This window comes from Streptomyces thermoalcalitolerans (assembly GCF_039525155.1).
Classification (GTDB): domain Bacteria; phylum Actinomycetota; class Actinomycetes; order Streptomycetales; family Streptomycetaceae; genus Streptomyces; species Streptomyces thermovulgaris.
Genome location: NZ_BAAAHG010000002.1, coordinates 114,091 through 170,892, shown reverse-complemented (window position 1 = coordinate 170,892; position 56,802 = coordinate 114,091). Strand labels below are relative to the sequence as shown.

Here is a 56,802-nt window from a genome sequence, read left to right as displayed (position 1 = left end):
CCTGGACCACGGGGCACGGGGTGGGTGCCACTCGGCCGGGAACAGGCGTGACAGGTGCCCCGGCGAGCGCCCTGCAGCAGTCACGTTACCCAGTGCTCCACATTTCTGGGAAACCCCTCTGACCTGCGCGTTTTCTTGGATTTCCAAGCATTTTTCCTAGGACGTCCAAGTATCGGGCGAAGTGTCGGGGCAGCCGCTGGTCACAGCCGTGCAGGGGGCCGGAACACCGGCACGTTATCCCGGTCACCCCTGAGTCGGGAAGGGTTGAGGACTGGCCGGAACTGCTCCTGATGGCGGATTTCCTCCGGGTGAACGGCGCACCGGCGCGCGGCGCGCGGAGGGGAACACCCCGCTGACCTGATGTGACCGAAAGCGACTGCTGACGACTGTCTGTGACAACGCTCAGCTCACGGCTTCCTCGGGTGCCCTACCATCTGGCGCGTGCCGCGCCCTTGTGTACCACCCCCCGTGCCCCATGCGCCCCCTCTGAGCGCCTTATTGCGCCAGTACTCCGCCGGTTCCGCCCTCACCTGCGAGCCGGTCGACCAGGGTCTGCTCAACCGCGGCTACCGGCTGTGCACCACCCGCGGCCGCTACTTCCTCAAGCACCACTTCGATCCGGACACCGCCGATCCGGCCGCCATCGCCCGCCAGCACCGGGCCACCCAGCGCCTGGCCGACCTCGGCGTCCCGGTGGCGCCCCCGCTGGCCTGCCGTGACGGGCGCACGGTCGCCGTCGTCGGCGGTCACGCCTACGCCCTGCACCCCTGGGTCGACGGCCGGCACCGCCACGGCGGTCAGCTCACCACGGGGCAGTGCGCCCGTCTGGGAGCGCTGCTGGGGGCCGTGCACGCCTGTCTGGAGCATGTGATGCCGCCCAAGGGGCGTACTCGCCCCGCGGCCGGCCCCCACCCCGTGGAGAGCGCCGATCCCGCCGGCACCTTCGCGCTGATCGACCGTCTGCTCGCCCACGTCCGCCGCCACCGTCCGCCCAGCGCCTTCGACGCGCTGGCCCGGCACCGGCTCCTGGAACGCCGGGTCCTGCTGAAGCGGCACGCCGACCGGCGTCCCCCGCCCGGCGGCCCGGTCGGCTGGGTGCACGGCGACTTCCACCCGTACAACCTGCTCTACCGGGGGGACGTCCCCGCCGCGATCGTCGACTGGGACCGGCTCGGCGTGCAGCCGCGCGCGGAGGAGGCGGTGCGGGCCGCCGCGATCTTCTTCCTGAGGCCCTCCGGCACCCTGGACCTGACGAAGGTCAGGGCGTACGCGCGCGCGTACCGCCGCGCCGCCGGTGCCACGTCCTCGGAACTCGCGGCGGCCGTGCACCGCGTGTGGTGGGAGCGCCTGAACGACTTCTGGATGCTGCGCTGGCACTACGAGCGCGGCGACACGCGCGCCGACTCCCAGTTCCCGGCCGCGTCGGCGCTCGTGGTGTGGTGGACGCGGGAGTACGGCGCGGTGTGCGAGGCGTTCACGCGGTGAGCGGCCCGGGGTCAGCCGCCGGTTCCCTGGCCTCCGATCACTCCCTGGGACGCACCGCTGTCGCCGCCGTCGCCGTCACCCGTCCCGTCGCCCGGCTCCTCGCCCGTGCCCGGGGTCGACGGCTGGGTCGCCGGGTCGGTCGGCGGGTTGGAGGTCTGCGGGTCGGACGGCTCGGTGGGGGTGTACGACGGCCGGTAGGACGGCGTGTAGTGCCACCCGCCTCCGCCCGAGCCGTTGCCCCGGCCCGTGGACGTGTTCTCCGACGGCTGGTCGTCCTCCGGGGTCTCGCTCGGCGTGGAGCTCGGCTCCTCCCCGTCCTTGGACGGCGAGCTCGTCGGCGACTGGCTGGTGCCGGTGCCGCCGCCGGTGCCGGAGTCGCCGGTGCTGTTCAGCGCCAGCGCCACGCCCACCACGACGGCGACCACCGCGAGCACGGCGAGGATCCACAGCTTGCCGCGGCCGTTGCCCTGGTTGCCGTGCCCCTCGAAGCCGCCGTTGTCGCCGCTGCCGTACCCGGCGGGCAGGATCGGCTGCGGGATCTGCGCGGTGGTCGAGCCGGAGCCGCCGGCGTGCGGCATCACGGTCGTGGCGGCGACGCCCGCCGCCGGGGCGCGCCGGCCGTCGGGCATCTCCACCGGGCCGGTGTTCCAGGTGCCGGTGTAGCCGCCCTGCTCGTACAGCATCTGCAGCCCGTACTGGACCAGGCCGCGCATCTCCTCGGCCGTCTGGAACCGGTCGTCGGGCTCCTTGGCCAGCGCGCGCAGGACCAGGCCGTCGAGTTCCGGCGGGCAGGTGCTGCCCTCGATCTGGGACGGCGGCACCGGCATGTCCTGGACGTGCTGGTAGACCACCGACAGCGGGGTCTCGCCGACGAACGGGGGCCGCAGCGCGAGCAGTTCGTACAGCAGACAGCCCGTCGCATACAGGTCGGAGCGGTGGTCGACGGCCTTGCCGAGGGCCTGTTCCGGCGACAGGTACTGCGGGGTGCCCATGACCATGCCGGTCTGCGTCATCGTCGTGGACGCGCCGTGCAGGGCGCGGGCGATGCCGAAGTCCATCACCTTCACGGCGCCGTTGTTGGTGATGATGACGTTGGCGGGCTTGATGTCGCGGTGCACGATCCCGTGCTGGTGCGAATAGGCCAGCGCGTCCAGGACGCCCGAGACGATGATCAGTGCCTGCTCGGGGCCGGGCGCCTCCGCGGTGTGCAGCAGATCACGGATGGTGCGGCCCTCGACCAGCTCCATCACGATGTACGGCACGGACTGGCCGTCGACTTCGTCCTCGCCGGAGTCGTACACGGCGACGATCGCGTGGTGGTTGAGTCCCGCCACCGACTGCGCCTCACGAGTGAAGCGGGCCTTGGCGGTGGGGTCCTCGGCCAGATCCGCGCGGAGCAGTTTGACCGCCACGGTACGTCCCAGCCGTACGTCCTCGGCGGCGAACACCTCGGCCATACCACCTCGACCGAGCCGGTGCGTCAGCCGGTACCGGCCGTCGCCGACCAAGCCGCCGTTGCCCCACGTCTCCGGCGCGTCTGACGTACCGCCGTCAGTCGCCTCGGGGTCGGACGGGCCCTGGGCGCGCTGCTGCTGTGCCATCAGTCCTCGCCGTCGTTTCTGCCCGCGGTGCGCGCGGTGTTGTTGCGTCTCCCTCGGCCACGCTACAGGCTCCGCGCAAGCCGCCGGTCCAGATCGTGTGGTGACCTTACGTGGAAACCGGCCCGAGACGGATCGGTCATCAAACCCGGTGCGGGTGCCTTCGCGCAAATTCTGTGTACCGACCGTACGACCGCTGTCACGCTTCCGCGACGGTTCCTTCGCGTACGGTCACGGAACGGGCACCGAACTTGACGTGTCGGTGCCCTGGGGCAGACTTGGCCAGGAATGAGTCATTCGAACAACGAGGGCGCCCGACGGCCTAGTGGGGGAACGGAAAGATGAGCCAGGACGGCGCACACGGCCGCCACACGGGGCGGGCACTGGCCGGCGGCCGCTACCAGCTGCGCGACCTGCTCGGCCAGGGCGGCATGGCCTCGGTGCACCTCGCCTACGACTCCGTGCTGGACCGTCAGGTCGCCATCAAGACGCTCCACACCGAACTCGGCCGGGAGCCGGCCTTCCGTGAGCGGTTCCGCCGCGAGGCCCAGGCAGTGGCGAAACTCACGCACACGAACATCGTCTCGGTGTTCGACACCGGCGAGGACGAAGTCGACGGCATGACGACGCCGTACATCGTCATGGAGTACGTCGAGGGGCGTCCTCTGAGCTCGGTGCTGGAGGAGGACATCCGGCAGCACGGCGCGATGCCCGTCGACAAGGCCCTGAAGATCACCGCGGATGTGCTCGCCGCGCTGGAGATCAGCCATGAGATGGGGCTGGTCCACCGCGACATCAAGCCGGGCAACGTGATGATGACCAAGCGCGGTGTGGTCAAGGTCATGGACTTCGGCATCGCCCGCGCCATGCAGTCCGGGGTGACCTCGATGACCCAGACCGGCATGGTCGTGGGCACCCCGCAGTACCTGTCGCCGGAACAGGCCCTCGGCCGGGGCGTGGACGCCCGCTCCGACCTGTACTCGGTCGGCATCATGCTGTTCCAACTGGTCACCGGGCGGCTGCCGTTCGACGCCGACTCCCCGCTCGCCATCGCCTACGCGCATGTGCAGGAGGAGCCGGTCGCCCCCTCCTCGATCAACCGCTCGCTGCCCCCGGCGGTGGACGCGCTGGTCGCCCGCGCGCTGCGGAAGAACCCCAACGAGCGCTTCCCGAACGCCGAGTCCATGCGCGACGAGTGCCTGCGCGTGGCGGCCTCCGTCCAGGCGGCCCCGCCCCGCATCGTCCCCGGCGCCCAGACACCGAGCGGCGCGGGCGTGGCCTCCGCGGTCTTCCCGCCCGTCGACCAGTCCACCCCGGCCCCCTCGGGCCAGGTGCGGACGCCGTACCAGCCGGCCCCGGCATCCCACCCGTACGGCACCGGTGCCCCCGCCCCGTCCCAGGGGTACGGCTACCCGCAGCAGGCCGGCTACCAGACGCCCGCCGCGCCGCCGTACGCCCAGCCGGCGCAGGCGCCGACCCCGCCGCCGTACACCAACGCGCCCCAGCACATGTCCGGGCAGGGCGACCGGAGCAGCAAGCCGGTGATCATCGGATCGGCCGCCGTCGCCGCCATCGTGGTCCTCGGCCTGATCGTCGCGCTGATCCTGAACAACGGCGACGGCAAGAACGACGCGGGGGGCGGCGGCAGCAGCGCCTCCGCGTCCCCGTCGGTGGTCGCGGGGCACCGCGGACCGGACAAGTCGAAGACGATCGACAAGGCCGAGTGCACGGAGCCGCGGAAGGCGTACAACGACCCGGACAAGATCGAGGTCCCGAACTTCCAGTTCAAGTACCTCGGGTCGGTCAAGGAGTGCTTCCAGGCCGCGGGGTGGCGCATGAAGATCAAGCGGGTGGACGAGAACACCTACGGCCAGGACACGGTCATGGACCAGTTCCCCTCCGCCGGCACGGACGTCGACCCGGACAACATGCCCGAGATCGAGCTCAGCGTCTCGACCGGCAACCCGCCGTCCTGAGACACGGTCCCGCGCCGGCCGTGGAGCACGCCGCACACCGGCCGGGAAGCGGTCACGGACCAGCCGTGAGGCGGTCGTGGCGGCCACGGCGGCCATGACGAAGGGCCCGACAGGATCCTTCCTGCCGGGCCCCGGCACAAACGGGCCTGCGCCCCGCAGCCCTACAGGTACGGGCCGCCCTGGCGGCTGCCCGTGCGGGAGTCGTCGCTGTCGTGGCCGAGACCCGAAGGAAGGGCGCGGCGCATCTGCTCCAGCTGGGCACGAGCGGCCATCTGCTGGGCGAACAGGGTCGTCTGGATGCCATGGAAAAGACCCTCCAGCCAGCCCACCAGCTGTGCCTGGGCGATCCGCAGCTCGGCGTCGCTGGGGGTTGCCTCGTCGGTGAAGGGCAGGGAGAGCCGCTCCAGCTCCTCCACGAGCTCCGGCGCCAGACCGTCCTCCAGCTCCTTGACCGAGCTGGCGTGGATCTCCTTCAGCCGGTTCCGGCTCGCCTCGTCCAGGGGAGCCGCGCGCACCTCTTCGAGGAGCTGCTTGATCATGCTGCCGATCCGCATGACCTTGGCGGGCTGTTCCACCTGTTCCGTCACCGGGGTCTCGCGGGAGTCGTCGTCCCCGCCGCCGAGCGCCATACCGTCCTGCCCCACGACCAGGATCTGCGGCTTCTCCGACGACCGTTCGTTCCTCGGCATCTCCATACCACCATTCTCTCGCACCCGTGCCCACCCCCTTTGTGGTGCCCCCGCACGGGATGCTCCACCCCGTTGCTTGTTTCTTTGTATTTCTTTGTATGTCTTGCTCCCGCGTCCTCGGTCGATGCGGGCGCGGCAGACGGGCCTCGCAGAGGGCCCGCCGGCGGGCCCCCACCGCCGGCAGCGGCTCGGCCGCCCGTTCGTCGTGCGGCGGGCCGGCCCGGTCCGCGCACACCAGGCCCGCGGCTCGGCGCGGTCCGTCTCCGTCCGTGCGTACAGCATGCGACCGGCCTCGTCCACGCCCTCGTGGGTGATCAGGCCCGCGTTCCGGGCGGCCGGGTACGGCGCGGATCCGCCCGATGTCCGGCGGACGGTCCGCCCCCGTGCGCATCGCGCCCTCGGCGCGCGGCCGGGAGGCGTGGCGGAGGCCGTCCTCCAGCGGCGCCGGCAGCCCGTGACGCAGCGGCGTGACCGGATGGTGCCGTGCGTTCGTCCCGGCGGCCGATCACGGAATGCCGGACGGGGCCCGTGATGTGAGTGTTGTTGCGTGACTCCATGGCTGCGCGCGCTGGTGCGCGCGACGGGGCTGCTGATCGTGCTGGGAGCGGCCGTCCTGTGCGGCGGTTCCCTCTCGGCGCACCACGCGCTGCCCACGCCCTCGGGCGCCACCGCGTCGTCCCACGCGCCCTTGGCTTCCCTCCCGGCGTCGCCCTCGGCTTCCCCCTCGTTCTCCGCTTCCTCCCTCCCCTTCTCGGCCTCCTCACCCTCTTCCGTGTCGTCGTCCCCGCCGTCCCCACCGTCCTCACCCTCCGCCGAGCCCTCGTGGCGCAGAAGCCGGTGGCCGGACAGGGGGCGGGAGTGGCCGGGGCGGCCGCCCTGGTGGAGGACGGAGGCGGTACCGGAAGAGGGCGACGGCCGTGCGGACCCCGGAGACGCGCACGGCAGTCCGGAGTCTGATCCCTCCTCCCTGTCACCGCAGCAGGCCGCTCCCCTGACGTCCGGGCCCGCGGACGGCTCCGTCTCCGGGACCGTCCCGCGGACCGGCACCGAGACCGGGCCCATGCTGCGGATGCTGCCCCTGGGCAGCGGGCTGATCCTGATCGGCCTCGGTCTCGGGCTCGCGTTCATCGCCCTCCGTCTGCGCCGGAGCTAGACCGGAATCGGGCCGGGCCCGCACCAGCCGGCTCCGAACCAGCCGGGCCGGTACCTGCGCCGGTACCGGCAGGTCAGGACGTCACCAGGAGCACCTTGCCGATGTGCCTGCTCTCCTCCACGAGCCGGTGGGCGGTCGCGGCATCGCTCATCGGCACTTCCTGGTCGATGACCGGCCGGACATGGCCGTCGGCGATCAGCGGCCAGACGTGCTCGCGCACGGCGGCGACGATGGCCGCCTTCTCACCGAGCGGGCGGGCACGCAGCGAGGTCGCGCTGATCGCGGCCCGCTTGTTGAGCAGGGCGCCGATGTTCAGCTCGCCCTTGGTCCCGCCCTGCATACCGATGATCGCGAGTCGGCCGTTGACGGCGAGGGCCCGGACATTGCGGTCCAGGTACTTGGCGCCCATGTTGTCGAGGATCACGTCGGCGCCGGCCCCGTCCGTGGCCCGCCGGATCTCCTCGACGAAGTCCTGCTCGCGGTAGTTGATCAGGACCTCGGCGCCCAGTTCGGCGCAGCGCTCGAGCTTCTCCCGGGTGCCGGCGGTGACGGCGACCTTGGCACCGACGGCCCGGGCGAGCTGGATCGCCATGGTGCCGATGCCGCTGGAGCCTCCGTGCACCAGCAGCGTCTCGCCGGGGCGCAGATGGGCGATCATGAAGACGTTGGACCAGACGGTGCAGGTCACCTCGGGCAGCGCAGCGGCCTGCTTCAGATCGACGCCCTTGGGAACGGGCAGCACCTGACCGGCCGGAACGGCGACCTTCTCGGCATAGCCGCCGCCCGAGAGCAGCGCGCACACCTCGTCGCCGACGGCCCAGCCGGACACCCCGGGCCCCAGTGCGGCGATCCGCCCGGAGCACTCCAGACCGGGGTACCGGGAGGCACCGGGCGGAGGGTCGTAGAAGCCCTGCCGCTGCAGGATGTCGGCCCGGTTGACGGCGCTGGCCGCCACGTCGATCAGCACCTCCCCCTCGCCGGGCACCGGGTCCGGCACCTCGTCCCACACCAACCTCTCGGGTCCCCCGGGTTCGGGAATCGTGATCGCATGCATGGGGCCGACGCTACCTGGGAGCCGGTACGGGTCCGTCCTCAGTCCTGGGGGAGCGGCCGCGTGTCCGGGGTGACCTTGGTGTCCGGTGTGGTCCGGACGATGGTGATCAGACGGTCGGTCAACTCCAGTTCCCGGACGGCCGGGTCGTCGTATCCCAGCACCCGGTGCCCGCGCAGCACGCTCACCACCAGGTCGTCCATGGTCCGCGGATCCTGGCCCACCTCGGCCCGGGTGACGGGCCGTTCGACGATGTCCAGGCCGCTGCCCTGCTGGATGAGGTCCTCCAGGACCATGCTCGCGGCCGGACTGAGCACGGACAGCCCGAGCAGCCGTCCCGCCGCGCTCGCACTGGTGACGACGGCGTCCGCCCCGGACTGCTTGAGCAGCGGCGCGTTTTCCTCCTCCCGCACCGCCGCGACGATCTTCGCCCTCCGGTTGAGCTGCCGGGCCGTCAGCGTCACCAGCACGGCCGTGTCGTCCCGCTGGGTGGCGACGATGATCTGCGCCGCCCGCTGCACCTCGGCCCGTTTGAGCACCTCGCTGCGGGTGGCGTCCCCGATCACGCCCACATAGCCCTCCGCCGTGGCCGCGTCGATCGCCTTGGAGCTGGGGTCGACCACGACGACCTGCTGCTTCTTCAGTCCGGCCGCACACACGGTCTGAAGCGCCGACCTGCCCTTCGTGCCGAACCCGATGACGACGGTGTGATCGCGCACAGTGGTCCTCCAGCGATTCAGACGCCATTCCTCACGGCTGCGTTCGGTGAGGGCTTCCAGCGTGGTGCCGACCAGGATGATCAGGAAGATCACACGCAGCGGCGTGACGACGAAGATGTTGACGAGCCGGGCGCTGTCGCTGACGGGGGTGATGTCGCCGTATCCGGTGGTGGAGAGGGTCACCGTCGCGTAGTACGCCGCGGCGATGAGGTCCACCGGGGCGTCCTTTCCGGCGTCCCGGTACCCGTCGCGGTCGACATAGACGATCGCGATGGTCAGGAGCAGCACCAGCAGCGCGAGGGACAGCCGCTTGCCGACCTGTCGTATCGGGCGCTCCACGATTTTCCGCGGGAGCTCCACCCGATGGGTCATCAGATGTTCGTCCGCTTGGCGGGCGATCGCATCCTGGCCCGGAAGTTTCACGTGAAACACACCCCGATTCCGGCGGCGGCCCAGGGCAGATCGAGGAGTTCGGCCTCCTGATCCGGCCGGACGCCACCGGGTGGTACGACGGCGAGAGCATCGGCCACCGCGACACCGCGCAGCATCGCGGGACCGTTGTAGCGCAGTGGAACGGCGTGGTCGCCGCGCAACACGACCGGCACAAGCCGGGTGTCGTACGGATGTCCCTGCACGGCCTCCCGCAGGGGCAGCGTGTACGGCTCCGGGGCCGGGTGCGCGGCCAGTGTGCGCAGCAGGGGATCGGCGAGCGTCAGCAGGCCGGAGACGGCCGCGAGCGGGTTGCCGGGCAGACCGACGAGGTGCTGGTCCTCCTTGGTGCGGGCCAGCAGCATGGGGTGGCCGGGGCGTACCTCGACGCCGTCCACCAGCAGTTCGGCGCCGATCCGGCGCAGGGTGGGGTGAAGGTGGTCGACCGGCCCGGCGGCGGTTCCACCGGTGGTGACGATCACCTCGGCCCTGGACCGGGTGATCGCCCGGTGCAGGGCCTTCGCATCGTCGCCGATCCGGCGCACGGTGGTGTCCCCGGCGCCCAGCGCCCGCAGCCAGGGCGGCAGCATCGGGCCGAGCGCGTCCCGGATCCGGCCGCCGTGCGGCAGGCCCTCGGTGAGCAGTTCGTCGCCGAGGACCAGGACGTCGACGCGGGGGCGGGGGATCACGGTGAGCGTGTCGTACCCGGCCGCCGCGGCGAGACCGAGCACGGCCGGGGTCACCAGGGTGCCGAGGGGCAGCAACTGGTCCCCGCTGCGGCACTCCTGGCCGCGCGGGCGGATGTCCTTCCCGTGTCCGGCCTCACAGAGGGCGTGCAGTCTGCCCTGGGTGTCCGTGCGGCCGTACTCGCTGCGCAGCACGGCGGTCGTGTCCTGCGGGACACGGGCGCCGGTCGCGATCCGTACGGCCTCGCCGTCGGTCAGCGGCTCCGGCTCGTCGTGCCCGGCCAGGACGCCCTCGTCGCGCACGGTCCAGGGACCGGGGCCGGCGACCGCCCAGCCGTCCATGGCGGAGGTGTCGAAGGAGGGCAGGTCGGTGAGGGCGGTCAGCGGTGCGGCCAGGGCCAGGCCCAGGGCGGCGCCGAGAGGCACCGCGACGGGGGCGCGGCGGGCACCGGCCCGGGCGGCGCGGGCGGCGATCTCGCGGGCCTGCGGCCAGGGGGTGGTCCGGTGACGGGCCGCCGGGGCGTGCGGGGCCTGCGCGGGGTGCGGGGCGGTGCCGTTGCCGGTACCGGTGCCGTTGCCTTCGTTCACGAGGGCGAGCGCCTCCTCGACGTCGAGTTCCTCGGCGTCCTCGGCGTCGCCGGCGTCATCGGCGACCTGTACACCACGGGCGGTCATCAGGCGTCCGGGCGGGAGTCGGGCGTGGCGCCGGAAGCCGCGTCGGACCTGCCGGTGCGGGGGGTGGCGTCGGTGTCCGCGGCGGTCTCCTCCGCCCAGCGCCGCGCGAGGGCGGCGGCCTTGCGGGAGGCCTCGGCGACCGCCTCGGGACCGCCCTTTCCCCGGGCGGCCGCGTAGCCGACGAGGAAGGTGGTCAGGGGTGCCGCGGGCCGGTCCACGCCGTGCGCGGCCTCGCGGGCGAGGTCGAGCAGTGCGCGGACGTCGACGTCCAGGTCGATGCCCAGCTCGTCCTTGACTGCGGAAATCCATTCATCCAACACGTGCTCATGCTCCCTGATACGTGCCCTGGCGGTGGCGATGTCGTCCCAGGTGTCGCAGTCGAAGGAGGCGGCGACATCGTCGGGGACGCGGACGAGGTCGAGGGCGGCGGTCAGCCGGCGCAGCGGCAGCCCGGCAAGGGCGCCCTGGGCGCCGGGGGCCGGGTGCCGGGTGGTGAGCGCCGTCAGTTCGCGGCGCAGCGCGTGTGCGCGGTAGGCGGCCACGAGCGGCTGGTCGTGGCCGTCGGCGTCGGTGAGCAGCGCGCCGTCGGCCTCACCGGCGTGCAGGGCGCTCAGCAGCCGCCGTACCGTGACCGGCCGGAGGAAGGGAAGATCGGCGGAGAGGACGACGACGTGGTCCGCCGTGGTGCGGCGCAGTCCGGCGTCGAGCGCGGCGAGCGGGCCCGCGCCGGGCGGCTCCTCGCGCACCCAGCACACGGGGCGCGCGGTGGGACGGGGATCGGAGACCACGACGGTGGTGCGTGCGTCGGCGCAGGCGGCGAGCACGCGGTCGAGCAGGGTGCGGCCGCCGACGCACACCCCGGGTTTGTCGACGCCGCCCAGCCGTCGGGCGGCTCCCCCGGCGAGCACGACGGCGTCGTAGAAGAAGGACTCCTCGCAGGCGGTCACCCCCCGAGTATGCGACCCGCCCGCGTTCCCGATGAACGCGGGCGGGTCCCAGGGGTCTGCGTCACCTGCGTCACAGAGTGCGCAGCAGCACCGCCGGCTGTTCCACGCAGTCGGCCACGTACCGCAGGAAGCCGCCGGCCGTGCCGCCGTCGCACACCCGGTGGTCGAAGGTGAGCGAGAGCTGGACGACCTGCCGCACCGCCAGCTCGCCCTCGTGCACCCAGGGCTTGGGGACGATGCGGCCGACGCCGAGCATGGCGGCCTCGGGGTGGTTGATGATCGGGGTGGAGCCGTCGACGCCGAAGACGCCGTAGTTGTTCAGGGTGAAGGTGCCGCCGGTGAGATCCGCGGGAGCCAGGGTGCCGGCCCGGGCCGCCTCGGTCAGCCGGGTGAACTCGGCGGTCAGCGACTCGGCGTTCCGCGTGTGCGCGTCCCGTACGACCGGGACGACCAGCCCGCGCTCGGTCTGCGCGGCGAAGCCGAGGTGCACCTCGTCCAGCCGGACGATCTCCCTGGACTCCAGGTCGACCGTGGAGTTGAGCTCCGGGTAGCGGGCGAGCGCGGCGGTGCAGATCCGGGCCAGCAGGGCGAGCAGGGAGATCTTCGGTCCCCCGGCCGCGTTCATGGCGTCCCGGGTCCGCATCAGCTCCGTGGCGTCGGCGTCCACCCAGCAGGTCGCGTCCGGTATCTCGCGGCGGCTGCGGGAGAGCTTGTCGGCGGTGGCACCGCGGATGCCCTTGAGCGGAATGCGGGTGCCGGAGGTCCGCTGCGGCGTGGCCGCGGGCGCGGGGGAGGCGGCCGGTGCCGCGGCGGCCCGGTTCCGTGCCGCCTTGGCCCTGAGCACGTCCTCGACGTCCGCGCGCAGGATCAGCCCATCGGGCCCGGAGCCGGCCAGCTGCCGCAGGTCCACGCCGTTCTCCCGGGCCAGCCGGCGCACCAGCGGCGAGATCACGGGGACGGGTTCCTCGGCGGACCGCTCGGCCACCGCGGCCGGACGGGCTCCCGCCGGGCGCGGTACCCCGTCCGCGGCCGGTGTCCTCTTCGCCGCGGCCGGTGCCGGCGAAGCGCCCGTCGCCGTCTTGCGCGCTCCCGGCGTCCCTGAAGTCCCCGGCGTTCCCGATGTCATCGGCGCCGGGCGCACCCTGCGTCTGCGTGCCGGAGGCGCCCCCGTGCCGTAGCCGACCAGGACGTTGCCGGAGCCCTCGGTCTCGCCACCGGCGTCCGGTTCCCCGACCGCCACCGTCAACAGGGGTGCGCCCACGGGCAGTTCCGTGCCCTCCTCGCCGAAGCGGGCCGTGACCACGCCGCTGTAGGGGCAGGGCACCTCGACCATCGCCTTGGCCGTCTCGACCTCGACGACCGGCTGATCGACGGCGACCACGTCGCCCACGTCGACCAGCCAGCGGACGATCTCCGCCTCGGTGAGCCCCTCCCCGAGATCGGGGAGCTTGAACTCCAGCACCTGTGTCATCAGCTCTCGGCCTCCCACTGCAGACGCGCCACGGCGTCCAGGATCCGGTCGACGCCGGGCAGGTGGTACCGCTCCAGCATCGGCGGTGGGTAGGGAATGTCGAAACCGGCCACGCGCAGCACCGGTGCCTCCAGGTAGTGGAAGCAGCGCTCCGTGACACGGGCGGCGATCTCCCCGCCCGGACCGCCGAAGGAGCCCGCCTCGTGCACGACGACCGCGCGTCCGGTCCGCCGCACCGATGCGCACACCGTCTCGTCGTCGAACGGCACCAGCGAGCGCAGGTCGACGACTTCCAGGTCCCATCCCTCGGCCCGGGCCGCCTCGGCGGCTTCGAGGCAGACGGGTACCGAGGGACCGTACGTGATGAGCGTGGCACTTCTGCCGGTGCGCCGCACCACCGCACGGCCTATCGGCTCAACGGTCTGCGGGTCGTCCGGGTTCCAGGAGTCCTTCGACCAGTAGAGCCGCTTGGGCTCGAGGAAGACGACCGGATCGTCGGAGGCGATGGCGGCGCGCAGCAGCCCGTAGGCGTCGGCGACGGTCGCGGGCGTGACGACATGGAGCCCCGGAGTCGCCATGTAGTACGCCTCGGAGGAGTCGCTGTGGTGCTCGACGCCGCCGATGCCGCCGCCGTAGGGGATGCGGATGGTGATCGGCAGGGGCATCTTTCCGCGGGTGCGGTTGCGCATCTTCGCCACATGGCTGGCGAGCTGTTCGAACGCCGGATAGGCGAAGGCGTCGAACTGCATCTCGACGACCGGGCGCAGGCCGTACATGGCCATGCCGACGGCGGTGCCGAGGATGCCGGCCTCGGCCAGCGGGGTGTCCATGCAGCGGTCGTCGCCGAACTCCTTGGCGAGACCGTCGGTGATGCGGAAGACACCGCCGAGGGTGCCGACGTCCTCGCCCATGACGTGCACGGAGGGGTCGGCGGCCATCGCGTCGCGCAGCGCGCGCGTGAGGGCCTGGGCCATGGTGGCCGGCTTGAGCGCCGCAGTGGTCATCGGGCCTCCTCTTCCTCCGCCTCGGCCTGGAGTTCGGCGCACAGCTGGTCCTGCTGCTCGCGCAGCTGCGGCGTCGGCTCGGCATACACGTGGGCGAACAGGTCCATGGGGTCGAGCGGCGCGTCCTGGTTCATGCGCTCGCGCAGCCGCGCCGCCATCGCCTCGGCCTCCTCGCGGACGGCCGCGATGCCGTCCTCGTCGAGCAGACCGCGCTTGGTCAGCTCCTGCTCCAGCAGCTGGATCGGATCGTGCGCGCGCCAGACCTCGACCTCGGCGTCGTCGCGGTAGCGGGTGGCGTCGTCGGCGTTGGTGTGGGCGTCGATGCGGTAGGTCACCGCCTCGACGAGGGTCGGGCCGCCTCCCGCGCGCGCGTGCCGCACGGCGTCACTGAGCACCTCGTGCACGGCGGCGGCGTCGTTGCCGTCGACCAGGCGGCCCGGTATGCCGTACCCGACGGCCTTGTGGGCCAGGGACGGTGCCGCGGTCTGCTTGGCCAGCGGGACGGAGATCGCGAAGCCGTTGTTCTGCACCAGGAAGACGACGGGTGCCCGCCAGACGGCGGCGAAGTTCAGTGCCTCGTGGAAGTCGCCCTCGCTGGTGCCGCCGTCGCCGACCATGGCCAGGGCCACCACGTCGTCGCCCTTGAGACGGGCGGCGTGGGCGAGACCGACGGCGTGCGGCAGCTGGGTGGCGAGCGGGGTGGACAAGGGGGCGACCCGGTGCTCGTAGGGGTCGTAACCGCTGTGCCAGTCGCCGCGCAGCAGCGTGAGCGCCTCGGCGGGATCCACGCCACGTGCCACGACGGCGAGCGTGTCGCGGTAGCTGGGGAAGAGCCAGTCGCGTTCCTCGAGACAGAACGCTGCGGCGACCTCGCAGGCCTCCTGGCCGGTGCTGGAGGGGTAGACGGCGAGTCGGCCCTGCTTGGTGAGCGCGGTGGCCTGGACGTTGTAACGGCGGCCGAGCACCAGCTGCGTGTACAGCCGGCGCAGCAGCTCCGGGTCGGCCTTCTCGGCCTTCTTCGTCCCCAGGACGCGGTAGGGCTCCGCGTCGGGCAGCAGCGGCGCGGGGTCGGTCCGGGGCTGCCAGGCAGGCGGCGGAGCCGGCCGGTAGGCGCTGCGCTGCTCCATGACCGTCATGGCGGGCACCTCCTCGTGGGAGCGGCTACGGGAGGCGGATCGCCTGTGACCCGCCCCACCTACCGATTGTTCGGTCGCCGGCACATTTTGGCCACAGGCGGACCCAGGCTGTGGACAAACGGTTCTCCACAGCCTGAGATGGATGCAGGACGTCCACGGCGAGGAGGCGGGGGGACATGGCAGCTGAACAAATGGCCGAGAACGCCAAAGCCCCGGACGCTCCCGCTCCGCCGCCGCGCCCGCTGGACGCCGTCGATCAGGCCATCCTGCGGATGCTGCAAGTGGACGGCCGCGCCTCGATACGGTCGATCGCCGAGCGGGTCCATGTCTCGCGCGCCAACGCCTACGCCCGGATCAACCGGCTCATCGAGGACGGCGTCATCCGCGGCTTCGGCGCCCGGGTCGACCATGAACGCGCGGGGCAGGGCACGTCCGCGTACATCACGCTGAAGATCGTGCAGAACACCTGGCGCACCGTGCGCGAGCAGCTCAGACGGCTCCCCGGTGCCTCCCACATCGCACTGGTCGGCGGCGACTTCGACGTCCTGCTGCTGGTGCACACCCCGGACAACCGGGCGCTGCGCGAGCTGGTGCTCACCCGGCTCCAGGCGATCCCCGAGGTGCTCAGCACGCGCACGCTGCTGGTGTTCGAGGAGGAGGACCTGGAGCCGCAGGGCTGACGGGCGGCCGGGCCGGTACGGGGTGTCCCCGCCACAGGCGGGCGGTGGGAGTGGAACGACACCCCCTTAGCGGTCCACGCCCCAGCGCCAGAGGAGTTCCCCGCCGACGGGAACCGCGGCCCAGCGCGCGGCGGCGGCGTCCAGCCGTGGTCCGGTCCTGGCCAGCGCGTCCGCGTCGATCGGCGCCCGGCCGACAGCGCGGCCCTCCGTGGGAAGACCGCGCCATGCGCGGTAGGCCCAGTTCACGCGGAGCTCGGCGGCCATCACGGCGTCGCCGCCCCGGCGCAGCACCTTCATCCCGGACCGGCGGTGGCGGCGCGGGGTGACGAACTCGAAGCCCTGGAAGGTGGCGCCGCGCGCCATCGCACCCCAGAAGCCGTCGTCGATGCCGAGCGCGGTCTCCACGACCGCGTGGACCAGGTCGTGCGGCATGGTCGGGCCGACCGGCTGGGCGGGCAGCCTGACGTCCGGCCCCTTGCGGCCACGGACCAGAATCTCGTGCTGGTTGTCCGGCAGCTTCCGGAAGGAGATCTCCATCAGGAGCGAGGGTAGGCGCCCGCCCGGCCGCCGCCCAGCGGTTTTCACGGCCGCCCCGGGGCGGCCGCGGCCGTCCGCGACGGCGTACCCGCCGGGGGCCCGGCGGTCGCGGACGGGGCGGCATCCCGGACGACTCCTGGTGCCGGCGGCTCCTTCACGTCTTGCGCAGCCCCGAGAACGCCAGCCGCACCACCGCGTCGGCCACCTCGGGCGCCCCCATGCCGCGCCCGTCGGGCCGGTACCACTCGGCGATCGAATTGATCATTCCGAAGACGAGCCGGGTCGCCAGGCGCACCTCCACATCGGCGCGCACGTCCCCGTCCCCGGCCGCCTCCCTGAGCAGCTCGGCCACCCGGCGGTCGAACTCCCGGCGCCGTTCCAGCGCCCAGCGCTCGGTGACGGTGTTGCCGCGCACGCGCAGCAGCAGGGTCACGTACGGCAGTTCGGCGATCAGCACCTCGACCATGCGGCGCACCACGTACTCCAGGCGCTCGACGGCACGCCCCACGCGCGCCTGTTCCTCGTCGAGGATCCCGAAGAGCTCGTCCAGTGCCCGGCTGACCGCCCGGCGCAGCAGCTCCTCCTTGCCCGCGACATGGTGGTAGATCGACGACTTGGAGATGCCGGCCGCCTTGGAGAGGTGCTCCATGGAGGTGCCGTCGTAGCCGCGCTCGTTGAAGACCTGCACGGCCACGGACAGCAGTGTCTCGGGGGTGTACGTGTCGCGCCTGGCGGTGGTCATGAGGTGCCCTCCCGCTCGTCGGTGGCGTACATGTGGCGGTACAGCGCGAGCGACGGTGCGCAGCGGCCGGACGGATCGCGCCGGTGCAGATTGTCCAGAAGGCCGTGGGCCCAGGTCCGGCCGAGCCGGCGGTTCCACTCGAAGGGGCCGAGCGGATAGCTGACGCCCAGCCGCATGGCGGTGTCGACGTCCTCCTCGGTGGCCACGCCCCTGGCGACGGCGTCGTACGCCAGGTCGACGATCCGGGCGACCGTCCGGGCCACGATCATGCCGGGCACGTCCCCGATGACGCTGACCTTCTTGCCGAGCGCCTGGAACAGGCCGGTGGCCTCCGCCAGGGTCCGCGGAGCGGTGCGCGGGGAGGCGGACAGGGCGATCCGGGTGGCGCGGCGGTAGTCGAGCGCCAGGTCGAAGTGGACGAGGTCGCCGAGCTCCGCGGAGGTCCGCCCGTCGGCGAGGGCCAGCCGGCCGCCGCCCGGCAGCACCAGGCAGGCGCCGCGGGCCCCGCCCTTCCCGTCCTCCTCGTGGTTCCTCTCCCGCTCCTCCTCGCGGACGGCGATGCCCGCCTCGCGGATCAGCGCGAGCAGGCCGGCGGCCGGGCCCAGGTCGCCCCCGGCGACGACGTAGGCGGGCGGCTGCTCCTGCCCGGCGGTGTGCGGCTCGGGACGCTCGGCGCCCTCGGCGTAGTCGTACCAGCCGCGCCCGCTCTTGCGGCCCAGCCGTCCGGACTCGACCAGACGCCGCTGGGCGAGCGAGGGCGTGAAGCGGACGTCCTGGAAGAAGGACTGCCACACCGAGTGCGTGACGGACTCGTTGACGTCCTGCCCGATGAGGTCGGTCAGCTCGAAGGCGCCCATCCGGAAGCCGCCCGACTCGCGCAGGACGGCGTCGATGGTGGCCGGGTCGGCGCCCTGGGACTCCAGGACCGCGAAGGCCTCGGCGTAGAAGGGGCGCGCGATGCGGTTGACGATGAAGCCGGGGGTGTCGGCGCAGACGACGGGGGTCTTGCCCCAGGCGCGGGCCGTCTCGTACGCGCGCGTGGCCGCGGCGGCGTCGGTGGCGAACCCGGAGACCACCTCCACCAGCGGCATCAACGGGGCCGGGTTGAAGAAGTGCAGGCCCACGAAGCGGCCCGGGGCGCGCAGCGCGCCGCCGATGGCGGTCACCGACAGGGAGGAGGTGTTGGTGGCGAGCAGACAGTCGTCGCCGACGATGCCCTCCAGTTCGCGGAACAGCTCCTGCTTGACGTCCAGACGTTCCAGGACGGCCTCGACGACCAGGGAGCAGTCGGCGAGCTCGGCGAGACTGTCGGCGGGCCTGAGCCGTGCGCGGGCCGCGTCCCGGTCGGCACCGGTGAGCCGCTCCTTCTCGACGAGCCGGTCGAGCCGGGCACCGATCGCGTCGGCCGCCTCCCGGGCCCGCCCCGGCACGGCGTCGTACAGGCGCACGGGGTGGCCCGCGACCAGTGCGACCTGGGCTATGCCCTGGCCCATGGTGCCGGCGCCGACGACGGCTACGGGGCTGCTGAGGTCGAGTGCTGTCATGTGCGCGATCCTCCCGCACGACGCTGTCCACAGATGCGGCGGACCCCTTGTACCGACCGATCGTTCGGTTACTCTAACTCTGACTGCCTGTTCCTGCCCATGTGGGGAGCAGGGTTCCGCCCAGGTCATGAGCTCGGCGAGGAGCTCTTGAGACGAGGAGTTGGTCCCGCATGGCCGCCGAACCGACCGCGCACGAGCTGATCACCAGGCATCGGCCCACTCTGGACCGGGCGCTGGAGGCGATCCGCACCCGCGCGTACTGGTCCCCCCACCCCGAGCACCCCAAGGCCTACGGGGAGAACGGCAGTCTGGACGCGGCCGCCGGCAAGGCCGCCTTCGACGCCCTCCTCGGCACCCGCCTCGACCTCGGCCAGCCCGGCACCGACGACTGGGTGGGCGGCGAGGTCTCGCCGTACGGCATCGAGCTGGGCGTGACCTACCCGCACGCGGACATCGACGTGCTGCTGCCCGCCATGAAGGCCGGCCAGCGGGCATGGCGGGACGCGGGCCCCGAGACGCGGGCCGTGGTGTGCCTGGAGATCCTCAAGCGGATCAGCGACCGGACGCACGAGTTCGCGCACGCGGTCATGCACACCTCCGGCCAGGCCTTCATGATGGCCTTCCAGGCCGGCGGCCCGCACGCCCAGGACCGCGGCCTCGAGGCGGTGGCGTACGCGTACGCGGAGCAGGTCCGCACCCCCGGCACCGCCGAGTGGACCAAGCCGCAGGGCAAGCGCGACCCGCTCTCCCTCACCAAGCGGTTCGTCCCGGTCCCGCGCGGCATCGCGCTGGTCATCGGCTGCAACACCTTCCCGACCTGGAACGGCTACCCGGGCCTGTTCGCCTCCCTCGCCACCGGCAACGCGGTCCTGGTCAAGCCGCACCCGCGCGCGGTGCTGCCGCTCGCGCTGACGGTCAGGATCGCCCGTGAGGTGCTCGCCGAGACCGGCTTCGACCCCAACCTGGTGGCCCTGGCCGCCGAGCGGCCCGGCGAGGGCATCGCCAAGACCCTGGCCACCCGCCCCGAGATCCGCATCATCGACTACACCGGCTCGACGGCCTTCGGCGACTGGCTGGAGGCCAACGCCCGCCAGGCGCAGGTCTACACCGAGAAGGCCGGCGTCAACACGGTGATCGTGGAGTCCACCGACGACTACCGGGGGATGCTGTCCAACCTGGCCTTCTCGCTGTCCCTCTACAGCGGCCAGATGTGCACCACCCCGCAGAACCTGCTGATCCCCCGCGACGGCATCCGCACCGACCAGGGCCCCAAGTCCTTCGACGAGGTGACCGCCGACCTCGCCAAGGCGGTGGAGGGCCTGCTCGGCGACGACGCACGCGCCAACGCGCTGCTCGGCGCGATCGTCAACCCGGACGTCAAGGCCCGCCTGGAGGCCGCCGCCTCCCTCGGAGAGGTCGCCCTCGCCTCCCGCGAGGTGACGAACCCCGACTTCCCGGACGCGGTGGTCCGTACGCCGGTGATCGTGAAGCTGGACGGCGCCAAGCCGGACGCCGAGGCCGCCTACATGAGCGAGTGCTTCGGCCCGGTCTCCTTCGCCGTCGCCGTCGACTCGGCCGCCGACGCGGTGGAGCTGCTGCGCCGCACCATCCGCGAGAAGGGCGCGATGACGGTCAGCGCGTACACGACCGACCAGGAGGTCGAGCAGGCGGTGCAGGAGGTGTGCCTGGAGGAGGCCGCCCAGCTGTCGCTCAACCTCACCGGCGGGGTGTACGTCAACCAGACCGCCGCCTTCTCCGACTTCCACGGCTCGGGCGGCAACCCGGCGGCCAACGCGACCCTCACCGACGGCGCCTTCGTGGCGAACCGCTTCCGGATGGTGGAGATCCGCCGGGAGGCATAGAGCCCTCCGGATGTCCTCCGCCGGCCTTCCGCAAGCCCTCCGGAAAGCCCCCGGAGGAGTTCCGGAAGCCCCGAGGACGTCCGACGGCCGGCCCTCTGACGCCCGACGGCACGGCCCTCTCAGGACACAGGTGCGCCCCCGGTGGCACTCCAGTGGTACAGCGTCATCGCCACGCTGGTGGCGAGGTTGTAGCTGGAGACCCGGGGGCGCATCGGCAGGGCCAGCAGATGGTCGGTGCGCGCACGCAGGGCGGCGGACAGACCGCTGCGCTCGGAGCCGAAGGCGAGCACGGCGTCGTCGGGCAGCTTCACCCCGCGGATGTCCTCGCCCTCCGGGTCGAGCGCGAACAGCGGCCCCTGCGGGAGCTCGTCCACCTCCAGCCGCTCCACGGCGGTCGCGAAGTGCAGTCCCGCGCCGCCGCGCACCACCGTCGGATGCCAGGGGTCCAGGGTGCCGGTGGTGACGACCCCGGTCGCCCCGAAACCGGCGGCCAGACGGATCACCGCCCCCGCGTTGCCCAGATTGCGCGGCTGGTCCAGCACGACGACCGGTGCCCTGCGGGGCGTGCGGGCCAGCGTCCGCAGATTGGCCTCGCGGGAAGGCCGTACGGCCAGGGCGGCCACGGCGGTGGGGTGCGGGCGCGGCACCAGCGAGGCGTACGTCTCCTGCGGCACCTCGCTCAGCAGCGCGTCCAGCGTGTCCCGTACATCGGGGGCGAGCTCGTCGGCGAGGGCGAGCGCCGCACGCCGGTCGGCGGTGACCGCCACCGGCACCTCGGCACCGAAGCGGACCGCGTGCTTGAGGGCGTGGAAGCCGTCGAGGAGCACACAGGTGCCGGAAAGCCGGTGCCAGGCACGTACGGGGTCGTTCATGCCGGGAAGCCTACGCGGGCGGGCTCGGCGCCCTCCGGGGCGCCCGCCGCGTCCCCCGCCGGGGTCCGGCCGCCGCGGCGCGGCAGCCGGGCACGCGCGCGTGCCGCCCAGCCGCCCAGCCGGCGCAGGAAGGACGTCGGCAGGAACACCGCGTCCGCCGCGATCATCGCCAGGGAGAAGAACGGCAGCCCCAGGACGACCGCGATCACCGCGTGCTCGGTCATCATGACGGCCAGCAGGACGTTCTTCACCTGCCGGTTGAGCAGTGCGAACGGGAAGGCGACCTGCACGAGCACCGTGCCGTAGGTCACGATCATCACCAGCGTGCCGTTGGCGGACAGCAGATCGGCCAGGGCCGGCCAGGGCGAGAAGTAGTCCAGGTGGAGCGGGTAGTGCACGGCGGTGCCGTCCTGCCAGCGCGAGCCCTGGACCTTGTACCAGCCGGCCGTGGCGTAGATCAGACAGGTCTCGGCCATGATCACGAACAGGGCGCCGTTGTGCACGACGGTGGCGACGACGTCCAGCAGGATCCGCGGCCGGGCCGCCCCCGCGCGCCGCCCGGCGGCCCACCACAGGGCCTGGCCCAGCCACACCGTCCACAGCAGCGCCGGAACGAACCACTCGCCCTCCAGCCTGCCCGTCGCGGTGACCGCGGCCAGGAACAGCCCGAGCACGCTCCACAGGGCGGGACCGGCCCGGTCGGGCACCCGCTCCCCCCGCGCGCGTGCCGCCCGCACCCGGGCCGCCCGCCGCGCGTCCAGCGACCACACCTGGCCGCAGCGGGTGAAGACCAGGTACAGCGCCATCAGGTGCAGCACGTTGTCGCCGCCGTCGCCCACGAAGACGCTGTGGTTCTGCAGGGAGAGCACGCCGACCATGAAGAGCACGGACGCCGTGCGGGTGCGCCAGCCCAGCGCGAACAGCAGGCTCGCCAGCACGGCCAGCGCGTAGACGACCTCGAACCAGAACCGGCCGCCGAACCACATCAGGGCCGTGAAGGCGCCGTTGTCCGCGATCAGCTGCTGGGCGAGGGACCGGCTCCACGGCCCGTCGGGGCCGTACAGCTCGTGGCGGTGGGGGAACTCGCGCAGCAGGAACAGCAGCCAGGTCGCGGAGAAGCCGATGCGTATCACGGCGCTCTGGTAGGGGCCGAGAGCCGCTCCGGTGACCCGGCCGACCCCCTGCGACACCGCCGTTGCGAGCCGGTTCACCGCAGGCCGTCCCGGGACTCGCCGGCCGGCACCGTCCACCAGGGCAGCAGACGGTGCTCGGGCCTGCCGCGCGCCTTCTCCTTGCTCCACGCGGGCGGGGGCACATCGGCGATGCGGCAGCGGACCTGGACGCGTTCGACGACGCCGTCCGCGCCGGCCGCACGGGCGCGGTGCAGACGCAGCACCACGATGCGGCGCAGGTACTGCTCCGCCAGGGTGCCGTGCAGGCCCACCGGCCGGTTGTCGCTGTCGTGCGTGGCCCCGTAGAGGTCCCAGGCCCGGCGCAGCATGTTCTGCTGGGTGTGGCTGGGCAGCGGGTTGCCGTCGATGGCCCGGCCGTCCTGGGCGGACAGGTCGTACCAGCCGGTGGTCCGGATTCCGCCGTCCGCGGTGCGGATCTCGGCGCGCGCCTGTACGGCGATGTTCTGCTGCAGCGGGTTCGGCGCGAACAGCTTCCAGTTCTGCTCGAACTCGGGGTAGATCCAGTCGCCTATGGCCTTCCCGTGCTGTTTCGACACCGTGTTCGACGGTGCGACATGCAGAAAGACCATCCCGAGGTGCGCGCAGACGACCACCGCGACCACGGCGAGCGCCAGGGCGGCCCCGATCTGGTACGGCACCGACAACGCGGCGACCCCGCCCCGCACCGGGCCCGAGCCGTCACCCGGCCCGTCGTCCAGTCCGTCACCCGGTCCGCCGTCCGGCCCGTCATCCGGTCCGGGAGAGCCCCCGGGACGGCCCTCCGGCCGTGCCGGCGCCGCACCGGTCTCCCCGGTCCCGCCCGGGGACGGGACCTCGGCGGCGCCACGCGGTCCGCGGCGCCCGTGCGGGACGTTCGAGTCCTCGTCGTGCGCGTCCATTCCGCCCCGTTCCCGATGCCGGTCCGTCTTCCGGGCGCCCGGTCGCGCGGGGCGCCGTACCACCGCGCGCACCGTTTCCCGGCGCTGCACCGGAACGGTACTCAGGACCGTCCGGCGGGCCTACCCCGGCCCGCCCTCCTGACGCGCCGTCAGGCCGGCGTACGCCCGGAAGGAACGGACCGCGGCCCTCCGGAGCCGGCGCCCCGCACCACGGGCCGGGACGTGTCCGGCGGGGCGGGTCCGGCGCGACGGGGACACGACGAGAAACCGGCCGCACGCACCGGCGCCGCACCGGCCCCGCCGTCACAGCACGTGCCCGGGCTTCCCCTCGTCCGTCACGACGGGCCGGCCCGAGGCCGCCCACTCCTGCATGCCGCCGTCGACGTTCACCGCGTCGATGCCCTGCTGGACCAGGTACATCGCGACCTGGGCCGACCGTCCGCCGGAGCGGCAGATCACATGGACACGTCCGTCCCGGGGCGCCGCCTCGGTCAGCTCGCCGTACCGGGCGGTGAACTCGCTGAGGGGGATGTGCAGCGCGCCTTCGGCGTGGCCCGCCTGCCACTCGTCGTCCTCACGGACGTCCAGCAGGAAGTCGCCGTCCTTGAGGTCCGTGACCCCGACCGTGGGCACACCAGCTCCGAAATACATGCCCCGACGCTACCCGAAGGCTCCGTGACACGGGCGACCGCGGATGACGCGCCTCACTCCCCCTCCACGCTCCCGGCCCAGGATCACCGGCTCAGCAGGGCGGCCAGTTCCGCCTCCCGTTCCGCGATCTGCCGGCGGAGATTCTCGGCGATCTCGTCCAGGAGGCCGTCGGGGTCGTCGGGGGCCAGGCGGAGCATGCCGGCGATCGCGCCTTCCTCCAGCTGCTTGGCGACCAGCGTGAGCAGTTCCTTGCGCTGGGCGAGCCACTCGAGACGGGCGTAGAGCTCCTCGCTGCGGCTCGGCTGCTGCTCCTTGGGCTTCGGGCCGGCCGCCCACTCCTCGGCCAGCTCCCGCAGCTCGTCCTCGTCGCCGCGGGCGTAGGCGGCGTTGACCCGGGTGATGAACTCCTCGCGCCGCTTGCGCTCGGCGTCCTCCTGCGCCAGGTCGGGGTGGGCCTTGCGGGCCAGCTCGCGGTACAGCTTGCGGGCCTTGTCACTGGGGCGCACCCGCTGCGGAGGCCGCACGGGCTGGTCGGTGAGCATCGCGGCGGCCTCCGGGTACAGGCCCCGGGAGTCCATCCAGCCGTGCATCAGGTCCTCGACGCCCTCGATCAGCGTCAGCCTGGCCCGTGCCTCCTGCGCCTTGCGCAGGTCCTCGGGATCACCGGTGCGCGCGGCCCTGGCCTCGGCCATCTGCGCGTCCAGCTCCTCCAGCCGCGCATAGAGCGGGCCGAGCCTCTGCTCGTGCAGCCGGGCGAAGTTCTCGACCTCCACCCGGAAGGTCTCCACCGCGATCTCATACTCGATGAGCGCCTGTTCCGCGGCCCGTACGGCCTGCTCCAACCGCTCCTCGGGCCGTGCCGCAGCACTTTCGGACGTCGCCCGGCCCGCTCCGGGGACGCCACCCTGTCCAGCTTCCGGGGTCGTCACCCGACCAGCGTAGCGTCGCACCGGGCGGGCCCCTTCCGCTTGCGAACCGCTTGCGAAAACGCCGTATTCGGCCCCCTGGGGCAGCCCGCCGCGACCCCCGGACGGTCTCCCCGTGACGACGCCCATGACGACGCTCACGCCCCCGCGCACGACCGCCGGCCGCGCCGCACACCACCGCGCGTCGCGGCGGATCCGTCCGTGAGATACCTCACGTCCTGTGAGCCGCCGCCCCTCCCGCCGGGCAACGGAAAACGGGCCCCCACCGTGACATCCGTCACCGGTGGAGACCCGTACCTCGGTATCTCGTGGTGCGCGAGGGGGGAGTTGAACCCCCACGCCCTTGCGGGCACTGGAACCTGAATCCAGCGCGTCTGCCTATTCCGCCACCCGCGCATTGGGTGTGCCGTCCGGCTCCTTCCCCTTGTGGGGGCCGGTGCCTTCCGACATCCAGAAGATTAGCACGCCCCGGAGCGTGGATTCACATCCCTTTCCCGGCACGGGTTCCCGGCACGGGCGCGAACGGCCCCGCACGGGTGCCGGCCCGTGCCCGTCCCCGCACCGACCTCGGCATCAACCGGCATCAACCGCGCACCGGCCCCGCCCGCCTGTCCGGGACCTGACGGGGACCACCGTCAGGTGCGGGACACTGGGAGGCGGCCACCTCTACGATCCTGGGCAGACGTACCGAGAAGTACCCGGCGCACAGCGGGCGTCGACAACCGTCGACGGGGCCGACAGGGGGAACCAGCCGATTCACCGGCGCGTGGATACGATCAGTAAGCAGTACCAGGCAAGCACGACACGGCAGTACGACGGCAAGACCCGCAACGACAGCGACGGCCACGACGGAGGAGGTGCCCCATGGGAGTCCTGAAGAAGTTCGAGCAGCGTCTCGAAGGTCTGGTCAACGGCACCTTCGCCAAGGTCTTCAAGTCCGAGGTCCAGCCCGTGGAGATCGCGGGTGCGCTCCAGCGCGAGTGCGACAACAACGCGACCATCTGGAACCGCGACCGCACCGTCGTACCCAACGACTTCATCGTGGAGCTCAGCGCGCCCGACTACGAGCGCCTGAGCCCCTACTCCGGCCAGCTCGGCGACGAGCTCGCCGGCATGGTGCGCGACTACGCCAAGCAGCAGCGCTACACCTTCATGGGCCCGATCAAGGTCCACCTGGAGAAGGCGGAGGACCTGGACACCGGCCTGTACCGGGTCCGCAGCCGCACCCTGGCCTCCTCCTCCAGCAACCAGCAGGCCCCCGGGGCCCCCTACGCCGCCCCGCCCGGCCACCCCGGCGCCGCCCCGGGCGGATACGGCTACCCGCCCGTCGGGGCGCCGCCCATGCCGTCCGCGCCGCCGCCCGGCCGCCCCGGCGGCCACGGCTACCCGCCGCCCGTCCAACGGCCTCCGCAGATCCCGTCGGCCGGCGGCCGCACCCGTTACTGGATCGAGATCAACGGCACCCGCCACCAGATCTCCCGTCCGACGATGGTGCTGGGCCGCAGCACCGATGCCGACGTGCGGATCGACGACCCCGGCGTCTCCCGCCGGCACTGCGAGATCCGGACCGGAATGCCCTCGACGATCCAGGATCTCGGGTCCACCAACGGCATCGTGGTGGACGGGCAGCACACCACCCGCGCTACGCTCCGCGACGGCTCGCGGATCGTCGTGGGCAGCACCACCGTTATCTATAGGCAAGCCGAAGGGTGAAGCGGGGGCAATGTCAGAGCTGACCCTCACGGTCATGCGGCTGGGTTTCCTGGCCGTACTGTGGCTGTTCGTGATCGTGGCCGTGCAGGTCATCCGCACCGACCTGTTCGGTACACGCGTCACTCAGCGGGGGGCCCGCAGGGAGGCCGCCAGGCCTCAGACCGGACGACAGGCCGCGCCTCCGCAGCAGCGCGGCCAGCAGGGCGGCGGCCGCCAGCGCCGCAACGCCCCCACCAAGCTGGTGGTGACGGAGGGAACCCTCACCGGCACCACCGTCGCGCTGCAGGGCCAGACGATCACCCTGGGCCGCGCGCACGACTCCACGATCGTGCTGGACGACGACTACGCCTCCAGCCGCCATGCCAGGATCTACCCGGACCGCGACGGTCAGTGGATCGTCGAGGACCTCGGATCCACCAATGGCACGTACCTGGACCGGTCCCGGCTGACGACTCCCACGCCGATCCCGCTGGGAGCACCGATCCGCATCGGCAAAACCGTCATCGAGCTGCGGAAGTAGTACGACAATGAGCGAGCGGAGCGAGCACGCAGCGGCGGCCGTCATCCCAGGCCCCGGCGCGCTCCCGACCAGAGGGTGGGCACCGTGCGGTTGCACCCGGAGCCGACGGGCGAGGTGCGCATGAGTCTGTCACTGCGTTTCGCCGCCGGATCGCACAAAGGCATGATCCGCGAGGGCAACGAGGACTCCGGCTACGCCGGTCCCCGTCTGCTCGCGATCGCCGACGGCATGGGCGGCCAGGCCGCCGGCGAGGTCGCCTCCTCCGAGGTGATCTCCACCATCGTCGCCCTGGACGACGACATTCCCGGCTCCGACATCCTCACCTCGCTCGGCGCCGCCGTACAGCGCGCCAACGAGCAGCTGCGCGCCATGGTCGAGGAGGACCCGCAGCTGGAGGGCATGGGCACCACGCTCACCGCCCTGCTGTGGACCGGCCAGCGGCTCGGCCTCGTCCACGTCGGCGACTCGCGCGCCTATCTGCTGCGCGACGGAGTGCTGACCCAGATCACCCAGGACCACACCTGGGTGCAGCGCCTGGTCGACGAGGGACGCATCACCGAGGAGGAGGCCAGCACGCACCCGCAGCGCGCCCTGCTGATGCGCGCTCTGGGCAGCGGCGACCACGTCGAGCCCGACCTGTCCATCCGCGAGGTCCGCGCCGGCGACCGCTACCTGATCTGCTCCGACGGCCTGTCCGGCGTCGTCTCCCACCAGACGCTGGAGGAGACCCTCGCCAGCTACCAGGGACCGCAGGAGACCGTGCAGGAGCTGATCCAGCTCGCGCTGCGCGGCGGCGGCCCGGACAACATCACCGTCATCGTCGCCGACGTCCTCGACCTGGACGCCGGCGACACCCTCTCCGGACAGCTGTCCGACACCCCCGTCGTGGTCGGCGCGGTCGCCGAGAACCAGCACCACCTGCACGACAACGGCATCATGCAGACCCCGGCCGGACGTGCCTCCGGGCTCGGCCGCCGGCTTCCCGGACAGGGCGGCCGGGGCGGCGAGTTCGGCCCTCCCGGCTCCGGCGACACCACCGGCTACCTCCCCGGCGACGGCTTCGCCAAGCCGAAGAAGAGCCGCAAGTGGCTGAAGAGATCCTTCTACAGCGCGCTCACGCTCGCCGTCATCGGCGGCGGTCTGTACGGCGGCCACCGCTGGACGCAGACCCAGTACTACATCGGCGTCAACGAGGACCACGTCGCGCTGTACCGGGGCATCAGCCAGGACCTGGCCTGGCTGAAGCTGTCCAGGCTGGAGTCCGACCACCCCGAGATCGAACTCAAGTACCTGCCGCCCTACCAGCAGCAGCAGGTCAGGGCGACGATCGCCGAGGGCGGGCTCAAGGACGCCCGCAGGAAGATCGACGAGCTGGCAGTGCAGGCCTCCGCGTGCAAGAAGGAGGCACAGCGCCGGGCCGCCGAGGAGAACAACGCCGCATCGGGCCAGGGCCGGGCCGGCAACCCCGCCGACACCGCGGGAACCACCCGCACCGCCTTCACGTCCAAGGTGACGCCGCCGCCGAAGCCATCGGCGGTGAAGTACCCGTCGTCCCCGTCGTCACCGTCGTCCCCGCCCACGTCCACGACCAGCCCCGGCCCCACTCTCTCGGAGGAAGAGCAGAAGGTCGTCTCGCTGTGCGGTAAGCAGTAGGCAAGCCGTGAGAGGCCCTGTCACACGATGAGCAGCACTACCAACCCGTCGACGCACCACACGTCCACGATCGGCGCGATCGGCGCGCCGAGCCGACGCAACACCGAACTCGCGCTGCTGGTCTTCGCCGTCGCCATCCCGGTGTTCGCCTACGCCAACGTGGGCCTGGCCATCAACAACCAGGTGCCCGCCGGCCTGCTGAGCTACGGCCTGGGCCTGGGCCTGCTGGCCGGCGTCGCCCACCTTGTCGTACGCAAGTTCGCTCCGTACGCGGACCCGCTGCTGCTGCCCCTGGCCACGCTGCTGAACGGGCTCGGACTGGTCGTCATCTGGCGCCTGGACCAGTCGAAACTGCTGCAGGCCATCCGCCAGGCGGGAACGGCCGCGCCCCGGCAGCTGATGTACACGGCCCTGGGCATCACCCTGTTCGTGGCCGTGCTGTTCTTCCTCAAGGACCACCGCGTCCTGCAGCGCTACACCTACATCTCCATGGTCGGCGCGCTGATCCTGCTGCTGCTGCCCCTGGTCCCCGGCCTCGGGCAGGACATCTACGGCGCCAAGATCTGGATCTCGGTCGCCGGCTTCTCCATCCAGCCGGGTGAGTTCGCGAAGATCGTCCTGGCGGTCTTCTTCGCCGGCTATCTGATGGTGAAGCGCGACGCCCTGGCGCTCGCCAGCCGCCGCTTCATGGGCATGTACCTGCCGCGAGGCCGGGACCTCGGCCCGATCCTGGTCGTCTGGGCCATCTCCATCCTCATCCTGGTCTTCGAGACCGACCTCGGCACCTCGCTGCTGTTCTTCGGCATGTTCGTGATCATGCTGTACGTCGCCACCGAGCGGACCAGCTGGATCGTCTTCGGTCTGCTGATGTCCGCCGCCGGCGCCGTCGGCGTGGCGTCCTTCGAATCGCACATCCAGACCCGTGTCCAGGCCTGGCTCGACCCGATGCGCGAGTACCAGCTGAGCCGGCAGGGGGTCAAGGACGGCATCATCCACTCCGAACAGGCCATGCAGGCCCTGTGGGCCTTCGGCTCCGGCGGCACCCTCGGCTCCGGCCTCGGCCAGGGCCACTCCGACCTCATCCGGTTCGCCGCCAACTCCGACTTCGTCCTCGCCACCTTCGGCGAGGAGCTGGGCCTGGCGGGCATCATGGCGATCCTGCTGATCTACGGCCTGATCGTGGAGCGCGGCATCCGCACCGCGCTGGCCGCCCGCGACCCCTTCGGCAAGCTGCTCGCCGTCGGTCTGTCCGGCGCCTTCGCACTGCAGGTCTTCGTCGTGGCCGGCGGTGTGATGGGCCTCATCCCGCTCACCGGTATGACGATGCCGTTCATGGCGTACGGCGGTTCCTCCGTCATCGCCAACTGGGCCCTGATCGGTGTGCTGCTCCGGATCAGCGACACCGCACGCCGGCCCGCCCCCGCCCCCGCCACCAACCCCGACGCCGAGATGACCCAGGTGGTCCGCCCGTGAACAAGCCCCTGCGCCGGATCGCAATCTTCTGCGGCATCCTGATCCTCGCCCTGCTCATCCGCAGCAACTGGATCCAGTACGTCAAGGCCGACAGCCTCCGGAACGACCCGGACAACCGCCGCGTCACCATCGCCCGCTACTCCACCCCGCGCGGCAACATCATCGTCGACGGCGCCCCGATCACCGGGTCGAAGGAGGTCAAGACCAACGGGCTCAACGACCTGAAGTACAAGCGCGTCTACAAGGACGGCCCCATGTGGGCCCCGGTCACCGGTTTCGCCTCGCAGTCCTTCGGCGCCACCCAGCTGGAGAACATCGACGACGGCATCCTCACCGGCAACGACGACCGGCTGTTCTTCCGCAACACCCTGGACATGATCACGGGCAAGCCCAAGCAGGGCGGCAATGTGGTCACCACGCTCAACTCGGCCGCCCAGAAGGCGGCGTACAACGGCCTGAAGCGCCGCGGCAAGGGCGCCGTCGTCGCCCTGGAGCCGTCCACCGGCAAGATCCTGGCCCTGGCCTCCTACCCGTCGTACGACCCCTCGTCGTTCGCCGGCAACTCCAACGACGACGCCAAGGCCTGGAACAAGCTCCAGAAGAAGAACAACCCCGACGACCCGATGCTCAACCGGGCGCTGCGCGAGACCTACCCGCCCGGCTCCACCTTCAAGGTGGTCACCGCGGCCGCCGCGCTGGAGTACGGCCTGTACACCTCGGCGGACCAGTCCACCGACTCGCCGCTGCCCTGGATCATGCCCGGCACCACCACCCCGCTGCGGAACGACGGCGATCTCCCCTGCGAGAACGCCAGCATGCGGGAGGCACTGCGGGTGTCCTGCAACACCGTCTTCGGCAAGATCGGCGCGGATCTCGGCAACGAGAAGATGCTCGAGCAGGCCAAGAAGTTCGGCTTCACCCAGGAGCACTTCACCCCGGTCCGCGCCAACGCCTCGGTGTTCTCCGACGACATGAACAAGTCGCAGACCGCGCTGTCCTCGATCGGCCAGTTCAACACCGCCGCGACCCCGCTGCAGATGGCCATGGTCGCCGCGGCGATCGCCAACGACGGCAAGCTGATGAAGCCGTACATGGTCGACAAGCTGCAGTCGCCGAGCCTCGACACCATCGAGCAGACTCAGCCCGAGGAGCTGAGCCGGCCGCTGTCGTCGAAGAACGCCCAGATACTGCAGTCGATGATGGAGACCGTCGTCAAGGACGGCACGGGCAAGAACGCACAGATCAACGGTGTCACCGTGGGCGGCAAGACCGGTACCGCCCAGCACGGTGTCGACAACAGCGAGAAGCCGTACGCCTGGTTCATCTCCTACGCCAAGACCAGCGACGGCAGCTCGCCGGTCGCGGTCGCCGTGGTCGTCGAGGACGAGAACGCCAACCGTTCCGACATCTCCGGCGGCGGCCTGGCGGCCCCCATCGCCAAGGACGTGATGGAGGCGGTCATCAACTCCAAGAAGTGACCCGCGTCACGTCACCTTCACATCGGTGCACGTTGCGATACCGGTCCTGTATCGGGTTACGGGCTTGGCCAAGTCATACAAAGCGAGCCGGGTACGGTAGGCCCGGACAGCAGCTCCGGCGGCACACGCGGTGCCGGTCGGGACCGGACGGAGAGGGCTGGTAGGACATTATGGAAGAGCCGCGTCGCCTCGGCGGCCGGTACGAGCTGGGCAATACGCTCGGCCGTGGTGGCATGGCGGAGGTGTACCTCGCGCATGACACCCGCCTGGGCCGCACTGTGGCGGTGAAGACGCTGCGCGCCGACCTGGCGCGTGACCCTTCCTTCCAGGCCAGGTTCCGCCGGGAGGCCCAGTCGGCCGCCTCGCTCAACCATCCCGCGATCGTCGCGGTCTACGACACGGGCGAGGACTACATCGACGGAGTCTCCATCCCGTACATCGTGATGGAGTACGTCGACGGCTCCACCCTCCGTGAACTGCTGCACAGCGGCCGCAAACTGCTGCCCGAGCGGGCCCTGGAGATGACCATCGGCATCCTCCAGGGACTGGAGTACGCCCACCGCAACGGCATCGTCCACCGCGACATCAAGCCGGCCAACGTCATGCTGACCCGCACCGGTCAGGTCAAGGTCATGGACTTCGGCATCGCCCGTGCCATGGGCGACTCCGGCATGACGATGACCCAGACCGCGGCCGTCATCGGCACCGCCCAGTACCTGTCCCCCGAGCAGGCCAAGGGCGAGCAGGTCGATGCGCGCTCCGACCTGTATTCGACGGGTTGCCTGCTCTACGAGCTGCTGACGGTCCGCCCGCCGTTCGTCGGCGACTCCCCGGTCGCGGTCGCCTACCAGCACGTCCGTGAGGAACCGCAGCCGCCCAGCGTCTTCGACCCCGAGATCACGCCCGAGATGGACGCGATCGTCCTGCGCGCGCTGGTCAAGGACCCCGACTACCGCTACCAGACCGCCGACGAGATGCGCGCCGACATCGAGGCCTGTCTCGACGGCCAGCCGGTCGCGGCCACGGCCACCATGGGCTCGGTCGGCTACAACAGCTACCCCGACGACCAGCCGACGACCGCCCTGCGCCCCGAGCCCGCCGCCGGGTCCACGACGGTGCTGCCGCCCATGAACCCGGACGACGGCGGCTTCGGCCACGAGGAGCGTCCCGACCGGCGACGCCAGAAGAAGTCGTCGAGCACCTCCACGGTCCTGCTGATCGCCTCCGGTGTGCTGGTCCTCATCGGCGCCTTCCTCATCGGCAAGTGGATCTTCAGTGGCGACACCCCCAACAACAACGTGGTGGCCGTGCCCAACTTCGTCGGCCAGACGAAGCAGGAGGCCCAGGAGTCGGCGGAGAACGTCGATCTGAAACTGGCGTTCACCCAGGACACCTGTGAGGACCAGCCCAAGGGCAGAGTCTGCTCGCAGGACCCCAAACAGGGAACGAACATCGACAAGGGCGAGACCGTCAACCTGGTGATCTCCACCGGGGCGCCGAAGGTTCTCGTCCCCGACGTGCGCGGCCTGACGTTCGACAAGGCGGAGTCCCAGCTGAAGGAGAAGGGCTTCAAGGTCGAGAAGCAGACCCAGGAGTCCGACCAGTCCCCGGGTGTCGTCATCGACCAGGACCCCAAGGGCGACACGGAGCGGGAGAAGGGCTCCACGGTCACCCTCACGGTCGCCGCGGAGAAGAAGCAGGTCCCGGTCCCGGACGTCAGGAACAAGTCCTGCGACGAGGCCAAGGCCCAGATGGACGCCAACGGCCTCATCGGCGAGTGCACCGAGGTTCCCACCACCGACCCCAACCAGAACGGCAAGGTCATCGAGACCGTTCCGGGCATCGGCCAGCCGGTCGACAAGGGTTCCCGGGTGACCATCAAGATCGGGAAGCTCGAGCAGCAGCAGCCGAAGGCCCGGGTGCCGAACGTCTTCCGGCAGACCGTGGCGGTGGCCCGGCAGATCCTGGGACAGGCCGGCTTCACCAACATCCAGTTCGCCGAGGGCAGCAGCCAGGACGACAACGCCATCGTCATGGACCAGGACCCGAAGCCCGGCACCGAGGTCGACGATCCCGGCAGCACGACGATCACGCTGAGGACCTTCGGCCCCGGCTTCGGCGGCGGGAACGGCGGAAACGGCGGGAACGGCGGCTTCTTCGGCGGAGGCGGCTGATCCCGGCCCGCTCCCGGCCCTGACGGCACGAGCCCCGGCCTCCCTCACCGGAGAAAGGCCGGGGCTCCGTCGTACCCGCGGGCGGCCGGGGAGCCAGGACGCGGGCGGCCTGCTCACCGGTCCCGCGACGGCCCCGGAACGCCGGCACGACGACACAGCGCGACGACACAGAACGACGACAGCAGAAGGCCCGGAGCCGCAGGACGACGTCCACCGGCTCCGGGCCTCCCATACGCCGGGACCGCTCCTCCCCTCAGGAGGGCGGCCGGCTCATCCGCGCAGTTCCCGCGGCGGCGTCCGCTTGTTGTCCACCTTCTCCACCCGGACCAGCTCGCCCCAGACGACGTACCGGTACTTCGAGGTGTACATCGGCGTGCAGGTCGTCAGCGTGATGTAGTGGCCGGGCTTCTTCACACCCGACTCCTTCGGGACCGGGGCGAGGACCTCGACGTTGTACTTCGAGGTCTCCGGAAGAATCTCGTAGACCTTGTAGACGTACCACGTGTCCCTCGTCTCGAAGACGATGGGATCGCCCACGCGCACCTTGTGGATGTTGTGGAACTTCGCCCCGTGCCCGTCCCGGTGCGCGGCGAGGGAGAAGTTGCCCTTCTTGCCGGACATCGGGAGGACCGCCTTGACGGGGTCCAGGTAGTAGCCGGCCACGCCGTCGTTCAGCACGGCGTCCGAGGTGCCCTTCTTGACCAGGATCTCGCCGTTGTGCATGGACGGCACATGCAGGAAGCCGATGCCGTCCTTGGTGTCCAGCGCACCGGGGCCGCTGGGAGCGGGCTGGGCCCACTCGTCGCGGACCTTGTGGCCCTGCTGGTCGGCCTCGCGGTCCGCCAGGACGTTCGTCCACCACAGGGAGTAGACGACGAACAGGCCGAGGACCAGGCCCGCCGTGATGAGGAGTTCACCCAGAAAGCTGATGGCGAGGGCCAGCGGACCGACCCCTCGGCGGCGCCCCCCGGGGTCGGCGGCGGGCGCGTCACCACGCCCTTCGGTGCCGTCGTTGTGCTCTGCCGTGTGGTCCGTGGTCGCTGCCACTGTTCATCCGCCCTTTAACTGACGAGCGCATCCGGCTTGCCCTTGCTGCGCGGCCGTTCCTCGACCATCTTGCCCCAGACGATCAACCGGTACTTACTGGTGAACTCCGGTGTGCAGGTGGTCAGTGTGATGTAGCGGCCGGGCTTGGTGAAACCGGAACCCTTCGGGATGGGGTCGAGGACGCTCGTGTTGGACGGCGGCGTCACCGGCAGCGTCGACGCCATCTTGTAGACGAAGTACGTGTCCTGGGTCTCCACGACGATCGCGTCGCCCGGTGTGAGCCTGTTGATGTACCGGAACGGCTCGCCGTGCGTGTTGCGGTGGCCCGCGAGCCCGAAGTTGCCCGTCTTGTCCTGGGGCATCGCCGTGCGGAGGGGCTCCTCCGCGTAGTGCCCGACCATGCCCTTGTCCAGCACCTTCGTCTTGCTGATGCCCTCCGCGACCGGCACCACCACGTCCAGCTTCGGAATGTGCAGCAGGGCGAAGCCCTGTCCCGGTTCGAACTTCCCCGGGTTCCGCTTGCCGCTCGCCCAGTCGTTCTGCAACTGGCTCGCCTCGTTGTCCGCCTGGGCGATGGCGCGCACATTCGTCCACCACAACTGGTAGGTGACGAAGAGCAGCATCACCACGCCCATGGTGATGAACACCTCGCCGATCAGCCGGCTGGCGATGACCCCCGGGCTCGGCTTGCGCGCCCGGGCCTGCCGGCGCGCCTCCACCCGGGACAGGGGCGCGGACGGCCGGTCCGCCTGCCCGCCCTTCCCCGGCGCCGTCCCCGCGGCGTCCCCACGGCGGCCGCCGCGGCTCCTGGCGGCTTTTCTGCGGGCCGCACGCCCGCCGGCCGAGGGCCGCCGCTCCGTGGTCTCCGGGTCCGGGAACGCCTCGTACGGCGGATCCGGGAGCCGCAGCGCCATCGTCTCCTCGTCGACGGCGGGCGGCTCGGGCCGCGCCTCGGGATACGGCTCGGGCTGCGGCGCGGCATGCGGTGCGGGCTGCGGCGCGGCATGCGGTGCGGGCTGCGGCACGGGGTGCGGCATGGGCGGCGGATACCCCGTCGCCGCGTCACCGGCCGGCCCGTGGTCATAGGGCGCGCCCGGCGGCCCCATCGGCCCCATCGGCCCCGCGGGACCCATCGGGCCCGTCCGGGGCGCCGCCGGAGCCGCGTAGGACGCCGTGTACGGCTGCTGGGGCTCCGTGTAGGGCTGCTGGGGCGCGGTGTACGGCTGCTGCTGGGGCACGGCATGGGGCGCCGCGTAGGACTGCTGCTGGGGCACGGTTCCGTACGGCTGCTGAGGCACGCCCTGCGTTCCCGTGCCGTACACCTGCTGAGGCACCCCCTGCACCTCCGTGCCGTACCACTCCTCGAACGCACCCGGCCCTCCGTACGGCTGCTGCCCGTACGGAGGGTCCGTCTCGCGCTCGGGGCGCAGCGCGGTCACGCCGAGGCCCTGCCCACCACCGGGGCCAGCCCCGCCGATCTCGCCACCGCCCCCTCGTCACCGCATTCCGCCAGCCAGTTGGCCAGCATCCGGTGCCCGTGCTCGGTCAGCACCGACTCGGGATGGAACTGCACGCCCTCGACGGGGAGTTCACGATGGCGCAGGCCCATGATGATGCCGTCGGACGTACGTGCCGTCACTTCCAGCTCCTCGGGCACGGTCGCGGGCTGCGCGGCCAGCGAGTGATAGCGGGTCGCCGTGAACGGGGAGGGCAGGCCGGCGAAGACCCCCTTGCCCTCGTGCTCCACCAGCGAGGTCTTGCCGTGCAGCAGCTCCGGCGCGCGGTCCACCACACCGCCGTACGCCACCTGGATCGACTGCATGCCCAGGCACACCCCGAAGACCGGGACACCGGTCGCGGCGCAGTGGCGGACCATCTCCACGCAGACACCGGCCCGCTCGGGCGTGCCCGGCCCCGGCGAGAGCAGCACTCCGTCGAAGCCGTCCTGGGCGTGCGCCGTCGACACCGCGTCGTTGCGCAGCACCTCGCACTCGGCCCCCAACTGGTACAGGTACTGGACCAGGTTGAAGACGAAGCTGTCGTAGTTGTCCACGACGAGAATCCGCGCACTCACTGGTTGTCCACCGTCACATCGTTGAAGGGAAGCAGTGGTTCGGCCCACGGGAAGACGTACTGGAACAGGACGTAGACCACGGCCAGGATCAGCACCAGTGAGATCAGCGCTTTCACCCACCTGTTTCCCGGCAGATGTCGCCAGATCCAGCCGTACATGCTGTCCCTTCCGTCTCCCCCGGCACCAGACTCACGCCGTACACCACCAGACTAACGGCGCGGCCCCCCATGTTTCCCGGCCTCCGCGAGGCTGGGTGGAGGCAGAGTCCGGGCGCTTGTACCCGGACATACGTGGCGCAGGGCCCGATCGCCTCAATGCCGGTGGCCGCGGTTTCGCGTTTTTCCGGTGCCGACGGTGGTGCGGAGCCCGCCGGCCTCACTCGTCGTCCCGCTCCACGGGCCGCGCGTAGTGCAGATCCACTGTGCCCGAATAACCCGGAAGAGTCACCGTTCCCTCGTCGGTGACTTCCCAGCCGAGGCCGTAGACATTGACGTACACCATGTAGTTCTGGATCGCCGGGGAGTCGGCGAGCGCCTTGCGCAGCTTCTCCGGGTCACCGACCGCCGTGATCCTGTACGGCGGCGAGTACACACGGCCCTGGAGGATCAGGGTGTTGCCCACGCAGCGCACCGCGCTGGTGGAGATCAGCCGCTGGTCCATGACCTTGATGCCCTGGGCGCCCCCGTTCCACAGCGCGTTGACCACGGCCTGGAGATCCTGCTGGTGGATCACCAGGTAGTCGGGCTGCGGCTCGGGATAGCCGGGGATCCTGGCGGTGGCGTCCGGCGGGGCGTCGTTGAGCGTGACCGTGATCGCCCTGCCTCTGAGTTCCCGCGTGCCCGCGCTCTTCTCCAGGTCGGTGAGGCGGTCTCTCGAGGCCTTGCCGTCGTCGGTGTCGCGCCGGGCGAGGGCGGCGATGTCGGCGCGCAGGGCGGCGTTGGCCTCGTCCAGCTCCTTGTTCTTGTGGCTGCGCTCCTGGACGAGGTCGGACAGCCTCAGCAGGGACGCGTCCGTGCGGATGTCGGTGCCCTTGGCCGTGTGGAAACTGGTGAAGAAAATGAGCCCGGCGAGGGCGAAGACGGCCGCGGTGAGGACCTGCATGGGCTTCGGACGGCGCGGGCGGGCCGGACCGTCACCCGTCAGGGGAGAGTCGGCGGAATTGCTCAACGTACCCTTATCTCCTTCGGCGCCGCGGAAGCACTACGCTAACGGACGCCCGGGAGAGTACTCAGTGTCCCCTTGTACGCTGCCCCGGAAGCCAGCTCAGTTCCCTGCGCGGCCACGCAGCGCATCGACAGGAGAGACCCTCGTGCCGAAGTCACGTATCCGCAAGAAGGCCGACTACACCCCGCCGCCCACCAAGCAGGCGAACATCAAACTGCAGAGCAGCAGCTGGGTGGCGCCCGTCATGCTGGCCCTGTTCCTTCTCGGTCTGGTCTGGATCGTCGTCTTCTATGTGACCGGCGGCTCACTGCCCGTCGAATCCCTGGGCAACTGGAACATCGTGGTGGGCTTCGGTTTCATCGCCGCCGGATTCGCCGTCTCCACACAGTGGAAGTGATGCCAGGCCCCGGTGACCCAGCTCTGCCCACAGGTGTTCGCTGAGTTATCCACAGGCCGGTGCAATATCCACACTTTGAGCTGGGGAAAAGCCCCGATCTGTGGATAACCCTTCTTCTGTTGACACCGGTACGACCGTCACACTACCTCGTCAGTCCCCCTCGCCCCCTGCCTGACCTGCACAAACGCAGGTGACAAGGGGACGCGCGCATCCTCACACGCTATGCACAGAACCCGCCACCATCTGTGGACAACACCCGGCACACGGAGGTTCCCGGCCGTGGCCGGCCGTGGTCTCAGGTGAGCTGAGCCGTTCTGAGCAGCGTCAGCGCCACGACGGCCGCCAGAACCAGCGCACAGGTCCCATATTGCACCAAAGACCGCCGCTCGCGCGGGGCGTGGACCATCGCATAGCCGATGACCGCACCCGCGACCAGACCGCCGATGTGGGCCTGCCAGGCGATGTTGCTCCAGGTGAAGGTGAAGATCAGGTTGATCACCAGCAGGGCGATGATCGGCCGCATGTCGTAGTCGAGCCGGCGCATCAGCACGGCTGTCGCACCGAACAGGCCGAAGATGGCGCCGGAGGCGCCGAGCGAGGCCTGGCCCGGCGCGGCGAGCAGATACGTCAGCGCGCCGCCCGCGAGGCCGGAGATGAGGTACAGCGCGAGATAGCGCAGCCGGCCGAGAGCCGCTTCCAGGGGACCGCCCAGCCACCACAGGCCCAGCATGTTGAAGGCGATGTGCCAGATCTCCTCATGGGCGAACATCGAGGTCACCAGGCGGTACCACTCACCGTCCGCGAGCCCCGCGACGGGCACGAACGGCGGCGGCGGCCATGCGCCGAGCAGGACCAGGTGCGCCAGGAGCGAGGACTCGGCGTGGATCGCGAGGAACACCGAGAGGTTGATCCCGATGAGGATCTTGGTGAGCAGGCGGGGGTCGGCGGCCACGGTGCCGCCGGCCAGGGTGCGGGGCCGGCTCGCGGCGGGTGAGTGGCCGGTGCCGGAGCCGCTGCGGACGCAGTCCGGGCACTGGAAACCCACGGAGGCACTCACCATGCACTCGGGGCAGATCGCCCGCTCGCAGCGGGTGCAGCGGACGCCGGTCTCGCGGTCCGGGTGGCGATAGCAGGTGGGCAGGCGGTGGACTTCCTGCGGACCCTGGTCCGCCGGGCCCTGCGGGCTGCCTGGTGCCTGGTCCATGGGGTCCCCTCGTTCGTTCTGGACGGTGCACGGCTGCGGCTCCTTCGGGCAAGGCACCGCCCCGCTCATCCTTACGGACGAGCGGGGCGATTGGTTCCCTTGGGAAGCCGTCGGGCCGGACCCTCGGGTTCAGCCCTCGCGGGTCTCGACGACGACGGTCTCGATGACGACGTCGTTGACGGGACGGTCGGTGCGCGGGTTGGTCTGCGTGTCGGCGATGGAGTCGACGACCTTCCGGCTGGCCGGGTCGACGACCTCGCCGAAGATGGTGTGCTTGCGGTTCAGCCAGGTCGTCGCGGCGACCGTGATGAAGAACTGCGAGCCGTTGGTGCCCGGACCGGCGTTGGCCATCGCCATCAGGTAGGGCCGGTCGAAGGAGAGGTCCGGGTGGAACTCGTCCTCGAACTGGTAGCCGGGACCGCCGGTGCCGTTGCCCAGCGGGTCACCGCCCTGGATCATGAAACCGCTGATCACCCGGTGGAAGACCGTGCCGTCGTAGAGCTTCGCCGTGGACTTCTCACCGGTGGCGGGGTGGGTCCACTCGCGCTCGCCCTTGGCGAGCTCGACAAAGTTCCGGACCGTCTTGGGGGCGTGGTTCGGCAGGAGCCGGACCTCGATGTCGCCGTGGTTGGTCTTCAGGGTGGCGTAGAGCTGCTCAGCCACGATCTGCCTTCCGTTGTCTTCGTGTGACTCCCCGATCCTCGCACGGCCCGTGCCGTGCGTCGTCCGGCGGCGGTTTCCCGGCGGGCATCCGGCCGATCCGGTTGCGCGGCACCCGTTCGGTCCCCTCGGGCCGGGAGCGCGGTGCGACGATCCGTGGCATTGTCGGCGACAAGCCCCTTTCGCCCCGTACTCACCCCTGTTGACCCCAGTCCGTTCCTGTCCCCCTTGCTCTCCCCCTTGCTCTCCCCCTTGCTCATCCGCCCTCGCGCATGAGCGTCCCGGGTCCCGGGCGGGCCCCCGCCGGAAGGAGCGCCGCGACTGCCGGAGGCACGGCCCATGACCCGGATGCCCGTCCGCACATGCCCCCGGGCACAGGGGCAGGCATGATCCGTAAAAGGGTGGAAAGTCGCAATACCGTACGCCACCGAGGAGGAGGAACCCGTGACCCGCATCGACAGCGTGCGCGCCGCGACCGGCTCGGCAAAGGACAGCGTGCTGCACGCCGCGGAAGTGGTGGCGCCCTACGCCGGCACGGCCAGGGAAAGGGCCGCGCACTACGCACACGAGGCACGCGTACGGCTCGCGCCGAAGGTGTCACTGGCCGCCGAACAGGCCCGTGTCCAGTACGGCACCCATGTCGCACCCCGGCTGGAGCAGGCCTGTGCGCAGGCCATGGCCCATGTGCCGCCGAAGGTCGACCTGGTCGGCCGGCAGACGGCCGAACGGACGCGCAGGGCCGCCCGGCAGGCCGCCGAGTACTCCCGGCCGAAGATCGAGCAGGCGAAGGTCGCGGCCGGTCCGGTCGCGGACGAGGCCGCCGCACGCGGCGCCGCCGCACTGGTCGTCCTGCGTGGTCAGGTCCCGGCACGGAAGATCCAGAAGCTGGCCCGCAGGCAGCAGCAGCGGGGCCGGGCGGGCCGTGCCATGGGGCTGCTCACCTTGACGGGCCTGCTCGCCGGCGGCGCCTTCGCCGCCTGGAGGTGGTGGGACCGGCAGGCCAACCCCGACTGGCTGGTGGAACCGCCGGCCGCCACGGAGGTGCCCGAGTCGGGCGGGCCGGCCTCGGCGAGCGGCAGCAGCCGGTCCGCGCCGGACCCGGATGTCCGGCAGGCCGAGGAGGAGACGACGCGCCGCGACAAACGCGGCTGACCGCCTTTCCGGTGGCGCGGCCGCCAAAGCCGCCGAAACGCCACCAAACAGCCACTGAAAAGAAGAAGACGTGAAAAGGCGAAGAAAAACTGAAGAAAGACCGAAGAGACCGGCGAAAAGACGCGCCATGAAGCAGCTCCCCCGATCCGGAGGACGGATCGGGGGAGCTGTTTCGTCACGTCCACGTCCGCGTGGGTCCGCGTCCGTGTCCGAGCCCGTGGAGCCTAGGGGAGTCGAACCCCTGACATCTGCCATGCAAAGACAGCGCTCTACCAACTGAGCTAAGGCCCCGTGAGAGGAGCATCCGGCCGGAGGGGACTTCCGGTCGGGCGTCGCAGACCAGGGTACCGGGTCACCCCCTGGATCTCACAAAAGGATTGGGCTCCCCGTGACCGACCACTCTCCGTAAGATGCTCGGCATGGTTCGCTACAGCGAACCATGGTACCTGGGGAAGCGATGGGGAGACGCTATGGACGCCGCACAGCAGGATGCCACCGCAAGAGCGCGTGAACTGCAGCGGAACTGGTACGGGGAGCCGTTGGGGGTACTCTTCCGCAAGCTCATAGACGACCTCGGGCTCAACCAGGCCCGGCTGGCGGCGGTGCTGGGGCTGTCCGCCCCGATGCTGTCGCAGCTGATGAGCGGCCAGCGCGCGAAGATCGGCAATCCGGCGGTGGTCCAGCGGGTGCAGCTGTTGCAGGAGCTGGCGGGGCAGGTGGCGAACGGCAGCGTCAGCGCGGCCGAGGCCACCGAGCGCATGGAGGAGATCAAGCGGTCGCAGGGGGGCTCGGTGCTCAGCAACCCCACGCAGTCGACGAACAGTTCGGGAGCGCCGACGGTCAAGCGCGTGGTCCGCGAAATCCAGTCGCTGCTGCGCTCGGTCGCAGCGGCCGGTGACATCATCGACGCGGCGAAGATCCTGGCCCCGACCCACCCCGAACTGGCCGAATTCCTCCGGGTGTACGGCGCGGGCCGCACCTCGGAGGCGGTCGCGCACTACCAGACCCACCAGACCTGACCCGAAGGGGGCGCAATCGCCCCGTCGCGAAGGGTGTGGGGCCGCAGGGGGAGGAGCGACGCACAGCCATGGGTGAGGTCTTCGCCGGCCGGTACGAGCTGGTCGACCCGATCGGGCGCGGTGGAGTGGGCGCGGTCTGGCGCGCCTGGGACCACCGGCGTCGCACCTACGTGGCCGCCAAGGTTTTGCAGCAGCGCGACGCGCACTCCCTGCTGCGCTTCGTCCGGGAGCAGGCGCTGCGGATCGACCACCCCCATGTGCTCGCCCCGACCAGCTGGGCCGCCGACGACGACAAGGTCCTGTTCACCATGGACCTGGTGGCCGGCGGCTCGCTGGCCCATCTGGTGGGGGACTACGGCCCGCTGCCCCCGGCGTTCGTCTGCACTCTGCTCGACCAACTGCTGTCGGGACTCGCCGCGGTGCACGCGGAGGGGGTCGTGCACCGCGACATCAAGCCCGCCAATGTGCTGCTGGAGGCGACCGGGACGGGCCGGCCCCGGCTGCGGCTGTCGGACTTCGGCATCGCGATACGGCTGGGCGAACCGCGGCTGACGGAGACCGACCTGGTGGTGGGGACGCCGGGATACATCGCGCCCGAGCAGCTGATGGGCGCCGAACCCGACTTTCCCGCCGACCTGTTCGCCACCGGCCTGGTCGCCCTCTATCTGCTGCAGGGCGCCAAGCCCGACGCCAAGGCGCTCGTGGGGTACTTCATGGAGCATGGGACGCCGAGTGCGCCCAAGGGAGTGCCCGAACCGCTGTGGCAGGTCGTGGCCGCGCTGCTGCAACCGGATCCGCAGAACCGGTTCCGTACGGCGACGGGAGCGCGCAAGGCCCTCCTCGCGTGTGCCGAGCTTCTGCCGGAGCCGGACCCCGAGGACGAACTGATCGAGATCTTCGACCAACTCGGGCCGTTACCACCGGGGTTCGGCCCCGATGGGCCGCTCAGCCGGAGCCCGGCGGTGACCGTCGGGCGCGGTGGGGCGGCCGGCTCCGCCGATACGGCACAGGCCACCGGCGGACCGGATCGGCCGCCCGGCACCGGGGCTGCCGCCACCGGCCTCATGGGCTCAGGCACCGGTTCCGCGGGCTCGGGGATCCCAAAGACCGGCCCTGCGGACTCAGGAATCGGCCCTGCGGACTCAGGAATCGGCCCTGCGGACTCGGGGACCGGCCCTGCGGACCCGGGTCCCTCGGGCACCGGTTCCGTCGCACCGGACCCGCGGCTCGCCTCCCGGCAGGGGACCGGGCCGGCACCGGGGCCGGACGGCAGCGGTTCGCCCACCGGTCCGGCCCGGCCCCTCACGATGTCGGACACCGGCAGCTTCCGCCTGCCGCCCCCACAGGCGATTCCCCCCGCACCGCCCCCACCGCCCGCACCGCCTGCCCCTTCCTTCCACGCCCTGCCGCCCTCCGGCGGTGTGCCGCCCGCGCCCGTGGCCCGTGCCGATGCCTCCATCACTGCTTCGTACACCGCCCGGGACCCGCAGGTTCCCGCTCCGGCCCGGGAAGACTCCCTCCACCACGCCGTACGCCGCCCTCGCCGCCCCGGCCCGCCCGCCCGGGTGGCGGTCCCGCTGCTGCTGCTCGCACTGGTCTGCTACGCCGTGGGCTTCTGGGCGCTGACCCGTCTGTGAGGTCCCGCGGGCAGCCGTCCGGTCCCGCCCGGTTCCCTGTGCGCGGTCCGCGGCTCGCGGTTCGCGTCCTACGCGGCACCCGGTGCGCCCGGGTGGCCCGCTCCGCGCCGGGCGGCCACCGTCCACACCCCGAGGACGGCCAGCAGAGCGGTTCCCGCACCGATTCCGCCGACGGCGAGCACCCGCAGCGCCACCGTGCCGCCCGCGGCCCCGGCCGGTGTCGCCGCTGCCCGGTCGTGGGCGGTGACCTCGAAGAGCTGCCCGGGTTCGGACCGGCCCGCGTAGTCCGGGCCGGGCCGGGCCGTGCCGTCCACCCGCACCCGCAGGGTCAGGTCGTAGGGTCCCTCGCCGAATCGTTCGGCGGTCTGGGCGGCGAGGTGCACGACCAGATAGTGGAGGCCGGCGAACCGCAGGCTCTTCACCTGGTCGGCGAAGCCGTAGCGGTTGGCGTGGGCGACGGGCGGCAGGGGTGCGAGGCCGGCCGAGGCCGGCCGTCCGCTGTAGCCGGCGTACGCCTCCTCGACGTGCCCGCGCACCGGGTTGTACAGCGTCAGGGTCAGCGCGCCGCTCACATAGCCGCTGCCCTCGCTCGCACCGCCCAGCTCGGCGGTGGCGTTCGGCTGCTGTCCCCAGTCGACCGGCACCTTGTAGAAGAGGGTCTGGCCGGGCCGTATCCGGGTGCGCCAGACTCCCGGTCCGATCGCGCTCGCCGCGGCGAACCCGGCACCGCCCGCGCGTTCCACCGCCTGGCCGGTGGCCTGCTCGGGCGAGGCGGAGTTCCACGAGTCGGGCGCCTTGGTCGCTCCGGTGCGCTTCAGGGGCGGCTCCGAGAACACGGCGAGTTCGAGGGGCCAGGTGTCGGACGAGGAGCCGTCGGCGCCGATGCGTTCGATCAGCACGTAGTACGTGCCGGCTCCCTGGCACAACGTGTGGCCGGGGGAGGCGTCGCGTGCTCCCCAGGCGGTGACGGGATGCGGGCTGCGGCTCGCGCCGAAGCGGGTGGTCTGGAAGGAGCAGGAGGTGCCCTGGGCGTCCTGCACCGAGATCCTGAGCCCGTCGGTGGCGGCGACCGTGGTGCCGGCCGCGGGCACCGCGGTGGCGGAGACGTACACGGTGGAGACGGCGTCGAGGTCGAGGCGGTAGTGGAGTCTGCCGTCCCACGGCAGGGAGCTTCTGTAGGTACGGCCCGGCTCGAGACGTTCGGCGCCCGCGGTGCCCGTCGCCCCGGTGACGGACGGGGCTCCCTCGGTGAAGGCGTACGGTCCCGGTGATCCGTCGGCGAAGGCGCTCGGTCCGGGGACGGCCGCCGCCAGGGACAGCACCGCGGCGGCGACGGCCAGGCGCACGGCGGGCCGCCGTGAGAACCGGTGCGCGCGTCGGTCGCGCCGGGGGTTCCCCGCCCTCGTCCGCCGTCCCGCTCCGCCCCGTTCCATGCCGCGCGCCCCCTCGCGTCTCGTCGCTCCGGATGTCGCCCATCCTGCCCAGTGCCTCGTTGGGCCGTCCGCGCCTTCTGGACGAACGTCCGGAACATCCGCCTTCCGGAAGCGAGCCCTACCTCACAGGACCCGTCCGCGCAACAGGAGACCGGGGCCGCGGCCCCGCGCACAAAACCCCGACCGCTCGGGCGGTCGGGGCCTGCTCAGTACCGGATGTCGGTGCTCACGAACCCGCGGGCACGGAGTCAGTCGCCTCCGTCCACAGGTCCTGCTCGGCGCGATCCGCCTGGATCTGGCGGTACACGAGGAGCCCACCGATGGCGGCCAGTGCAACCAGAAGAAGCTTCTTCACCGCGCGACCTCGTCTTTCCTTGACGTAGGGGACCTCTGGCGCCCGACTATACACACCGGCCGATATCGACCGGTGACCTGCGTCGAACCTCAACTACCGCATGCGCGCACGCAGTAGACGCGGACGAGACCGTCCGGACCGGAGGGTGACCGGACCCGCACGGGCGGTCATTTCACCCGCCTTCTCCCTCTTCAAGACTTTTCATCGTTCATGCGCCCATCCGAGTGGTGTTCATCCGAAGATCGCGGCTCCACGGGCGTCGGTCCACCACTTCGCGCCTCTCATACACATCATGAGCAAAGTACGCAAATCGCCCGACCCGAAAGTGAGGGGACATGGACCAGAACAAGGTCATGAAGCTGTGGACCACCATCGTCAGCGCCTTCCTCGCGCTGTGCACGGCACTCGGACTCATCACCACGACCGCTTCCGCCGCCGCCGCGGCCACCAAGCAGCCCGAGAAGACGTCCAAGAGCACCGCACTGGTGCCGGCCCAGCTGAGGTCCCCCTGGTCCAGGCTGCAGGCCAGGTCCCTGCCCCCCACGATGAAGCAGCGCATCCGCGCCGAGGCCCACGGCAAGACGCCCACCTGCCGCCACCGTCTGGCGCCCGACACCCCTTCCCTGGACACCGATCTCCCGTGCGTCTCCTCCGTCCCACCGGCCCGGCCGGCCATCCCTCTGCAACGGTGACAGGACCGCACCGGCCCCGCCGGTGCCTCCCACCCGCACCCACGACACAACGGCGACATTGCGTACGACACCAGCCGCACTTCCGAGGATCCCCGGTCGTCCGGACCGGGGATCCTCGTATGTCCGCCCCTGGCCTCCCCGGTGGTCTCCTCTTTCTTCCTGAAAGTTCTTCCTGAAGTTCTTCCGGGTTTTCCGGAAGGACTGGCCTGAGTCCCTCACCTGCGGCGGTCCTCCGTGGCCGAGCCTGTGACGTGCGGGGACGAAGGGCCCGTTGTCGTCGTCCGTCGGCACCGGTTCGCCCCAAACGGCCCGCGGGCGCCCCGCTCAGCCCGGCGACTGCGGGGGCTTCAGCAGATGCCTGTCGGCGAAACCGTTCATGAAGTCGACCGCGAACTCCCGTGACTCCGGCCGGACGGTCCCTTCAGGGTCTTCCGCGTACCAGAAGAACGTCTCCAGGTCGTCCTCCGCCCTGTTCAGCCACCAGGCCAGCCGGTTCAGCCTCCCCTCGCTCATCCGGACCGCGTCCCGGTGCACACGGTCGGCCTGCTCGGCGTCGTAGGTCTCCAGAGCGCGAAGGGCAGGATCCAGCTCCTGCGGAGCGAACGTCGCCCGGCACAGTTCGAGGACTTCGGCGGAAAGCGGCATGCTCCGAGGATGGACGCCACGGACCCTGAACGGCAGGGCCGAAGCGGCAGAAACCGGCGGGAGCGAGCGGGAAGCGGCCGGCATGCCCGCCGGGCTTCCGGAAGATCCGCCCTCGGTCGGCGCCGGCAGGACCGCCGGACGTCGGCAACGCCGGCAGCGCATGCCAAAGACCCTCCAACCTTGGCTGGTTGGAGGGTCTTCCTCTGTGGGGCTAACTGGATTTGAACCAGTGACCTCATCCTTATCAGGGATGCGCTCTAACCAACTGAGCTATAGCCCCGCCGCGCTTTGCGGGGGCGTCCCGCGCGCTGACTCCTGAAGATTAGCGCACGAGAGGGGAAGTCCCAAAATCGGTTGTCACGAGCCCCTCGGCAAACGTCCGCACAGCGCGTCGCGCCTCGCCTCACTCGTCCTCGGCCAGCGTCAGCTCGAAGCCTCCGACAAAGCCCGCGGAGAGGTTGTAGATGAACGCTCCGAGGGTCGCCAGGGCCGTGGCGAGGACCACGTCGATGGCGGCGATGACCGTCGTGAACATCAGGACGTTCGAGAGGGACAGGAAGGACTGCAGGTCGAAGCCGTTCGCGTCGTTCGTGCCGGTGGCCTCGGAGATCGTCCCGCCGACCGTGGAGAACACCCCCATCGCGTCCATGACCGTCCACAGCACGGCGGACGCCACGATGGTGCAGATGCCCAGCGCGATGGAGAGCAGGAAGCTGACCTTCATCACCGACCACGGGTCGACCTTGGCCACACGCAGCCGGGCCTTGCGGGTGCGCGGCAGGGTGCGCGCGTCCGTGCGCGGCCGGCGCACCGCGCCCTCGGGCGCCGCGGCCGACGGATAGGCCTGCGGCGGGTGGTACGGCCCCGAGGGCTGCTGCGGCTGCCGCTCGCCCGGCAGCGGGGAGTCCGTCTGCTGCGGGGCCCCCGAGTCCGGCTGCCGGCCGGCCGCGTTCTGGGGCTGCTGGGGCTGTGAGCCTCGGGTGTCCGTCACCGTTGCCCCCTGGGGTCCGTGCGCGTCGGCCGCGGATGGCTTGATCGCCTGCAGGTTGGTCGTGCGCGTGTCCACCGCATGCGCGGCGGAGCCACGGCCGCCGCCGTCCGTTTCCGTACCAGTGGAGGTACCGGCCGCTCCGGCGCCCGTGGCTCCGCTCACGATGACTCTCTCCTCGTCCTACTGGGCCGAGAGCGTCTTGCCCTCGTCCGTGCCGGTGGTCGCGGCACCCTCGGCGGCAAAGTCCCCGTCTCCGTCGACCTGCTCCGCCTCACGCCCCGCCTCGGCGTTGCGTGCGATGCCGACGACGGCGTCGCGCTTGCTCAAGTTGATCAGTTGGACGCCCATGGTGTCACGGCCCGTCTCCCTGACCTCGCTGACTCGCGTGCGAATCACACCGCCAGAGAGCGTGATGGCGAGGATCTCGTCGTTCTCCTCGACCACCAGCGCGCCCACGAGCGAACCGCGGTCTTCCACGATCTTGGCGGCCTTGATGCCGAGGCCGCCACGGCCCTGGACGCGGTACTCGTCGACTCGGGTCCGCTTGGCGTACCCACCGTCGGTGGCAGTGAACACGAACGTACCGGGTCGGACAACATTCATCGAGAGCAACTCGTCGCCCTCGCGGAAACTCATGCCCTTGACGCCCGAGGTGGCGCGGCCCATGGGACGCAAAGCGGCGTCCGAGGCGGTGAACCTGATCGACTGCGCCTTCTTGCTGATCAGCAGCAGATCGTCCTCGGGCGAGACGAGTTCGGCTCCGATCAGCTCGTCGTCGGTTCCGTCCTCCCGCGCGCGCAGGTTGATCGCGATGACACCACCGGAGCGCGGCGAGTCGTAATCCTTCAGAGGCGTCTTCTTGACCAGTCCGCCCTTGGTGGCGAGCACCAGGTACGGCGCCGCCTCGTAGTCGCGGATCGCGAGGATCTGGGCGATGGTCTCGTCCGGCTGGAAGGCGAGCAGGTTCGCCACGTGCTGCCCGCGCGAGTCCCGGCCCGCGTCCGGCAGCTCGTACGCCTTCGCCCGGTACACCCGGCCCTTGTTGGTGAAGAACAGCAGCCAGTGGTGCGTGGTGGTGACGAAGAAGTGGTCGACGATGTCATCTTCCTTCAGCCTCGTCCCGCGGACGCCCTTGCCGCCGCGCTTCTGGGCGCGGTAGTCGTCGGTCCTGGTGCGCTTGATGTAGCCGCCGCGGGTGACCGTGACGACGATGTCCTCCTCGGCGATCAGGTCCTCGATGGACATGTCGCCCTCGTACGGGACCAGCTGGGTCTTGCGGTCGTCGCCGTACTTCTCGACGAGCGCGGCCAGCTCCTCGCTGACGATCCCGCGCTGACGGGCCGGGGAGGCCAGGATCTCGTTGTACTCGTCGATCTTCGCCTGCAGCTCGTCGTGCTCCTGGACGATCTTCTGGCGCTCCAGGGCGGCCAGTCGCCGCAGCTGCATCTCGAGGATGGCGTTGGCCTGGACGTCGTCGATGTCCAGCAGGCGCGTCAGGCCCTCGCGCGCGACCTCGACGGTCGCACTGCGCCTGATCAGCGCGATGACCTCGTCGATGGCGTCCAGGGCCTTCAGCAGACCGCGCAGGATGTGCGCCCGCTCCTCGGCCTTGCGCAGACGGAAGCGCGTACGGCGGACGATGACCTCGATCTGGTGGTTCACCCAGTGGCGGATGAACGCGTCCAGCGACAGCGTGCGCGGCACACCGTCGACCAGGGCCAGCATGTTGGCGCCGAAGTTCGTCTGCAGTTCGGTGTGCTTGTACAGGTTGTTCAGGACGACCTTGGCGACCGCGTCCCGCTTCAGCACGATGACCAGACGCTGGCCCGTGCGCGAGCTCGTCTCGTCGCGGACGTCCGCGATGCCGCCGATCTTGCCGTCCTTCACCAGGTCGGCGATCTTCTGCGCGAGGTTGTCCGGGTTGACCTGGTACGGCAGCTCCGTGACCACCAGGCACTGGCGGTTCTGGATCTCCTCGACCTCGACCACCGCGCGCATGGTGATCGAGCCGCGGCCGGTGCGGTACGCCTCCTCGATGCCCTTGCGGCCCACCACCAGCGCACCGGTCGGGAAGTCCGGTCCCTTGATGCGCTCGATGAGCGCGTCGAGGAGCTCCTCGTGGGAGGCGTCCGGGTGCTCCAGGTACCACTGGGCGCCGGCGGCGACCTCGCGCAGGTTGTGCGGCGGGATGTTGGTGGCCATGCCCACCGCGATCCCGGCCGAGCCGTTGATCAGCAGGTTCGGGAAGCGGGACGGCAGGACGGTCGGCTCCTGGGAGCGTCCGTCGTAGTTGTCCGTGAAGTCGACGGTCTCCTCGTCGATGTCCCGGACCATCTCCATCGACAGCGGCGCCATCTTGCACTCGGTGTAGCGCATGGCCGCCGCCGGGTCGTTGCCCGGTGAACCGAAGTTGCCGTTGGAGTCCACCAGCGGCATCCGCATCGCCCACGGCTGCGCCAGGCGCACCAGCGCGTCGTAGATCGAGGAGTCGCCGTGCGGGTGGTAGTTGCCCATGACGTCGCCGACGACACGGGCGCACTTGTAGAAACCGCGGTCGGGGCGGTACCCGCCGTCGTACATGGCGTACAGCACACGGCGGTGGACGGGCTTGAGCCCGTCGCGCACGTCCGGCAGCGCACGCGAGACGATGACGGACATCGCGTAGTCGAGGTAGGAGCGCTGCATCTCCGTCTCGAGCCCGACGGGCTCGATGCGCAGCGTGGTCTCGCCCTCGGAGCCTTCAGGCGTGACGGTGGTGTTCTCGTCGGCCATTGCTGGTGGGATTCCTTCCTGGTGCGGTCAGCTGAGACCGACTCAGATGTCGAGGAAGCGGACGTCCTTGGCGTTGCGCTGGATGAACTGCCGGCGGGCCTCGACGTCCTCGCCCATCAGGATGGAGAACAGGTCGTCGGCCTGGGCGGCGTCGTCGAGGGTGACCTGACCGAGGACACGGTGGTTGACGTCCATGGTGGTCACGCGCAGCTCCTCGGCGTTCATCTCACCGAGGCCCTTGAAGCGCTGGATCGAGTCCTCCTTGATGCGCTTGCCGCGCTGCCGGCCCAGCTCGATCAGCGCGTCGCGCTCACGGTCGGAGTACGCGTACTCGACGTCGTCCCGGCTCCACTTGATCTTGTACAGCGGAGGACGGGACAGGAACACGTGCCCGGCCTCGACCAACGGCCGCATGAAGCGGAACAGGAAGGTCAGCAGCAGTGTGTTGATGTGCTGGCCGTCGACGTCGGCGTCCGCCATCAGGATGATCTTGTGATAGCGGAGCTTGCTGATGTCGAAGTCCTCGTGCACACCCGTGCCGAAGGCGGAGATCAGCGCCTGGATCTCCTGGTTCTGCAGGATCTTGTCCAGACGCGCCTTCTCCACGTTGAGGATCTTGCCGCGGATCGGGAGGATCGCCTGGTACTCCGGGTCGCGCCCGGACTTGGCCGAACCGCCGGCGGAGTCGCCCTCGACGATGAAGATCTCGCACTTGGACGGGTCGTTGGACTGGCAGTCGGCCAGCTTGCCCGGCAGGGACGCCGACTCCAGCAGCCCCTTGCGGCGGGTCAGGTCGCGCGCCTTGCGGGCCGCCACCCGCGCGCTGGCCGCCTGGATGCCCTTGCGGACGATGTCCGCGGCCTCGTTCGGGTTGCGGTCCAGCCAGTCGCTCAGATGCTCGTAGACCGCCTTCTGGACGAAGGTCTTCGCCTCCGTGTTGCCCAGCTTGGTCTTGGTCTGGCCCTCGAACTGCGGCTCGCTCAGCTTGACCGAGATGATCGCGGTCAGACCCTCGCGGATGTCGTCACCCGTGAGGTTGTCGTCCTTCTCCCGCAGCAGCTTCTTGTCGCGCGCGTACTTGTTGATCAGCGAGGTGAGCGCCGCGCGGAAGCCCTCCTCGTGCGTACCGCCCTCGTGGGTGTGGATGATGTTGGCGAACGAGTACACGCCCTCGCTGTAGCCGCTGTTCCACTGCATCGCGACCTCGAGGGACAGGCTCTTGTCCTTGTCCTCCGCCTCCAGCGAGATGATGGAGGGGTGCACCGTCTCCCCCTTGCGGGAGTTGAGGTACTTCACGAAGTCGACGATGCCGCCGTCGTAGCGGTAGGTGACGGTCTTGACCTGGCCCCCCTCGTCGGCGCCCGCCTCGTCCGCGCCGGAGGTGGCCTTCGCCGACTCCCGCTCGTCGGTCAGCGTGATCGTCAGGCCCTTGTTGAGGAACGCCATCTCCTGGAAACGCCGCGACAGCGTCTCGAAGGAGTACTCGGTGGTCTCGAAGACGTCCGGGTCGGCCCAGAACGTGACCGTCGTGCCGGTCTCGTCCGTCTCCTCGTGCCGGGCCAGCGGCGCCGTCGGGACGCCCATCTTGTACTCCTGCGTCCAGCGGTAGCCGTCCCGCTTGATCTCGACGGCCACCTTGCTGGACAGGGCGTTCACGACGGAGACACCGACACCGTGCAGACCGCCGGAGACCGCGTATCCGCCGCCGCCGAACTTGCCACCCGCGTGCAGGACGGTCAGCACGACCTCCACGGCCGGCCTGTTCTCCGAGGGGACGATGTCCACCGGGATGCCGCGGCCGTTGTCGACGACCCGCACGCCGCCGTCGGACAGGATCGTCACCTCGATGGTGTCCGCAAACCCGGCCAGTGCCTCGTCGACGGAGTTGTCGACCACCTCGTACACGAGGTGATGCAGGCCACGTTCGCCGGTCGAACCGATGTACATCCCAGGCCGCTTGCGGACCGCATCCAGACCCTCGAGTACGGTGATCGCACTGGCGTCGTAGGAAGCGGCGGCCTCGCCGTTCAAGGAGACGGCACCGTTCACGCCGGCATCGGTGGACGGGATGTTCTCGTTGGGGTTGCCGGAATCGGCCACGAAGCGCCCTTTCTGGCACAGCACGAGCCAGGCTCGTCGGCGGGTTGCCGGAGCGGCTGCGGCATGGTGCGTTGATCAGCGTTGCTCAGCGTTGCTCAGCTTTTCCCGGACGGTCCCCACGTTCGGGGCGGGATTGTCCTCCAGTCTACCGGTACCGCTGACAGTGATGGGTGTTTGCCGGTACCTGGGTACGCATGTGGCGCCCTGAACCGGTCTTGGGCGGGTACCGATATGTACAAGGGGGCTCCAAGGGGCTCACAGCGGCACTCAGCGCTTCCGGGCGTCAACCCTTCGCTACACCCGCACGGGCTGGGATTCGCACGAGCGTGCGATCGAGTGCGCGGTGGTACGGCGAGCGGTCCTCCCGCGCCCCCTCACGGCTTTCCCGTGTGAGGTATGTCACCCATAGGTGTCGCCGGGGCCCCTGCTGCCCGGCGCCCGCAGCGGGCCGTACCCGCGGCCGCCCCCGCCGGGCCCGAGCACCTTGATCGCCCGCACCGTGCCGTGCCCGAGGTCCTCGTTCAGCCGGGCCACCAGCGTCGGGGCCAGCAGACGCAGGTTCGTCGCCCACGCGGTCGCGTCGCAGCGCACCGTCAGCACCCGCTCGGCCTCGTCGTATCTCTCCGGGACACAGTGCCTGGCCACATCCGGACCCACGATCTGCGGCCAGCGCCCCATCACACCGCCCACCGCGGCCGGCGTCTCCCACCCGCGCTCCACGAGCAGCCGGTTGATCGCCGCACCGAGCGTCATCGGCTCACGGCCGTCGACGCGCACACCGGAACGCAAGCCGCCACGCCGCGTCTGCCTGCCCTGCCGCGCCGCGTCCCCCCGCGCGCGTGCCGCCTCCTTCGCCGCGCGCAGCGCCGCACGCGCGAGATCCACGCCGGACGGCTCGGCCGTCCCGCGGGCGCCGTCGTCCGGCCCGGGTTCCTGCTCGATGCTCATACGCGCTCCACCGTCCCGCCCGATACGACGAACCGCGCTCCCGTCAGCAGATGCGGCACGTCGTCGTCCACCGCGGCCGTCACCAGCACCTGCTCACCGGGCGCGACCAGCTCGGCCAGCCGCTCCCGGCGCCGTGTGTCCAGCTCCGCGAAGACGTCGTCGAGAATCAGCACCGGCTCGTTCCCCTCCGCCCGCAGCAGGTCGTACGACGCCAGCCGCAGCGCCAGCGCGTACGACCAGGACTCCCCGTGGGAGGCGTATCCCCTGGCGGGCAGCTGCCCCAGCTTGAGGACCACATCGTCCCGATGCGGTCCCACCAGCGTCACACCCCGCTCGATCTCCTGCCTGCGGACCTCGGCGAGCGCCGTCATCAGCTGTGCGAAGAGCTCCTCGCGCGTGTGCGCCTCACCGGGCGCGGACGACCGGTACTCCAGCACCAGCGGACCACCGCCCGGAGCCAGCTGCTCGTACGCCTTGTCGGCCAGCGGCTGCAGCGCGGCCACCAGGTCCAGCCGCTGGGCCAGCAGCTCCGCGCCCGCGCGCGCGAGATGCTGGTCCCACACGTCCAGGGTGGACAGATCCATCGAGCGGCCGCCGTGCCGGCGCGCCAGCGCGGCCGACTTCAGCAGCGTGTTGCGCTGCTTGAGCACCCGCTCGTAGTCCGAGCGCACCCCCGCCATCCTCGGGAAGCGCGCGGTGATCAGCTCGTCCAGGAAACGCCGCCGCTCCCCCGGATCGCCCTTGACCAGGGCCAGGTCCTCGGGCGCGAACAGCACGGTCCGTACGATCCCCAGCACATCCCGCGGCCTGACCTGGGAGGACCGGTTGACGCGGGCCCGGTTGGCCCGGCCGGGGTTCAGCTCCAGCTCGACCAGCTGCTGCCGCTCGCCCTGCCTGACCTGCGCCCGGATCACCGCCCGTTCGGCGCCCATGCGGACCAGGGGCGCGTCGGAGGCGACCCGGTGACTGCCGAGCGTGGCGAGATAACCGATCGCCTCGACGAGGTTCGTCTTGCCCTGTCCGTTCGGGCCGACGAACGCCGTGACCCCCGGATCGAGCCGTACCTCGGCCCGGGCGTACGAACGGAAGTCGGCCAGCGACAGATGCGTGACATGCATGGTCGTACGCCGACCTCCCCCGGCGTCGTGGACCGCTCGACGGCCCTGCGGACTGGTTCTTCTCTTCGCTTCGTCGCTACGGCGCTACTTCACTGCTTCGTCGCCACGGCGTGTCCGCCGAACTGGTTGCGCAGCGCGGCGACCATCTTCATCTGCGGCGAGTCCTCCTGGCGGGAGGAGAAGCGCGCGAACAGGGCGGCCGTGATCGCCGGCATCGGCACGGCGTTGTCGATGGCGGCCTCCACGGTCCACCGGCCCTCGCCGGAGTCCTCCGCGTAGCCGCGCAGCTTCTCCAGGTGCTCGTCCTCGTCGAGGGCGTTCACGGCGAGGTCGAGCAGCCAGGAGCGGATGACGGTGCCGTCCTGCCAGGAGCGGAAGACCTCACGGACGTTGTCCACGAAGTCGACCTTCTCCAGCAGCTCCCAGCCCTCGGCGTAGGCCTGCATCATCGCGTACTCGATGCCGTTGTGGACCATCTTCGCGAAGTGGCCCGCGCCCACCCTGCCCGCGTGGACCGCGCCGAAGTCGCCCTCCGGCTTGAGCGCGTCGAAGACCGGCTGCACCCTGGCGATGTGCTCCGCGTCACCGCCGTACATCAGCGCGTAGCCGTTCTCCAGGCCCCACACGCCGCCCGAGACGCCGCAGTCGACGAAGCCGATGCCCTTCTCGGCCAGCTTCCTCGCGTGCTTCTCGTCGTCCGTCCACCGGGAGTTCCCGCCGTCCACGACGACGTCGCCGGGCTCCAGCAGCTCGGCGAGCGCGTCGATCGTGGTCCGCGTGGGCTCGCCCGCCGGGACCATCACCCAGACCACACGCGGGGCCTGGAGCTTGCCCACAAGCTCCTCCAGGCTGTGGACGTCCGCGAGATCCGGGTTGCGGTCGTATCCGACGACGGTGTGGCCGGCGCGGCGTATCCGCTCGCGCATGTTGCCGCCCATCTTGCCGAGGCCGACGAGACCGAGCTCCATCAGTTGCGTTCCTTAGGTTGTACGGGTTGGACGAGGTGACGTTCCGGCGCTTTCGCACCCGCGTCCGAGCCTAAACCCGGACGCTTGCGCACATCTGTGGGCATACACGCTCATGCGTACGCCCGCCACGGAGGCCCGCCACCTGCGGAAACCCGCTCGACCGCCGGACCGGCCCGGCGGATCAGCCGCTGAGCCGCACGGGCATGATCAGGTACTTATAGGTCTCGTCCACCTCGGCGTCCACCGCCGGCTTGCCGTTGAGCAGCGCGGGCTTGGTGGACGTCGTGAAGGACAGCTGCGCCACCGGGGAGTCGATGGCGCTCAGGCCGTCCAGCAGGAACGTGGGGTTGAAGGCGATGGAGATGTCGTCGCCCTCCAGCTGCGCGTCCACCCTTTCCACAGCCTGTGCGTCGTCGCTGGAGCCGGCCTCCAGGGTCAGCACGCCCTGCTCGAAGCTCAGCCGCACCGGGGTGTTGCGTTCGGCGACCAGGGAGACACGCTTGACCGCCTC

At 71.0% G+C, this 56,802-nt stretch carries 49 protein-coding genes and 3 tRNA genes (1 of these 52 only partly in view); 16 read left to right on the top strand and 36 right to left on the bottom strand.

Annotated elements, in window-relative coordinates; all coding sequences use genetic code 11:
• Window positions 1-468: 468 nt before the first annotated feature.
• Entirely contained in the window at window positions 469-1,485 is a 1,017-nt protein-coding gene (locus ABD224_RS02195; RefSeq protein WP_344046066.1) for a phosphotransferase, read from the top strand.
• An 11-nt stretch (window positions 1,486-1,496) separates the two neighbouring features.
• Here ABD224_RS02195 and ABD224_RS02190 read toward each other — a convergent pair whose 3' ends face one another.
• Entirely contained in the window at window positions 1,497-3,086 is a 1,590-nt protein-coding gene (locus ABD224_RS02190; protein WP_344046064.1) for a protein kinase domain-containing protein, read from the bottom strand.
• Window positions 3,087-3,424: 338 nt separating this feature from the next.
• Between ABD224_RS02190 and ABD224_RS02185 the strand changes: the two genes are divergently transcribed.
• Window positions 3,425-5,059, top strand: a complete 1,635-nt coding sequence (locus ABD224_RS02185; protein ID WP_344046062.1) for a protein kinase domain-containing protein — start codon at window positions 3,425-3,427, stop codon at window positions 5,057-5,059.
• Window positions 5,060-5,220: 161 nt separating this feature from the next.
• Here ABD224_RS02185 and ABD224_RS02180 read toward each other — a convergent pair whose 3' ends face one another.
• Entirely contained in the window at window positions 5,221-5,754 is a 534-nt protein-coding gene (locus ABD224_RS02180; RefSeq protein WP_344046060.1) for a bacterial proteasome activator family protein, read from the bottom strand.
• A 541-nt stretch (window positions 5,755-6,295) separates the two neighbouring features.
• On the opposite strand from ABD224_RS02180, the gene ABD224_RS02175 reads away from it, so the two are divergent.
• Window positions 6,296-6,901: a hypothetical protein gene (locus tag ABD224_RS02175; RefSeq protein ID WP_344046058.1), complete on the top strand. Its 606-nt coding sequence runs from the start codon at window positions 6,296-6,298 to the stop codon at window positions 6,899-6,901.
• A 73-nt stretch (window positions 6,902-6,974) separates the two neighbouring features.
• Here the strand turns inward: ABD224_RS02175 and ABD224_RS02170 are convergent, their stop codons facing one another.
• The 7 genes from ABD224_RS02170 to pdhA all read right to left on the bottom strand — a co-directional run bounded on the left by ABD224_RS02170 (window position 6,975) and on the right by pdhA (window position 15,019).
• Window positions 6,975-7,955, bottom strand: a complete 981-nt coding sequence (locus ABD224_RS02170) for an NAD(P)H-quinone oxidoreductase (protein WP_344046056.1) — start codon at window positions 7,953-7,955, stop codon at window positions 6,975-6,977.
• A 38-nt stretch (window positions 7,956-7,993) separates the two neighbouring features.
• On the bottom strand, window positions 7,994-9,094 hold the full coding sequence (locus ABD224_RS02165; protein WP_344046054.1) for a potassium channel family protein: 1,101 nt from the start codon (window positions 9,092-9,094) through the stop codon (window positions 7,994-7,996).
• Complete coding sequence (locus tag ABD224_RS02160) at window positions 9,091-10,461, bottom strand: molybdopterin molybdotransferase MoeA (protein ID WP_344046052.1); 1,371 nt, start codon at window positions 10,459-10,461, stop codon at window positions 9,091-9,093. The genes ABD224_RS02165 and ABD224_RS02160 overlap by 4 nt, the downstream gene beginning before the upstream one ends.
• Entirely contained in the window at window positions 10,461-11,408 is a 948-nt protein-coding gene (locus tag ABD224_RS02155; protein ID WP_344046050.1) for an NTP transferase domain-containing protein, read from the bottom strand. The genes ABD224_RS02160 and ABD224_RS02155 overlap by 1 nt, the downstream gene beginning before the upstream one ends.
• 70 nt (window positions 11,409-11,478) lie before the next feature.
• The gene (locus ABD224_RS02150) at window positions 11,479-12,879 is read right to left on the bottom strand and encodes a dihydrolipoamide acetyltransferase family protein (protein WP_344046048.1); all 1,401 of its coding nucleotides are present in this window, start codon (window positions 12,877-12,879) and stop codon (window positions 11,479-11,481) included.
• The gene (locus tag ABD224_RS02145) at window positions 12,879-13,883 is read right to left on the bottom strand and encodes an alpha-ketoacid dehydrogenase subunit beta (RefSeq protein WP_344046046.1); all 1,005 of its coding nucleotides are present in this window, start codon (window positions 13,881-13,883) and stop codon (window positions 12,879-12,881) included. Before ABD224_RS02145 ends, ABD224_RS02150 begins: the two co-directional genes overlap by 1 nt.
• Entirely contained in the window at window positions 13,880-15,019 is a 1,140-nt protein-coding gene (gene pdhA, locus ABD224_RS02140; protein WP_344046044.1) for a pyruvate dehydrogenase (acetyl-transferring) E1 component subunit alpha, read from the bottom strand. Before pdhA ends, ABD224_RS02145 begins: the two co-directional genes overlap by 4 nt.
• 176 nt (window positions 15,020-15,195) lie before the next feature.
• Between pdhA and ABD224_RS02135 the strand changes: the two genes are divergently transcribed.
• Window positions 15,196-15,699, top strand: a complete 504-nt coding sequence (locus tag ABD224_RS02135) for an Lrp/AsnC family transcriptional regulator (protein ID WP_344046042.1) — start codon at window positions 15,196-15,198, stop codon at window positions 15,697-15,699.
• A gap of 66 nt (window positions 15,700-15,765) precedes the next feature.
• On the opposite strand, the gene ABD224_RS02130 is transcribed toward ABD224_RS02135, so the two are convergent.
• The 3 genes from ABD224_RS02130 to ABD224_RS02120 all read right to left on the bottom strand — a co-directional run bounded on the left by ABD224_RS02130 (window position 15,766) and on the right by ABD224_RS02120 (window position 18,522).
• Window positions 15,766-16,236: a hypothetical protein gene (locus tag ABD224_RS02130; RefSeq protein WP_344046040.1), complete on the bottom strand. Its 471-nt coding sequence runs from the start codon at window positions 16,234-16,236 to the stop codon at window positions 15,766-15,768.
• 154 nt (window positions 16,237-16,390) lie between these two features.
• Entirely contained in the window at window positions 16,391-16,978 is a 588-nt protein-coding gene (locus ABD224_RS02125) for a TetR/AcrR family transcriptional regulator (RefSeq protein WP_344046038.1), read from the bottom strand.
• The gene (locus ABD224_RS02120; protein WP_344046036.1) at window positions 16,975-18,522 is read right to left on the bottom strand and encodes a 3-hydroxyacyl-CoA dehydrogenase; all 1,548 of its coding nucleotides are present in this window, start codon (window positions 18,520-18,522) and stop codon (window positions 16,975-16,977) included. Before ABD224_RS02120 ends, ABD224_RS02125 begins: the two co-directional genes overlap by 4 nt.
• Before the next feature lie 170 nt (window positions 18,523-18,692).
• On the opposite strand from ABD224_RS02120, the gene paaN reads away from it, so the two are divergent.
• On the top strand, window positions 18,693-20,384 hold the full coding sequence (gene paaN / locus ABD224_RS02115; protein ID WP_344046034.1) for a phenylacetic acid degradation protein PaaN: 1,692 nt from the start codon (window positions 18,693-18,695) through the stop codon (window positions 20,382-20,384).
• Between the two features lie 119 nt (window positions 20,385-20,503).
• Here paaN and ABD224_RS02110 read toward each other — a convergent pair whose 3' ends face one another.
• The 6 genes from ABD224_RS02110 to ABD224_RS02085 form a co-directional block, all read right to left on the bottom strand.
• Window positions 20,504-21,256, bottom strand: a complete 753-nt coding sequence (locus tag ABD224_RS02110; protein ID WP_344046032.1) for a TrmH family RNA methyltransferase — start codon at window positions 21,254-21,256, stop codon at window positions 20,504-20,506.
• The gene (locus tag ABD224_RS02105) at window positions 21,253-22,467 is read right to left on the bottom strand and encodes an HTTM domain-containing protein (protein ID WP_344046030.1); all 1,215 of its coding nucleotides are present in this window, start codon (window positions 22,465-22,467) and stop codon (window positions 21,253-21,255) included. Before ABD224_RS02105 ends, ABD224_RS02110 begins: the two co-directional genes overlap by 4 nt.
• Window positions 22,464-23,327 carry a DUF5819 family protein gene (locus ABD224_RS02100; protein WP_344046028.1) on the bottom strand — a complete coding sequence of 288 codons (864 nt, stop codon included), beginning with the start codon at window positions 23,325-23,327 and terminating at the stop codon, window positions 22,464-22,466. Before ABD224_RS02100 ends, ABD224_RS02105 begins: the two co-directional genes overlap by 4 nt.
• Before the next feature lie 303 nt (window positions 23,328-23,630).
• Complete coding sequence (locus ABD224_RS02095) at window positions 23,631-23,960, bottom strand: rhodanese-like domain-containing protein (RefSeq protein WP_344046278.1); 330 nt, start codon at window positions 23,958-23,960, stop codon at window positions 23,631-23,633.
• A 101-nt stretch (window positions 23,961-24,061) separates the two neighbouring features.
• The gene (locus ABD224_RS02090) at window positions 24,062-24,907 is read right to left on the bottom strand and encodes a hypothetical protein (protein WP_344046026.1); all 846 of its coding nucleotides are present in this window, start codon (window positions 24,905-24,907) and stop codon (window positions 24,062-24,064) included.
• 306 nt (window positions 24,908-25,213) lie between these two features.
• Window positions 25,214-25,300 (bottom strand) — tRNA-Leu (locus ABD224_RS02085).
• Window positions 25,301-25,768: 468 nt separating this feature from the next.
• Here ABD224_RS02085 and ABD224_RS02080 point away from each other — a divergent pair.
• The 6 genes from ABD224_RS02080 to pknB all read left to right on the top strand — a co-directional run bounded on the left by ABD224_RS02080 (window position 25,769) and on the right by pknB (window position 33,915).
• Complete coding sequence (locus ABD224_RS02080) at window positions 25,769-26,617, top strand: FHA domain-containing protein (protein WP_344046024.1); 849 nt, start codon at window positions 25,769-25,771, stop codon at window positions 26,615-26,617.
• A gap of 10 nt (window positions 26,618-26,627) precedes the next feature.
• Window positions 26,628-27,137, top strand: a complete 510-nt coding sequence (locus tag ABD224_RS02075; protein ID WP_067398315.1) for an FHA domain-containing protein FhaB/FipA — start codon at window positions 26,628-26,630, stop codon at window positions 27,135-27,137.
• Window positions 27,138-27,257: 120 nt separating this feature from the next.
• The gene (locus tag ABD224_RS02070; RefSeq protein WP_344046021.1) at window positions 27,258-28,790 is read left to right on the top strand and encodes a Stp1/IreP family PP2C-type Ser/Thr phosphatase; all 1,533 of its coding nucleotides are present in this window, start codon (window positions 27,258-27,260) and stop codon (window positions 28,788-28,790) included.
• Between the two features lie 27 nt (window positions 28,791-28,817).
• The gene (locus ABD224_RS02065; RefSeq protein ID WP_344046019.1) at window positions 28,818-30,263 is read left to right on the top strand and encodes an FtsW/RodA/SpoVE family cell cycle protein; all 1,446 of its coding nucleotides are present in this window, start codon (window positions 28,818-28,820) and stop codon (window positions 30,261-30,263) included.
• On the top strand, window positions 30,260-31,741 hold the full coding sequence (locus ABD224_RS02060; RefSeq protein WP_344046015.1) for a peptidoglycan D,D-transpeptidase FtsI family protein: 1,482 nt from the start codon (window positions 30,260-30,262) through the stop codon (window positions 31,739-31,741). The genes ABD224_RS02065 and ABD224_RS02060 overlap by 4 nt, the downstream gene beginning before the upstream one ends.
• A gap of 170 nt (window positions 31,742-31,911) precedes the next feature.
• Window positions 31,912-33,915, top strand: a complete 2,004-nt coding sequence (pknB, locus tag ABD224_RS02055) for a Stk1 family PASTA domain-containing Ser/Thr kinase (RefSeq protein ID WP_344046013.1) — start codon at window positions 31,912-31,914, stop codon at window positions 33,913-33,915.
• 270 nt (window positions 33,916-34,185) lie between these two features.
• On the opposite strand, the gene ABD224_RS02050 is transcribed toward pknB, so the two are convergent.
• The 4 genes from ABD224_RS02050 to ABD224_RS02035 all read right to left on the bottom strand — a co-directional run bounded on the left by ABD224_RS02050 (window position 34,186) and on the right by ABD224_RS02035 (window position 38,203).
• Complete coding sequence (locus ABD224_RS02050) at window positions 34,186-34,962, bottom strand: class E sortase (RefSeq protein WP_344046011.1); 777 nt, start codon at window positions 34,960-34,962, stop codon at window positions 34,186-34,188.
• A 14-nt stretch (window positions 34,963-34,976) separates the two neighbouring features.
• Window positions 34,977-36,095, bottom strand: a complete 1,119-nt coding sequence (locus ABD224_RS02045; RefSeq protein WP_425580901.1) for a class E sortase — start codon at window positions 36,093-36,095, stop codon at window positions 34,977-34,979.
• Between the two features lie 302 nt (window positions 36,096-36,397).
• Window positions 36,398-37,036 (bottom strand): aminodeoxychorismate/anthranilate synthase component II, encoded by a 639-nt coding sequence (locus ABD224_RS02040; protein ID WP_067398335.1) that lies wholly within the window; start codon window positions 37,034-37,036, stop codon window positions 36,398-36,400.
• Window positions 37,037-37,411: 375 nt separating this feature from the next.
• On the bottom strand, window positions 37,412-38,203 hold the full coding sequence (locus ABD224_RS02035) for a DUF881 domain-containing protein (protein ID WP_344046006.1): 792 nt from the start codon (window positions 38,201-38,203) through the stop codon (window positions 37,412-37,414).
• Window positions 38,204-38,345: 142 nt separating this feature from the next.
• On the opposite strand from ABD224_RS02035, the gene crgA reads away from it, so the two are divergent.
• On the top strand, window positions 38,346-38,597 hold the full coding sequence (gene crgA / locus ABD224_RS02030; RefSeq protein ID WP_344046004.1) for a cell division protein CrgA: 252 nt from the start codon (window positions 38,346-38,348) through the stop codon (window positions 38,595-38,597).
• A 295-nt stretch (window positions 38,598-38,892) separates the two neighbouring features.
• Here the strand turns inward: crgA and ABD224_RS02025 are convergent, their stop codons facing one another.
• Both ABD224_RS02025 and ABD224_RS02020 read right to left on the bottom strand, forming a co-directional pair.
• Window positions 38,893-39,801 (bottom strand): rhomboid family intramembrane serine protease, encoded by a 909-nt coding sequence (locus tag ABD224_RS02025; protein ID WP_344046002.1) that lies wholly within the window; start codon window positions 39,799-39,801, stop codon window positions 38,893-38,895.
• Between the two features lie 129 nt (window positions 39,802-39,930).
• Complete coding sequence (locus tag ABD224_RS02020; RefSeq protein ID WP_344046000.1) at window positions 39,931-40,464, bottom strand: peptidylprolyl isomerase; 534 nt, start codon at window positions 40,462-40,464, stop codon at window positions 39,931-39,933.
• Between the two features lie 441 nt (window positions 40,465-40,905).
• On the opposite strand from ABD224_RS02020, the gene ABD224_RS02015 reads away from it, so the two are divergent.
• On the top strand, window positions 40,906-41,613 hold the full coding sequence (locus tag ABD224_RS02015; RefSeq protein ID WP_344045998.1) for a DUF5324 family protein: 708 nt from the start codon (window positions 40,906-40,908) through the stop codon (window positions 41,611-41,613).
• A 218-nt stretch (window positions 41,614-41,831) separates the two neighbouring features.
• Here the strand turns inward: ABD224_RS02015 and ABD224_RS02010 are convergent.
• A tRNA-Ala gene (locus ABD224_RS02010) sits at window positions 41,832-41,904 on the bottom strand.
• 179 nt (window positions 41,905-42,083) lie between these two features.
• Between ABD224_RS02010 and ABD224_RS02005 the strand changes: the two genes are divergently transcribed.
• Window positions 42,084-42,632, top strand: coding sequence for a DNA-binding protein (locus tag ABD224_RS02005; protein ID WP_067398348.1), 549 nt, complete (start codon window positions 42,084-42,086; stop codon window positions 42,630-42,632).
• Between the two features lie 68 nt (window positions 42,633-42,700).
• Entirely contained in the window at window positions 42,701-44,269 is a 1,569-nt protein-coding gene (locus tag ABD224_RS02000; protein WP_344045994.1) for a serine/threonine protein kinase, read from the top strand.
• Window positions 44,270-44,337: 68 nt separating this feature from the next.
• On the opposite strand, the gene ABD224_RS01995 is transcribed toward ABD224_RS02000, so the two are convergent.
• Together ABD224_RS01995 and ABD224_RS01990 are read right to left on the bottom strand one after the other, a co-directional pair.
• A complete protein-coding gene (locus ABD224_RS01995; protein WP_344045992.1) occupies window positions 44,338-45,615 on the bottom strand; it encodes a hypothetical protein in 1,278 nt (425 codons plus the stop codon).
• A gap of 313 nt (window positions 45,616-45,928) precedes the next feature.
• Complete coding sequence (locus tag ABD224_RS01990) at window positions 45,929-46,057, bottom strand: DLW-39 family protein (RefSeq protein ID WP_010467770.1); 129 nt, start codon at window positions 46,055-46,057, stop codon at window positions 45,929-45,931.
• A gap of 335 nt (window positions 46,058-46,392) precedes the next feature.
• Here ABD224_RS01990 and ABD224_RS01985 point away from each other — a divergent pair, with 335 nt between their 5' ends.
• Complete coding sequence (locus ABD224_RS01985; RefSeq protein WP_344045988.1) at window positions 46,393-46,749, top strand: DUF6344 domain-containing protein; 357 nt, start codon at window positions 46,393-46,395, stop codon at window positions 46,747-46,749.
• Window positions 46,750-47,073: 324 nt separating this feature from the next.
• Here ABD224_RS01985 and ABD224_RS01980 read toward each other — a convergent pair whose 3' ends face one another.
• The 9 genes from ABD224_RS01980 to dnaN form a co-directional block, all read right to left on the bottom strand.
• Complete coding sequence (locus tag ABD224_RS01980; protein ID WP_344045986.1) at window positions 47,074-47,394, bottom strand: hypothetical protein; 321 nt, start codon at window positions 47,392-47,394, stop codon at window positions 47,074-47,076.
• 206 nt (window positions 47,395-47,600) lie between these two features.
• Window positions 47,601-47,674, bottom strand: a tRNA-Ile gene (locus ABD224_RS01975).
• Between the two features lie 123 nt (window positions 47,675-47,797).
• Window positions 47,798-48,547: a DUF3566 domain-containing protein gene (locus ABD224_RS01970; RefSeq protein WP_344045984.1), complete on the bottom strand. Its 750-nt coding sequence runs from the start codon at window positions 48,545-48,547 to the stop codon at window positions 47,798-47,800.
• An 18-nt stretch (window positions 48,548-48,565) separates the two neighbouring features.
• On the bottom strand, window positions 48,566-51,157 hold the full coding sequence (gene gyrA, locus ABD224_RS01965) for a DNA gyrase subunit A (protein WP_344045982.1): 2,592 nt from the start codon (window positions 51,155-51,157) through the stop codon (window positions 48,566-48,568).
• 42 nt (window positions 51,158-51,199) lie between these two features.
• Window positions 51,200-53,257, bottom strand: coding sequence for a DNA topoisomerase (ATP-hydrolyzing) subunit B (gene gyrB, locus ABD224_RS01960; RefSeq protein ID WP_344045980.1), 2,058 nt, complete (start codon window positions 53,255-53,257; stop codon window positions 51,200-51,202).
• A 399-nt stretch (window positions 53,258-53,656) separates the two neighbouring features.
• Window positions 53,657-54,205 (bottom strand): DciA family protein, encoded by a 549-nt coding sequence (locus tag ABD224_RS01955; RefSeq protein WP_344045978.1) that lies wholly within the window; start codon window positions 54,203-54,205, stop codon window positions 53,657-53,659.
• A complete protein-coding gene (gene recF / locus ABD224_RS01950; RefSeq protein WP_344045976.1) occupies window positions 54,202-55,323 on the bottom strand; it encodes a DNA replication/repair protein RecF in 1,122 nt (373 codons plus the stop codon). Before recF ends, ABD224_RS01955 begins: the two co-directional genes overlap by 4 nt.
• Before the next feature lie 89 nt (window positions 55,324-55,412).
• Window positions 55,413-56,291, bottom strand: a complete 879-nt coding sequence (gene gnd / locus ABD224_RS01945) for a phosphogluconate dehydrogenase (NAD(+)-dependent, decarboxylating) (protein WP_344045974.1) — start codon at window positions 56,289-56,291, stop codon at window positions 55,413-55,415.
• A gap of 181 nt (window positions 56,292-56,472) precedes the next feature.
• Window positions 56,473-56,802 carry the final stretch of a DNA polymerase III subunit beta gene (gene dnaN / locus ABD224_RS01940; protein WP_344045972.1) on the bottom strand. Its footprint extends 801 nt past the window's final position, so 330 of the gene's 1,131 nt are visible here — the last part of the coding sequence; its start codon lies off the right edge, out of view; its stop codon occupies window positions 56,473-56,475.

What these genes read in the sequence shown, in the direction of transcription:
- ABD224_RS02005 (WP_067398348.1), top strand. Translation starts at nt 42,084, where the DNA reads ATGGACGCCGCACAGCAGGATGCCACCGCAAGAGCGCGTGAACTGCAG.
- ABD224_RS02180 (WP_344046060.1), bottom strand. Translation starts at nt 5,754, where the DNA reads ATGGAGATGCCGAGGAACGAACGGTCGTCGGAGAAGCCGCAGATCCTG.
- ABD224_RS02110 (WP_344046032.1), bottom strand. Translation starts at nt 21,256, where the DNA reads ATGAACGACCCCGTACGTGCCTGGCACCGGCTTTCCGGCACCTGTGTG.
- ABD224_RS01980 (WP_344045986.1), bottom strand. Translation starts at nt 47,394, where the DNA reads ATGCCGCTTTCCGCCGAAGTCCTCGAACTGTGCCGGGCGACGTTCGCT.
- ABD224_RS01985 (WP_344045988.1), top strand. Translation starts at nt 46,393, where the DNA reads ATGGACCAGAACAAGGTCATGAAGCTGTGGACCACCATCGTCAGCGCC.
- gnd (WP_344045974.1), bottom strand. Translation starts at nt 56,291, where the DNA reads ATGGAGCTCGGTCTCGTCGGCCTCGGCAAGATGGGCGGCAACATGCGC.
- ABD224_RS01955 (WP_344045978.1), bottom strand. Translation starts at nt 54,205, where the DNA reads ATGAGCATCGAGCAGGAACCCGGGCCGGACGACGGCGCCCGCGGGACG.
- ABD224_RS02190 (WP_344046064.1), bottom strand. Translation starts at nt 3,086, where the DNA reads ATGGCACAGCAGCAGCGCGCCCAGGGCCCGTCCGACCCCGAGGCGACT.
- ABD224_RS02185 (WP_344046062.1), top strand. Translation starts at nt 3,425, where the DNA reads ATGAGCCAGGACGGCGCACACGGCCGCCACACGGGGCGGGCACTGGCC.
- gyrA (WP_344045982.1), bottom strand. Translation starts at nt 51,157, where the DNA reads ATGGCCGACGAGAACACCACCGTCACGCCTGAAGGCTCCGAGGGCGAG.
- ABD224_RS02025 (WP_344046002.1), bottom strand. Translation starts at nt 39,801, where the DNA reads ATGGACCAGGCACCAGGCAGCCCGCAGGGCCCGGCGGACCAGGGTCCG.
- ABD224_RS02160 (WP_344046052.1), bottom strand. Translation starts at nt 10,461, where the DNA reads ATGACCGCCCGTGGTGTACAGGTCGCCGATGACGCCGGCGACGCCGAG.
- ABD224_RS02170 (WP_344046056.1), bottom strand. Translation starts at nt 7,955, where the DNA reads ATGCATGCGATCACGATTCCCGAACCCGGGGGACCCGAGAGGTTGGTG.
- ABD224_RS02000 (WP_344045994.1), top strand. Translation starts at nt 42,701, where the DNA reads ATGGGTGAGGTCTTCGCCGGCCGGTACGAGCTGGTCGACCCGATCGGG.
- ABD224_RS02135 (WP_344046042.1), top strand. Translation starts at nt 15,196, where the DNA reads ATGGCAGCTGAACAAATGGCCGAGAACGCCAAAGCCCCGGACGCTCCC.
- recF (WP_344045976.1), bottom strand. Translation starts at nt 55,323, where the DNA reads ATGCATGTCACGCATCTGTCGCTGGCCGACTTCCGTTCGTACGCCCGG.
- ABD224_RS02080 (WP_344046024.1), top strand. Translation starts at nt 25,769, where the DNA reads ATGGGAGTCCTGAAGAAGTTCGAGCAGCGTCTCGAAGGTCTGGTCAAC.
- ABD224_RS02145 (WP_344046046.1), bottom strand. Translation starts at nt 13,883, where the DNA reads ATGACCACTGCGGCGCTCAAGCCGGCCACCATGGCCCAGGCCCTCACG.
- ABD224_RS02075 (WP_067398315.1), top strand. Translation starts at nt 26,628, where the DNA reads ATGTCAGAGCTGACCCTCACGGTCATGCGGCTGGGTTTCCTGGCCGTA.
- ABD224_RS02130 (WP_344046040.1), bottom strand. Translation starts at nt 16,236, where the DNA reads ATGGAGATCTCCTTCCGGAAGCTGCCGGACAACCAGCACGAGATTCTG.
- ABD224_RS02070 (WP_344046021.1), top strand. Translation starts at nt 27,258, where the DNA reads ATGAGTCTGTCACTGCGTTTCGCCGCCGGATCGCACAAAGGCATGATC.
- ABD224_RS02120 (WP_344046036.1), bottom strand. Translation starts at nt 18,522, where the DNA reads ATGACAGCACTCGACCTCAGCAGCCCCGTAGCCGTCGTCGGCGCCGGC.
- ABD224_RS02125 (WP_344046038.1), bottom strand. Translation starts at nt 16,978, where the DNA reads ATGACCACCGCCAGGCGCGACACGTACACCCCCGAGACACTGCTGTCC.
- pdhA (WP_344046044.1), bottom strand. Translation starts at nt 15,019, where the DNA reads ATGACGGTCATGGAGCAGCGCAGCGCCTACCGGCCGGCTCCGCCGCCT.
- ABD224_RS02100 (WP_344046028.1), bottom strand. Translation starts at nt 23,327, where the DNA reads ATGGACGCGCACGACGAGGACTCGAACGTCCCGCACGGGCGCCGCGGA.
- ABD224_RS02150 (WP_344046048.1), bottom strand. Translation starts at nt 12,879, where the DNA reads ATGACACAGGTGCTGGAGTTCAAGCTCCCCGATCTCGGGGAGGGGCTC.
- paaN (WP_344046034.1), top strand. Translation starts at nt 18,693, where the DNA reads ATGGCCGCCGAACCGACCGCGCACGAGCTGATCACCAGGCATCGGCCC.
- ABD224_RS02065 (WP_344046019.1), top strand. Translation starts at nt 28,818, where the DNA reads ATGAGCAGCACTACCAACCCGTCGACGCACCACACGTCCACGATCGGC.
- ABD224_RS02045 (WP_425580901.1), bottom strand. Translation starts at nt 36,095, where the DNA reads ATGGGTCCCGCGGGGCCGATGGGGCCGATGGGGCCGCCGGGCGCGCCC.
- pknB (WP_344046013.1), top strand. Translation starts at nt 31,912, where the DNA reads ATGGAAGAGCCGCGTCGCCTCGGCGGCCGGTACGAGCTGGGCAATACG.